Origin of the sequence: Rhodococcus sp. MALMAid1271, assembly GCF_049195265.1 — a bacterium.
In the GTDB taxonomy this organism is placed as follows: Bacteria; Actinomycetota; Actinomycetes; order Mycobacteriales; family Mycobacteriaceae; genus Rhodococcoides.
On sequence record NZ_JBMIRQ010000080.1, the window covers coordinates 1 to 57,671 of the forward strand.

Sequence of the window (57,671 nt, forward strand, 5' to 3'; positions counted from 1 at the left end):
ATGCTGCCGGTGTTGACGGCGTCGGCGATGTCGGGGAAGTTCTTCAGTCCGCGGGCGAGGGCGAGAATTTTGTTGGCTTTGCCTGGCGTGAGCAGGGTGGTGGAGGTGAGCCAGCCGGCGGGTCCGGGGAAGCCGAGTTTCTCGCGGGTGACGCGGGTGTCGATCTCGGCGACGAGGGCGATGCGGCGGGCCTCCAACAACTGGATCTGGTGGGAGACCGCGGCGGCGTCGGCGAGGAGTTGGTCCTCGCTCAGTTGCCAGATCTCGGTCGTCATGACCCAACAGTATCGAACTGCTGTTCGAGTCGCAATGATCGTCAAATCGAAAACTATTGCCTTGCAGAACTATTCGTGAGCACGTTCTTGTCGGTGACCTGTGCTAGGCGCATCAACTGCCAACTCTGAACGTCGCCCGATACGCACTGGGCGAGACACCCAACTCCGCGGCGAGCTGATGACGCAGAGACGTGGCAGTGCCGAATCCTGTGTCGTGGGCAATTCTTTCGATGGTCATATCGGTGTTCTCGAGCAATTCCCGCGCCCGCTGGACGCGCTGCGCCACGATCCAACGCGCAGGGGACACACCGACTTCGGCTGCGAATCGGCGGGAGAACGTTCGAAGACTCATGGACTGATGCCGCGCCAAATCCTCGACCGACAGGGCCGCATCCAGATTGCGCAATGCCCATTCCTGCGCATCTGCTGTGGACGTAGCGTGCGTCCGCGGCGCCGGAGTGTCGATGTACTGCGCCTGTCCCCCACTACGATGAGGCGGTACCACAGTGCCGCGGGCAACCCGATTGGCCACTGCCGCACCGAAATCCTGCCGAATCATGTACAAACACAGATCGATTCCCGATGCCTCCCCCGCTGCGGTCAGCACATTGCCGTCCTCGGTGTAGAGCACGTTCGGGTCCAGCAACACGGTCGGATACAACTCGACGAAGCGCGCTGCCGACTTCCAATGTGTGGTGGCCCGCTTGCCGTCGAGTACCCCTGCCGCCGCCAGTACGAACGAACCGGTGCAGATCGATGCCAGTCTTCGGGTCGACACCGTGTCGAACGGGAGTGGGCGATCTCCGCCGGCTGCGTCGTAGTCCAGATCGGAGGCCGGAACGATCACGGTGTCTGCCTCCGCGACAGCATCGAGTCCGCGCTCCACCACTATTCGGACATCGGAATCGGTACGGATCGGTCCCGGCACGTCGGTGCAGGTGATCACCTCGTACAACGCCTCACCGGCATCCGATCGCGCCTGTCCGAACAGGCGATGCACGATGCCCAACTCCATGGCCAGGAGGCCGTCGCGCACGTAGACAGCAATGCGATGCGTCATGGCCGAATCCTGCCACGGGCGATTCGTCGTGCGCCTTTTGCGTACCTCTAGGTGCGCAAAAGGCGCACGAGGAGCGTTCCCACGGATCCGATACGAGCGGAGGTCGACTGTCGCCGGTGTTCGCCGCCCTGGTGATAGCAGGCATTCTGGGCGGAACAGTGCTCGATGTCCCGTGGGCCGGTATTGCAGGCTGGGGACTGGCACTCGTCGCTGCCGTCGCCTGGCTGCTCGTAGCTGTACTGCTGCCGCCGTCCAAGAGACGCGATTGACGCTTCCCGAGACTGTGGCCGAAATCTTTCACAAGTTGTCGTTCATGCCACTGTTTCGCTGCTCGCTCGTCGACCAGAGTCATGAAGATGAACATCCTGTGGGTCTTTGCCCATCCCGAACCTCGCTCACTCAACGGCACGCTCCGCGACGCCGCTCTGACCGAACTCCGCGCACACGGCCATACCGTCGAACAGTCGGATCTTTATGCAATGCAGTGGAATCCGGTGGTCACACCGCAGGACTACGCCCACGATCGCGCGAGACGCTTCCGCGTGGCAGCGGCGTCGATCGCGGCGCTCGCTGCCGGCACCCAGGCTCCGGACATTGCGGCCGAGCAGCAGAAGCTGCTACGCGCCGACGCCGTGGTATTGCACTTTCCGCTGTGGTGGTACTCGATGCCGGCGATCATGAAGGGCTGGGTGGATCGGGTGTTCGTCGAAGGCTTCGGTTACGGCATTCGAGCAGCGGACGGCAGCACCCGCCGCTACGGGGATGGCGTGCTCGGCGGCAAGCGGGCGATGGTGGTTCTCAGTATGGGCGGGAGCGAACACACCGTTTCCCCGCGCGGAATCAGCGGCAGTTTGGATGAGCTGCTGTACCCGATTCAACACGGCATTCTGTTCTACACCGGGATGTCGGTATTGCCCCCGGTTCTCGTGGCTAGTGCCGATCGGATGACCGAGACCGGTTACGCTGCAGCAGAATCAGAGCTCCTTCAGCGCGTGAAGGGCCTGCCCACCGACGAGCCGATCCCCTACCGCTCCCAGAACGGCGGCGACTACGACAGGCGATTCGTACTGCGCGAGAACATCGAAGCGAACGAGATCGGCGTGCGAATACACACCCAGCGCTGATCAGGCGAGAATTGCGGCATCGTTGCCCTTCAGGTCGTGCGCCTTTTGCGTACCTTTAAGTGCGCTAAAGGCGCACGACGGAGCGCAGCGACGCTCGTGGGACCGAAGCTGATCAGTCCAGGACGCGAGCGAGAAACGCACCGATGTTCTCTCGCACTGCCGCTGTGCGCGTGTCGACGTCGAAGTCTTCCTTGAACTGCCGCCCCAGCGCCGGAGTCTTCTTCTTGCGCGCGTATAGCGAGCACGCCAGATCAGAGCAGAGATAGGTTCCGACGGTATTGCCTCGCCTGCCGGATTCTCCGGCCTTCGCTGCAGCCATCAGGGACACCCCACCGTTCGCATGTGTGGTGAGGCAGATGCTGCACATTTGTGCAGTACGTGGACCACCGGGCTTGTAGCGCAGTGCGATTCCGCGCAGCCGATCCTCAGCAGGAATGACGACATAGCTCCTACCGGCCAATTTGGCGTCGACCCAGCCGAAGAAGTCCAAATCTTCCCAGGGTACGGCGCCGAAAGCGTCGGGAAGGGTGAGCCGGTTGGCGTCGCCCTTGGACGAGTTGACGAACGAAGACCTGATGTCGCGTTCGGAGATCGGTTCCATGATCACTGCCTCCACTGCTGTAGGAGAGTATCGATTCCGTCGAGAATGCGGACCCAGGACTCCTGCGAGTCGGGTGCGCTGTGGCTGAACGAGCCGGATGCATCGAGGCTGGCGAAACCGTGAAACACGCTGCCCAGCAATCGAACCGCATGCACCTGGTCCACCTCGTTCAGGTGATACCCGCGCAGAATCGCCTTCATCATCGCCGAGTGACGCACGCCGGCACTGGCAATCGCCGTCTCGTGATCGAGCGGAAACTGTGTTGCGGCATAGCGACCGGGGTGCTCGCGCGAGTAGTCGAGATACGCGTTCGCAACGGCCACCAGCGCATCCTTGCCCGCTCGTCCCGCCAGAGCCTCCGAGACGCGGTCGGCCAGTTCCTCCAACGCCAGTAGCGCGATGCCGACGTTCAACTGGTGCGCGCTCTTCAGGTGCGAATACAGACTCGCCACTTTGACGTCGAACCGCCTGGCGATCTCGCTCGCGGTCACGCGCTCGAAGCCGACCTCATCGGCCAGGTCGGCTCCCGCACGCACGATGCGTTGCGCGTTCAATCCGGCACGTCCCATAGCGGCCTCCTCGTTCGAGGACACCGTAACCAAAACTAATACCTATAGGCAAATCGCTAAAGCACTTAGCGACCCTGCCACGCCTCCCACAACTGTGCGTATCGTCCGCCGGCGGCGACCAACTCCTCGTGCGGACCCTGCTCGAGAATTGTGCCGTGTTCGAGCACCACCACGCGGTCGGCGGCCGCGGCCTGCGTCAGGCGATGCGCGACGATCAAGGTACTGCGACCCCTCGTCGCCGCCTCCGCGGCAGCCTCTAGGTCTCGGGCACCGGAACTGCCTGCCTCGGCAGTGGCCTCGTCCAGCACGGCAACGGCCGGATCGGCAAGAACCATTCGCGCCAAGGCCAGTTGCTGCGATTGTGCCGCCGTCAACTGGTGCCCACCCTCACCGACGACGGTGTCCAGTCCGCTCTCGAGCGCCTCTACCCAGCCCCATGCCCCGACGGTGCGCAGCGCGGCTTCGACCTCGTCACGACCTGCATCCGGGGCGGCAAGCAGCACGTCGTCGATCAATCGTCCGGCGAACACGTGCACTTCCTGGCTGACGATCGCCACGTGCCGTCGCAATCCTTCGCTGCCCAGCGCGTCCAATGATGCGCCGCCGACGCGAACCGTCCCGGACGTCGACGCCATCGAGCCGGCCGCGATCGCTGCGATCGTGGATTTGCCGGCACCGGTGGATCCGACGAGTGCAACGGTCTCCCCTGCTCCGACCCGCAGGTTCACCCCGTGCAGCACCTCGTGGCCGGGCTCGTACTCGTGTCGAAGATCGGTGACGTCCAAGGTGGCGTCGGATGGCACGGAACCGTCGCCCACGTGGCGTCCGTCGGCGATATCGACGACGCCGACCAGCCGAGCCAACGACGCTCCGGCGGACTGGATGTCGTCGAACGTGAACAGCAGCGTGCCGATCGGATTGAACAGGCGATGAAACAGCAGGGCGGCGGCCGTCGTCTCGCCCACGGTGACGTAATCGCCTCGTACCAAAAGAAATCCGGCCAGCAGGATCACCGACAGTCCGACGCATTCGGCGCGATTGCTCCGCGAGCCGAACCGGGTGAACAATCGGAACACCTCGAGACCGATGTCGCGGGCTTTCGCCGACGCCCGGTCGATCTCGGTGAGATGCGCAGACTCCAGCCCGTACGCACGCACCGTCTTTGCGCCCTGCATGCTGCTGACGAACGACTGCGCCCGCGAGCCCATCGCAACCCTCTCCGCGGCATACAGCGGAGCCGAACGCGGCAGATACCAGTGCAACGCAAGGACATACATCGGCAGTGCCACCAGCCCTGCCAGGCCGAGCCGCCAGTCGATGCCGAGCATCGTGATCATGCTCAGGCACACGAGCAGGAACGCGCCGACGAGCTGCGGGATCACTTCACCGATCGACTTCGCCATCACCGCAACATCGTCGCCCACCCGAGAGAGCAAGTCGCCCTTGCCCACTCGTTCCAACGTGGCAACCGGAAGATGCAGTGCGCGCCGAACGACGGCCTCGCGCAGCGAGGCCAGGATGCCCTCGCCGAGAGTGCTGATGAGGTAGCCACTGAAACCGGTGACGACCCCGCCGATCACGGCAGCCACCGAGATCACCACCACTACCACGATGATCGCCTGAGGGTCCGCACCGTCGCGGACTCGGTCGACCAGGACACCGAGCACGTACACGGGAACCAGTGACATCGCTGCGGCGATCGCGCCGAGCAGCAGCGTCGCCGCGGTGCGGACCTTGCGTAGTCGCAACTGTTCGAGCAGCCACTTCCCGGAGCGTGCCCCGGAGGCGATCGGAAGTAGGTCGGGGGCGGTCATCGCAGCACCATCTCCCTGTACTGCGCGTCCGAGGACGCGAGATCGTGGTGCGTTCCCTCGGCGACGACGCGTCCGCCGTCGAGGACGAGAACACGATGCGTCACCGACAGCAGGGCGGGGCTCGTCGTGATGAGGATCGTTGTCTGTGCCGCGCTGCGGTTGTGCCGAAGCTCGGTGATACCGCGGGCGATGGTGTGTTCGGTGACGGCATCGACAGCGGTGGTGGGGTCGTGCAGTACCAGGACAGGCGCGTCGACCGACAGCGCTCGCGCCAAGGCGACGCGTTGGCGTTGCCCACCGGACAGGCTGGCTCCGCGGTCGGTGACGGCGTGGTCGAGACCGGCCTCGTGCAGGTCGACGACGTCGGTGGCCGCCGATGCCTGCAGGACGTGTCGGAGATCGGCGTCGGGCCGCTGTCGTCCTGCTGTGACGTTGCTTCGGAGCGTCCCGGCGAACAGGTCGGTGATGTGCGGCTCGGCGAGCACGGTCTGGCGGGCGCGTCGAAGATCGATGCGTCCCGCCGCAATTCCGCCGATCCGGACTTCTCCGCTGTAATCGGCGTCGGATATCTGGCCGGACAGTAGTGCGGCGAGGGCTTCACCGTCCTGTGGGCGGTGGGCGACCACACCGAGCATCTCACCCGGCGCGGCCCGGAAGGTGAGGCCATCGAGCGATCGGAACCGAACCTCGTCGACGGCGAGGTCGGTGTTCGGTGGAACCACGGACTCCGACGGCGGCAGCACGTGTTCTGCACCGAGCACCAGGGCGAGCCGATCGGCAGATCCACGCACCATCGCGACCACTCCGGGGATTCTCGACAGCCCGGTCAGCGGTTCGATGACGAACTGCGACAATCCGATGACGGTGATCAGTTCGCCGACCGAGATGCGGCCCTGCAGCGCGAACCAGCCGGCGGTTCCGGCGATCCCGACAGCGAGCAGGGCGTTGATGGTCGTCGCAAGTCCCTGGTAGACGCTGTTGGCGCGAGCGAGCTTCAATGTCGCGGCCAGTGCCGTGCGGCTCGATGTCACGAACCGCTGCGTCGCGGCGTTCTCGGCCCCGATGCCTCGCAAGGGCCGCACTCCGCTGACCAGATCCGTGGCCATGCCGGACACCCCGGCCACCCGGGCTTGCTGCTCGGTGGCCGCGCGGGTCAGCAGTGGAGCGAGGCGCTGCAGTGCAATGAGGATGACCGGGGTACCGATGACGACGGCGAGGCCGAGGGGAATGTCGACCACCAGCAACGCCACTGCCGACGCGAGGACCGCCACGGCCGATGCGAAGACCCGGGCGATCAGATCGAGGATCCACGACTCCTTCTCGGCGTCGGATGTCGAGACCGTGAGCAACTCCCCTGCCGACAGCTCGGTCCGCAGGCCCCGTGGGTCGAGGACGCGTCCGGCAACCTCCACGCGGACCAGGTGCGCCTCCCGCTCGATGGCGACGACGATGATGCGTGCACCGATACGCCAGGCGTAGGACAGAGTGACGAACAGAGCCGCCAGCCCGATCAGCGAGGCGATCATCGCCGTGATGTCACCGGTGTCGATGGCCCGCGAGACGATCAGTCCGATGGCCACCGGGACCATCGTTTCGCACAGTTGATGCACCCCGAACAGCAGCGACGAGACGATCAGGCGGGTGCGATGCCGTCGTACGGTGCGCCGCAGAATCGCGGAGCCGGTCGCCGGAGAAGGTGCCTCCATCACCGTCCGAGCAGCGCTGTGCGGTACAGATTCGGTCATTTGCTGCAGCCTAAGGCATCACGAACTGGCGATGGGGTGCCACATTTACATAGAGTCGGGACCAGAGAACACCGAATAAGTCCAGCAGAGAGTACGGAGAACACCATGCCTGCCAAGACATCGACCGACAACGACATCGCCGACGAAGACATCGTCCCACTCGAGTACGAAACGGCCAGCCAGGCTCAGCGCGTCGTCGCCGCATACGCGACCGATGCCGACGAATGCCGCATGTTGTTGTCGATGCTGGGTATAGATCCCGTAGCGAAGACCGAATGAGCCGGTCTACGCAGGGATAGTCCCCCAGGATCAACAAGCGGATTGGACAGTTGTGGCTGACGCCTCGCAGGGTTCGGATTTCGTCGTCGTTGCCAATAGGCTCCCGGTCGATCTGGAGAAGCTCCCGGACGGGAGCACGCGATGGAAGCGAAGCCCCGGCGGGTTGGTCACCGCCCTCGAGCCGATCCTGCGCGCGAACAAGGGTGCCTGGGTGGGCTGGGTCGGGGTGTCCGATGTCGACGTCGAGCCCTTCGTCGAGGACGACTTGCAACTGCGTCCGGTCCCGATCAGCGAGAACGAGTACAAGCAGTATTACGAGGGCTTTTCCAACGCCACCCTGTGGCCGCTCTACCACGACGTCATCGTCAAACCGGTGTACGACCGCGACTGGTGGAACGCCTATGTCGAGGTCAACCGCCGCTTCGCCGAGAAGACGTCCGAGGCGGCGGCTCAGGGCGCAACGGTGTGGATCCAGGACTACCAGCTCCAGCTCGTCCCCAAGATGCTGCGCATGCTGCGCCCCGATCTGACCATCGGGTTCTTCCTGCACATCCCGTTCCCGCCGATCGAGCTGTTCATGCAGATGCCGTGGCGCACCGAGATCGTCGAAGGACTGCTCGGTGCCGACCTCATCGGCTTCCACCTGTCCGGCGGCGCGCAGAACTTCCTCTACCTTGCCCGACGCCTCGCCGGGGGAACCACGTCCCGCGGCACCGTCGGCGTGCGGTCCAAGTTGGGCGTCGTGCAGGTGGGGTTCAGGACCGTGCGAGTCGGCGCGTTTCCGATCTCCATCGATTCCGGTGATCTCGACACCAAGTCACGGACGAAGGCCGTCCGCGATCGCGCGAAGCAACTGCGCAAGGACCTCGGCAACCCGAAACGCATCATGCTCGGCGTCGATCGCTTGGACTACACCAAGGGAATCGACGTCCGGCTCAATGCTTTTCGCGAGTTGCTCGAAGAGGGACGCGTCGATCCGGCCGAGAACATCATCGTGCAGTTGGCGACGCCGAGCCGTGAACGCGTCGAGAGTTACGTCGCGATGCGCAGCGAGATCGAGCAACAGGTGGGTCGAATCAACGGCGAGTACGGCCAGGTGGGGCACCCGGTGGTGCACTACCTGCACCGGCCGATCCCCCGCGACGATCTGCTGGCGTATTTCGTCGCCGCCGACGTCATGCTGGTCACCCCGCTGCGCGACGGCATGAACCTCGTCGCCAAGGAATACGTGGCCTGCCGCAGCGATCTCGGCGGAGCGTTGGTCCTCAGCGAATTCACCGGTGCAGCAGCAGAACTGCGTCAGTCGTACTTGTGCAACCCACATGACCTGGACAGCGTGAAGGACGCGATCACCGGCGCACTCGAACAGGAACCCGAAGCAGGCAAACGGCACATGCGTGCCATGCGTCGGCAGGTGCTCGCGCACGATGTCGATCGCTGGGCTCGCTCTTTCCTGACCGCGCTGGCACAACCCCCGGAAGGGTCAGGCCCGGCGCAGCGATAAATCGCTTTCCCGAGACCGTCGACGGCTGTTAGCGTGCCGTCGACGGTTTTTTCATGCGCTTTCACGTGAGGAGGTGGGCATCATGGCCACCTGGACGAGCACACACCCGAGCCCTCGTTCCGCCTCTCCGAAGGATCTTGCATGTCTCCACTGGACCAGTACGGCCTCGACCAGCACTGGCTGACCGAGTTCGAAAAGCTCTCCCCGGGATCGGTTCTCGGCCGCGTCGTTCGCGTAGACCGCGGTGAATTCGATGCCGTGACCGGTGACGGAATCGTCCGCGGCGCAGGCACTCGTACCTGCGCCGGGGACTGGGTCGCCCTCCGGCAACATTCCGAACGCCAGTTCCTCCTGGCCGATATCCTGCCCCGCCGAACGGCGATCGAACGCGCGTGCGCCGGATCGACCTCCGAGACACAGGTTCTCGGGGCGAATGTCGATACCGTCGTGGTGGCTGTCGCGTCGGACACCACTGTCGATCTCGGTCGCGTCGAGCGCTACCTCACGCTTGTCTGGGGCAGCGGTGCCGTCCCCGTTCTCGTGATCACCAAAGCCGACAGTGGCGCCGTGGCCGAGGACCAGCTTCGAGCCTGCGCGCCCGGCGTCGCCGTCTGCCGCACCAGCGCACTGTCGGGCGACGGAATCGATTCACTGACAGCGCATCTGCGCGGAACCGTGGCGCTGATCGGGCCGTCGGGATCGGGAAAGTCGACCCTCGGTAATGCCTTGCTCGATCGCAGCGCATTCGTCACCGGCGACACCCGTGCGGCGGACAGCAAGGGCAGGCACACGACAACGCATCGCGAGTTGGTGCCGATTCCCGACACGGAACTGACGCTCCTGGACACACCGGGCCTGCGGTCGGTGGGGGTGCAGGGATCGGAAGATGCGGTGGCAAGCACTTTTTCCGACATCGACGAACTCGCCGCCTCGTGTCGCTTCGGCGACTGCGCGCACGTGCACGAGCCCGGATGTGCGGTGCTCGCCGCCGTCGATTCGGGTGAACTCACCGCCCGTAGGCTCGGAAATTACCGAAAGCTGCTGCGGGAGAACGCGTGGGCAACCTCGAGGCATGATGCCAGAGCACGCAACGAGAAGCTGCGGGAGTTCAAGCAGATCTCGAAGTCGCTGCGGCAGAAGTACGCGGTGGAACGAAAGGCGCGGTAGGTCAGTTCTCGTCGAACAGCGAGGGGTTCTCGCTCTCCGCCTCTGCCTGCGGAGTCGAACCCTCGTTGCTCGACGCCTTGCGCACCACCTCGACCGTGGTGGTCCGTACCGACAGTCGATGTCCGTCGTGATGCTCGAGCAACGCCAGACCCTGGCGGATCTCGAGCACCTTCCACGGGCCGGCGTGCCCGGACGCCTGAACCAGGTCGCCTGGTGCGATCTCGGAAGCCACGGTTGTTCTCCATTCACGAATACAGCGAGTCTGTGACCCACACCCTAGCGGGCAACGTCACCTGCATCGCACTTGCTCGCTCAACAAGTTAGGAGTACTCATGTAATAGTTGTACATATACAAATACTTGGCCGGAGGTGGACATGGGCGAGTTGACCCGACGGCACCGATATTCGGTGCTCGGCATCTGCTGCCTCAGCCTGTTTCTCGTCAGCACCGACAACACGATCGTCAACATCGCACTGCCGTCGATGCGCGCCGACCTGAACGCGTCGGTATCCGGTCTGCAATGGATCATCGATGCATACACCCTGGTAGTGGCGTCACTGCTCATGCTCGGCGGCTCGATGGCCGACAGGTACGGCCGCAAGCGCTTCTTCCTCATCGGAACCGGGACGTTCGTACTCGGGTCCCTGCTGTGCAGCATCGCACCCTCCCTCGGCTGGCTCGTCGCCTTCCGCATGCTCCAAGCCGTCGGCGGCTCGATGATGAATCCCGTGGCGATGTCGATCATCACCAACACCTTCACCGACCCCAAAGAACGCGCCGGGGCCATCGGAATGTGGGGTGCCGTCGTGGGAATCTCGATGTCTGCCGGCCCCGCTCTCGGCGGCGTCCTCGTCACCGCGGCCGGATGGCAGTCCATCTTCTGGATCAACGTCCCCGTGGGCATCTTCGCGCTGGCCATGACGCTGAAATTCGTCCCCGAATCCAAAGCCGAACACTCACGCAAGTTCGACCCGGCCGGTCAGATCCTGATCTTCGCGTTCCTCGTCTCCCTGGTGTTCACCATCATCGAGGGCCCGACGAAGGGCTGGTCATCGCCGCCGATCGTGCTCACCGGTGCCATTGCACTCGGCTCCCTCCTCGGCCTGTTGGTCGTCGAATCGCGTCTCGAAGAGCCGTTGATCCAACTGAAGTTCTTCCGCAGTGCGCCCTTCAGTGGAGCGACGGTGATCGCGGTGTGCGCCTTCGCATCCCTCGGCGGATTCCTGTTCCTCAACACCCTCTACCTCCAGGATGTGCGCGGCTTCTCGCCCCTGCACGCCGGTCTCCTCACCCTGCCGATGGCATTGATGACCCTGATCTTCGCGCCGATCTCCGGGCGCATCGTCGGCTCCCTCGGAGCGCGAATTCCACTGCTGGTCGCAGGCGTCGGATTCGTGACCTCGGCCTTGATGCTCAGTCGGATGGCCCCCACGACCTCCTTCACCTGGCTGGCGGTGGCGTACGTGATCTTCGGAATATCGTTCGGCATGGTCAACGCCCCGATCACCAATACCGCGGTGTCCGGGATGCCGCGCAGCCAGGCTGGAGTGGCGTCCGCGATCGCCTCGACCAGCAGGCAGGTGGGTCAGTCGCTCGGCGTGGCGGTCGTCGGCTCCATCGTCACCGCGAGCATCGTCGGTGAGATCTCCGACGGTTTCACCGCTGCCGCAGTGCCCGCGTGGTTCGTCATCGCGGGTGCAGGCGTGGTCGTCACCGTGCTCGCACTGGTCACCACCGGCCGCTGGGCCCGATCGACCGCCGAGACCATCGGCCGTCCGGTGCTCGTATGACGAACTCCGATGCGGCCGCCGTCTGGCGTGAGATGCGCGCGTTGATGCTCGAGAAACACGACACCAGACGGGCCGTCGCCGAGGCCACCGGAATGAGCTTCCTCCGGGCCAAACTGCTGACCAAGTTGCTCATCTCCGATCGGACGGTCACCGAGCTGGCCGAGATCCTCGCGTCCGATGCGCCCTACGTGTCGCTCAACGTTCGCGAACTGGAAAAGCGAGAACTGGTGATCCGCACCGAGGACCCCGACGATCGCCGACGCCGCATCATCGGACTCACCGACGCCGGACGCCGCATCGCCGAAACGGCCCGATCCATCGCCGACGCCCCGCCCCCGGAGTTCACCACCACATCGGCGGAGGATCTGGCCCATCTACGACGGATTCTGCGGCTGCCCTGACTCAGCGGCGCACCGCGTCGAGTGGGGTGCCGATCTCGACGAGTGCGCGCACGGTGGCCGCTTCCATACCCGGTGATCCGCACACCAGGATCTGCCGATCCGGGAAGGGGCCCTGCGTGGCGACCACATCGGCCACAGCACCCTCCCAGCAGTGTTCGGGCTCGAAGAATGCTGCGGTGGAACCGATCTCGGCATGAATCCGGTCGTTCCACCGGTCCGAGGCCCAGGGCTCGTGCAACTGATCGACCACAGGAACGACGGTCAGCCACGGAAGCTCTGCCGCCATCAACCACAGCATGTCGCTCGCATAGAGATCGCGGGGCGACTTACCTCCGACGAAGAGCGTCACCTTCGGTGGCCTCTCCCATCGGGTGAGGTCGAGCAGAATCGCGCGCAACGGAGCCAGTCCGGTGCCGCCCGCGATCATCACCACGTCGCGACCCGAATCGTCGACATGCAGACTGCCCTGCGGGTCACTGATCTGCCAGACGTCACCGGGCCGTGTCTCGTTGACGATGCCCCCGCTGACCCAGCCGGCCGGAACTGCGCGGACGTGGAACTCCAGCTTGCCGTCGAGCGATGGCGGCAATGCGGGCGAGTACCGCCGGGTCAGCGCAGAGTGCTGAGGAACGGACACCGACACCGACTGGCCCGCCTTGAACGGCACCACGTCGCCTTCGAGCCGAATTACCGCGAGGTCGTTCCGAAGGCGGTGGTACTGAACGACCGTCGATTTCCACGCCTGCATGTCGACCAGGATAGGGGCTCGAGCTCCCTCCGCATCGCGCTCCCCGCGAACGCGCGCGCATTCGCCGGACGCGAGCAAGATAGCGGCCGAACCGAGCACGAGAACGCGCGCACCTGGCGAAGGCGCGCGCGTTTGCGAGCTGGGCGAACCCTCAGCGCTGATGCCTCGGCTTCCAGACGACCAGGGCATTGCGTTGAATCGGCACCAGATCGCGGCGATAGCTCGCGTGCACGGTCGCCAACTCCTGCGCCAGCTCGGAAACCCGGGCCTGGAGAGCCTCGACCTGATTGGTGAGTTCGATGATGCGCTTGATTCCGGCGAGGTTGACCCCCTCGTCCTGCGAGAGTCGTTGCACTTCACGGAGCAATGCGACGTCCCGCGGCGAGTAGCGTCGTCCCCCGCCGGTGGTGCGATGCGGAATGACGAGCCCGAGCCTGTCGTAGGTGCGCAGGGTTTGCGCATGCATGCCCGCAAGCTGCGCGGCGACCGAGATCACGAAGATCTGGGCGTCCGGATCAGCCTGTACTCCACCGGATTTCGCGGCACCACCGTCTGGGGGAACCGACATCACACACCTGCCCACCCGGCCCGCGGGTCGAATCCGCTGGCCTTCTCGGCTTCCAGATAGTTCTTCAAGGCGTCGGTAGCAGCATTGTCCAGTTTCTGCGGGACGGCAACTTTGACGGTCACCATCAGGTCACCGGTGCCGGACTTCTTCGGGATGCCGCGACCCCGTACGCGCAACACTCGGCCGTCGACGGTTCCCGGTGGAACCTTGACACCGACGCGTCCGTCGAGGGTGGGCACCGACAGCGTGGTGCCGAGCACCAACTCGCCGTAGCTCACCGGGACGGTCACCGTCAGATCGTTGTCGGTTCGCCCGAATACCTTGTCGGGCTTGACCCGTACCGTCACGAACAAGTCGCCGGACGGGGCACCGCGCAGCCCTGCCTCGCCCTGTCCGGCGAGGCGCACCTTCTGGCCGTCGCTGATTCCGGCCGGTACGCGCACGGTAATGCTGCGGGTCCGGTTCTGCACTCCGGTTCCACGGCAGTCGGCGCATGGTTCGTCGATGATGGAACCGGAACCGCGGCAGTCGTCGCACGGTTCACTGAAGCCGAATGCGCCTTGGTTCCTGTTGACGACGCCCTGGCCGTTGCACTTGGGGCACACTCGGGGGCTGGTCCCTGGCTTGGCACCGCTGCCGTGGCAGGTGGTGCACGAGGACGGACTGGTCAACCGCAAGGGGACCGTAACGCCCTGTGCCGCTTCACGGAACTGCAGCGTGGTCTCGGTTTCGACGTCACTGCCGCGTCGAGGCCGGTTGTTCTGTGGGCGCGCCGCGCCGCCACCGCGATTGAACAGGCCGCCGAACAGGTCGCCGAGTCCGCCGTCGCCGCCACCTTGGCCGAAGATGTCGCCTACGTCGAAGCTCTGACCACCGCCGCCGAATCCGCCTGCACCCGGTGAGAAGCCACCGCCGCCGCGGCTACCGAAGCCACCGGAGGCGAACAGGCGCCTGGCCTCGTCGTACTCCTTGCGCTTGGCCGGGTCGGCCAGAACGGCGTGCGCCTCGCTGACCGCCTTGAACTTGTTCTCGGCGGCGGCATTGCCGGGATTGGCGTCGGGATGGTTGTCCCGAGCCAACTTTCGGTACGCCTTCTTGATGTCTTCTGCACTAGCGCTGGAGGAAACGCCCAGCTCCTTGTAGAAGTCCTTCTCGATCCACTCCCGCTGGCTCACCGGGCGTCTCCTCCTCTCGCGCTATTTCTTTTTACTGCTCGTCGGACGCAGGTGCATCCGATTCCTCTGGTGCCGGGCTTTCACCAGCACTGTCGACCACGCCGACCATCGCGGTGCGCAGAACACGCTCGCCGAGCTTGTAGCCCGGACGCATCAGTGTTCCGACGACCGGACTGCTGCCGTCGCCCTCGTGCGAGACGGCCTCGTGGATGGCCGGGTCGAAGGCGTCGCCCTCGGCCCCGAAGGTGGTCAGGCCGATGTTCGAGAACACCCCTGCCAGCTTGTCTGCCACGGCCTTGAGCGGTCCGGTTTCGAGATCGCCGTGCTGGCGTGCTCGCTCGAGGTCGTCGAGGACCGGGAGCAACTGCGAGACGACGGACGCCTTCGCATTCTCTGCTCCGCTCTGCTTCTCGCGATCGGTGCGACGCCGATAGTTGGCGTACTCGGCCGAGACTCGCTGCAGGTCGGCGGTGAGCTCGGCGATCTGAGTATCACGAGGATCCTCTACGACCTCGGGCTCGGTCTCCGTCTCGCTGTCTGTCCCTTCCTCTACCGAGCCGGGCTGGGGCGCAGCGCCGGTGCCCGCGAGGGGCTCCGGAACTGCGTCGCCGTCCCGTACTTCACCGGTCTCGGGATCGATCTTCCGCTTGTCCACGAAAGTGACCGGTTCTTGCTCGGTGTTACCCGAGGTCACTTCTTCTCCGCGTCGTCGGCGGGCTCGTCGACAACCTCTGCGTCGACGACACCGTCGTCAGCGGCCTGAGCCTCGCCTTCTGCGCCGCCCTGCTCCTTGGCCTGAGCCTCGTAGATGGCGGTGCCGAGGGCCTGCGACTCGGTGGAAAGCTTCTCCACGGCAGACTTCACTGCCGAGATGTCGCTGCCCGCGAGAGCCGACTTGGCGTCGGAGATGGCGGTTTCGACGCGTCCCTTGAGCTCGGCGTCGACCTTGTCCTCGTTGTCCTTGACGAACTTCTCCGTCTGGTGCACGAGGGACTCGGCCTGGTTGCGGACCTCGGCCTCTTCGCGACGAGCCTTGTCCTCGTCTGCGTGAGCTTCGGCGTCGGCGACCATGCGGTCGATCTCTTCCTTGGACAGACCGGAGCCGTCCTGGATCTTGATCGTGTTTTCCTTACCGGTGCCCTTGTCCTTGGCCGTGACGTGCACGATGCCGTTGGCGTCGATGTCGAAGGTGACCTCGATCTGCGGGACGCCGCGAGGAGCCGGGGGCAGCTCGGTCAGCTCGAAGGAGCCGAGGAGCTTGTTGTGCGCTGCGATCTCGCGCTCGCCCTGGAAGACCTGAATCTGCACCGACGGCTGATTGTCGTCGGCCGTGGTGAAGGTCTCGGACCGCTTCGTGGGGATGGTGGTGTTGCGCTCGATGAGCTTGGTCATGACACCGCCCTTGGTCTCGATACCGAGGGACAGCGGCGTGACGTCGAGGAGCAGAACGTCCTTGACCTCACCCTTGAGCACACCGGCCTGCAGTGCAGCACCGACGGCCACGACCTCGTCCGGGTTCACGCCCTTGTTGGGCTCGCGTCCACCGGAGAGTTCCTTGACCAGTTCCGACACCGCGGGCATGCGGGTGGATCCACCGACGAGCACGACGTGGTCGATGTCCTTGACGGCGATACCGGAATCCTTCACCACTGCCTGGAACGGCGCACGCGTGCGATCGAGCAGGTCCGAGGTGATCTTCTGGAACTCCGAGCGGCTGAGCTGCTCGTCGAGGAACAGCGGGTTCTTGTCACCGTCGACGGTGATGTAGGGCAGGTTGATCGAGGTGCTCTGGCTCGACGACAGCTCGATCTTCGCCTTCTCGGCGGCCTCACGCAGACGCTGCAGCGCCATCTTGTCCTTGGTCAGATCGATGCCGTTCTGCGCCTTGAACTTGTCGACGAGCCAGGTGACGATGCGCTCGTCCCAGTCGTCGCCACCGAGGTGGTTGTCACCGGAGGTCGCACGGACCTCGACGACACCGTCGCCGATCTCGAGGAGGGAGACGTCGAACGTGCCGCCACCGAGGTCGAACACGAGAATGGTCTGTTCCTTGTCGCCCTTGTCCAGGCCGTATGCCAGTGCGGCAGCGGTGGGCTCGTTGACGATGCGCAGGACGTTCAGGCCGGCGATCTGGCCGGCTTCCTTGGTCGCCTGACGCTGCGCGTCCTCGAAGTATGCGGGGACGGTGATAACGGCGTCGGTGATGTCTTCGCCCAGGTACGCCTCGGCGTCGCGCTTGAGCTTCATGAGCGTGCGCGCGCTGATCTCCTGCGGCGTGTACTTCTTGTCGTCGATCCCGACGGTCCAGTCGGTGCCGATGTGGCGCTTGACCGAACGGATGGTGCGATCGACGTTGGTGACCGCCTGGTTCTTCGCGGACTGGCCGACCAGCACTTCACCGTTCTTGGCGAAAGCGACGATCGACGGGGTGGTGCGTGATCCCTCGGAGTTGGCGACGACAACCGGTTCGCCGCCCTCGAGGACGGACACGACCGAGTTGGTGGTCCCGAGGTCGATACCGACCGCACGAGCCATAATGTTTCCTCCTGTTGTTGCGTGGGTTCCAGTCCCTGGGTGAGCGAACTCCGCTCAAGTTTGCACAACGCGATCTATCGCGTCAACTTTCAACTTGAGCCTTATCCACTCAAGGCTGCTGACCTGCACAACGGAGGGTGTGGCGAATTTGTTCCCCAGTGCCGCAGCAGTACGCCGCGACGATCGGCGTGGATCGTCGCGGCGCAGCGGGGAGATGGATCGTGGGGAACTACGATGGTCGTGGGGAACTACTCGGAAGACTCCTCGTCCGGCACCGGGATGCAGCTGTGGCTCAGCAGTCCGGCGGTGATGTTGTTCATGAAGTCGGCGTCGAGCGCACTGGCGAAGGCCGCGGCGCCGGCGGGACGGGCGACCCATTCGCGATCGACCGAGGGCACCGTGTAGGTGGCTGCCTCGCCTGCCTCGATGACCTTTTCGGTGTTCTGACCCTGAACTCCGGGCAGCGCGCCGTAGTTGACGTTGACGTTCGACGCGTCGTCCGCACCGATGTTCTCGACCTTGACCTCCAGCGCGACGACTCCACCCTCGGGTGCGTCCTCGACGGTGGTGTCACAGACAGCGGCCATGGTCACCACCAGATCGGGGCTCTCGAGGACCACCGAGCCGAGCGGGCCGACGGGTTCGGGATCGGGTTCGGCAGAGGCGGCAGGTGCGAGGGCAACCGCACCGATGGCGGCGGCCAGAGCGGCCGTCGAGGCCAGGATCGATGTGCGGGCAAGACGTCGCATGAACAACTCCTGTAGCTGAGGGGGATGTGACTCATGAGTCTGATGTGACTGATGAGGCGGTTGGTACTCACTCACTATGACCTATCGGAATCAGACATTCCACACCAGGCGGTCTCGATTCGATGACGTTCGCATATCGAAGGAACTGGACTCGATCGAATGACATTGCTGTCATTCGACGCGGTCTTCGGCGGCCGGCGCATCAGGTTTCACGCGCCGACGATCAGGGGAAACCACAATCCTGCGGATCGGCCGCGCCCTACGTAGGGTTTGAAGAAAAGCGAGGCTACGGAGGCACATGGATCCCGAAGTGCAGCACGAACCGAGCGAGATCACCTACGACGAGAAGTTCTATCCGGCTCGGCCGAAGCCACTTCGCCCCTCCGTGCGCCGCGCCAATCGCAGCAGCAACCCCACACCCGACAGCGAACCGGTTGCATCGAATCCCGAATACGTGGACTGGCTCACCGAACAGTCGATGCTGCGGGACGCCAAGCTGATCGCCGAGCAGCTCTCGGGCAAGGGCAGCATGTGGCAGAACCCCTACGCCGATCCTGATCCTCGCGCGGCCGTCGAACGCGCTCCGGTGTGGTTCACCGCGTATCCCATCTCGGTGATCAACGCCCCGCAGACGAGCTTCCTGAGCACGTTGGGCGACGAGAAACTGTGGCAGGCCTTCTCCGAAATCGGTGTCACCGCAGTGCACACCGGGCCGGTGAAGGTGGCGGGCGGCATCCACGGCTGGCGTCCGACGCCATCGGTCGACGGCCACTTCGACCGCATCGGTATGCAGATCGACCCTGCCTTCGGCTCGGAAGAGGAGTTCCGACGCCTGTGCGTCGTCGCCTCCGCATACGACGGCATCGTCATCGACGACATCGTGCCGGGACACACCGGCAAGGGCGCAGATTTCCGGTTGGCCGAGATGGCCGTCGCCGATTACCCCGGCATCTATCACATGGTCGAGATCGAACCGCAGGACTGGCACCTGCTACCACGAGTGCGCGCCGGAGCCGACTCGCAGAACATCGACGCCGAGGCAGAGGCCAATCTCGCTCGCGCCGGGTACATCATCGGCCAGTTGCAGCGGGTGATCTTCTACGAGCTCGGCGTCAAGGAAACCAACTGGAGCGCAACCCCTCCCGTCGTTGGTATCGACGGAATCGAACGTCGCTGGGTGTACCTGCACTACTTCAAGGCCGGTCAGCCCTCGATCAACTGGCTCGATCCCTCCTTCGCCGGAATGCGACTGGTGATCGGCGACGCATGCCATTCGATCGCCGATCTGGGAGCAGGCGCATTGCGCTTGGACGCCAACGGTTTCCTCGGTGTCGAGCGCCGGGCAGAGGGGCCGGGCTGGTCCGAGGGCCACCCGCTGTCGGAGGCGGCCAACCACCTGATCGCCAGCGTCGTACGCAAGATGGGCGGGTTCACCTTCCAGGAGTTGAACCTGACGATCGACGACATCAAGGCGATGGGCACCAACGGTGCCGATCTGTCGTACGACTTCATCAACCGTCCGGCCTACCAGCATGCACTCGTCATGGGGAACACCGAGTTTCTCAGGCTCACCATGACCCTCGCCCGCGATCACGGCGTCGACAGCGCGTCCCTGGTGCACGCGCTGCAGAACCACGACGAGATGACCTTCGAGCTCATCCACTTCGCCACACTCCATGCAGAGGACGAGTTCTCCTACGGCGGGGAGACGGTCAAGGGCTGCGATCTCGGAGACCGTATTCGCGGCGAGCTGACCGATCGCCTCACCGGACGCTGGGCACCGTACAACCGAACCTTCACGACCAACGGAATCGCCTGCACCACAGCAAGTGTCATCACGGCATCACTCGGCATCCGCGATCTCGAGCGGATGGACGAGGAAGACATCGAGACCGTCAAGCGCGCCCACCTGCTACTCGCGATGTACAACGCGCTCCAGCCCGGCGTGTTCGCATTGTCCGGCTGGGATCTGCTGGGGATTCTCCCCGTCGACGCAGCGGAGGTCGACGACCTCATCCGCGAAGGCGACACCCGTTGGCTCAACCGCGGCGCACACGACCTCATGGGCAACTTCCCCGACGCGGTGCGTTCGGAGTCCGGAATTCCTCGCGGGCGCAGCCTCTACGGATCGCTTCCCGAGCAGCTGGCCGACCCGCAGTCGTTCGCTCGTCAGTTGGCCCGAATCATCGAGCTGCGAAAGAAGTTCGGTATCGCAACCGCCCAGCAGATCGACATCCCGACGGTCTCGCACAAGGGCCTGCTGGTGATGGTGCACGAGTTGAGTCAGGGCACCATCGAGGCCACGGTACTCAACTTCTCGTCCGAGGAGATCAGCGCGACCATCCAGTCGAAGCATCTGGTGCCGGGTACCTGCGCTGTCGATGTGTTCGACGACAACGAAATCGCAACCGTGGACGAGCTGAACAGCTTCCCGATGACTCTGCGTCCGTACGAGGGCGTGGCGGTGATCCTGCGTTGAGTCGGCGATCGATCTGCGTCGACCGATAGAATGCTCCATCGTGGCCGAAGAAGAGAACGATCCAGCACCGAAGCAGTCTCGGCGTCCGCAACCGCCGCGGCCCGAGGTAGTGGTGGAACCGCTCCGGCCGCGGCAGGACAGCGCTCAGTCGGCACTTCCCAAGGTTGCCCGGGCACTGTGGATGGTGACGACGGCCCTGGTCCTCGCGTTGGCCCTCGTCATCGCGCTGAACTGGGAGACCGTGCTCACTGCCGTCGAAACCGCAGTATCGCAGCAAGATTCGACGGCGAGCGCGGCCGATGTTCGCACCACCGCGTCGGCCACGCTGCTCTCGAGCGGCGCGGCGTCCGCTGTACTGGTGCTCCTCGGATTCGTCGCACTGAACTTGCTGCGTGGCGCGGCGACCTCGTCCAAGGTTCTGATGGGGGCTGTCGGAATCTTGACCATCGGCGCAGCCGTCACCTTCTCGACCTTCGTCTCCGACGCCTCCGCACTGCTCGGCGGCGTCCTGCGCTGGGGGCCTTACGTCGTGGCCGCTACCGCAGCAGTGGCCACTGTCGTCGCCGTACTGCCCCGGCGGTCCTCACGCCAGTGAGGCGAGTATCCCTTCGGCGCTGCGGGCGGCCGAGGCGCACGAGGTCGAGGTGAACGGATCGAGCAGTGGATGCTCGGACAACTCTCGCCACCTGTGCACGGCCGCCAGCGCGGTGTCGCGTTGTTGGTTACGTCCGGCGTCCGGCGGTAGGTTCAGCCGCTCGGTGGCGGCGATGCCGAATCCGCCGATGATGCGTTGCAGATCGAGCAGCGCACCCTCCGGGAGTTTCGGTGTGGTGGAGCGCAATCGGCCGAGCAGCCGGAGTTCGGCGAAGCCGTGTACATCTGCGAGCATTCTTCCGGCCTCGGTGCGCAACGCTTTCGATTCCGGCCTGAACTCCAGAATCCGTTGCAGGGCAACCAGTGCCGAATGCAATTTCAACTGGTCGGCACGTTGCCCGAACTGCACGTCGATCACCGACCGAAGCTCGCTCAGGCCGCTGCGTTCGACCAGATCGGCAGCCAGCGTCGGCGAATCTCGAACCCCGAGCCGGATGAGAGTGACCGCCATCCGGATGCCGAACAAGCCGAATCGGTCGACGATACTGGCCCGCAGCGCTGCATCGACGGGCAGAGTGCTCTCGGGCCGCACGAAACGATCAGCCGAGAGCATAGCCAACTGCAGATCCTCCGTCGGTACCGTCGCGAGCATCTCGAACGCCGCGAATTCGTTCTGCCGCAACGTCTCCGCACCGAGGGCCAGCAGACCGGCGACGGGGACCACCGCCTGACACAACCCGGTGGCCTCGAGTTCGGACGCGAACCGCGCGGCGACCTCCTTGGCCGACATCATGGCGTCCATCCGGCCGGAACCGACCTCGTCGGCCCGCGAGACCACCCCGATCACACCCAGCGGCCCCGAATCACCGCCCACGTGTGCGCCGATCTGCCCGAGAAAAGACACGTCCGACGCGTTGAGGGTGCGGAGCAGGTACACGACGGCGTCGGCTCCCGAGGACGCGTTCTCCGGGGTCAGCATCGCCAGCGTCCGCGCCGAGACATCCCGCGACAGCGAGGATGTACCGGGCGTGTCGATGATGGTCGTCTGCGCCAGCGCGCTCGCCGGCCATTCCACGTCCAGGCGATCGACCTGCGCTGCCGTCAGCGAGCCGAGGTCGAACGTCAATCGCCCCTCCCGCCGTTGCACCGGCACGTTCGCCGCCCGGTCGCCGTCGTACCATGCGGTGACGGCCGGGGTGACGCCGTTGCGGTACCACGTCACCACCTTGGTGCATTCCGTGGCGTCGGTCGGGGCAATATCTTGCCCCACGAGTGAATTGAGCAGCGTGGACTTTCCGGCTTTGAGGGAACCGGCGAGGGCCACCCGTAGCGGCTCGTCCAGGCGATACAGGCACTCGTCGAGCATCCACGACGCCTCGGCGTCACCGGCGCAGGTCGATCGGGCCGCCGAGATCAGATCTCGTGCCCGATCCAGGGCGGTCACGCTCATACTGCGGTATCCGCGACGAGAGCTGTTGCCCGAGAGTTCAAATCGGCTGCCTGCTGCATGTGCTGCTCGAGTTGAGCGATCCGCGCGGCGCGGTCCGTGTTGTCGGCGGCGGCAGCTTCCTGCGCCGAGCGCAGCGACTCGTTGAGCGAACGCACGGTCTGCTCGGCGATGGACGTGAAATGGTCACGCAGTACTCGTTGGATCTGCCGCAACCGGTCCTTCGACTCCTTGCCCACCTGAAAGCTGACATCGTCGGTGAACCGGCGGATCGCCATCTTGGCCTCGGCTCGACGCGCTTTGACGCGATTCTCCTTGTCCTCCTTGTACGCCTTGGTACCCAGCAGCACACCCGCGCCGATCGATATCGGGTTGAGCAGGCTCAGACCGACGAAGGTGGTGATCAGACCGAACATCAGCACACCGCCGTAGGATCCGCGCATTCCCACCAGAACCTTCTGGGTGATGCCGATACGACCGGATTCCAGATCGGCCAGCGACGAGACGGGTTCTAGGACGTTGTCCAGGTCACCGAGATCGAGATCGGGCAGCGCTGCCGCCCCGGACGAGGCGAAGTGCTCGGCCACCAACTCCGAGAGCCACAGTGCCCGTTCGTGTGCCCAGACGAAGTTGTCGCCCACCGACGCGGCGATCTGTTCCTCGAGCCACTCGCCGAGTTGCGGCCAGTCCTTCTCCGGATCCCCCTCGTCGACGGTCTCTTCCGCTTCCCTGGTGACGCGCCGCAACCGGTCGCGTAGATCGTGATCGATATCGGACGCGAGATCGGCAATGCCGTCACCGAGCGTCTGCTGCCACTGCGAGGAACGCTTGTGCAATTCCTCGGCGGCGGACTTGGCGCGTTGCAGCCCGGCGACGGCTGCCGCTGCTCGCTCCGGATCCTTCAGCGCCGCAAGCTCACTGCCGAACGAGAGGGTCAGATGTTCGGTGACCGACCGGACATCGAGCGACACCGAGGAGCGAGCCAGCACATCTGCCCGGGCCACCACCTCGTCACGCAAGAAGGCGTACAGCTGCTGGAACCCTGACTCGGCGTTGAGTTCCTCGTCGTTCAAACGTAGTGCGTGCGAACGCAACAGAGAGGACACCGGCAACATCTGGACGTCCATGCCTGCGCGGCCGAGGTGCCCACGGTTGGCCTCGACGATCTGCCGCCAATGCGGATACAGATCGATCTTGGTGATCAGCACCGCCACGGCCGGGCACAAGCCTTGCACCTGTCGCAGAAAGGACAGTTCGGGCTCGGTGAATTCGCGGGAGGCGTCGGACACGACGAGCACCGCGTCGGCCGACGGAATCAGACCCAATGTGCCTGCGGCGTGCGGATTTCCGTGACCGCCGACTCCTGGGGTGTCGACCAGCACCAATCCGTCTGCGAGCAGTGGGCTCGGCACCGCGATCTCCAGGCGCAGCACTTCACGCCCCTGGGCCAGGGGGCTGGCCGGGGTGACCGAGGTGACCTCCTCGGGCGGAACGTCCACCCGGACGGGCTCGTTGCCCGGATCAGCGAGCACCAGCCGCGCCGAGAAATTCTCGGCATTGGACACCACCGTCGGGATGGCGGTGGTCTCGTCGTCGCCGACCGAGCACACCGTCAGATTGAGCAGTGAATTCACGAACTGGCTCTTGCCCTGCTTGAGTGGCCCGACGACGATGATGCGTCGGCGTGGATCCAATACCCGCGATCGAGCTGCCTCGACTCGATCGACCAAATCGGATCTGCCTGCCGAAGCCGCCACCGCCGCAGTTCGACTGAGCAGCTCGGCCAGCTCCGTAGATTGCCCGTCCATACGCTTGTATTCACAACCCATTCTCGTCGACGTTCGCAACAGAAAGAACTCTAGCTACGACTCGGCCCCGAGTGTGGGGAACACTCGGGGCCGAGTCGCATCGTTCTCACCCGATCACAGGCGACGCGATCATGGGTGCAGCAGGTCGATATCGTGATCGACGGTCGCCGCGTGGCCGAGGGAATCGGCTGCCGAATCGACCGTTCCGTGCAAGCTGCCACTGCTGTCGCTGAACAGGTCGGTGTGGCTCTCGCCCTGACCGAAAACGTCGGAGTCGACGCTCGACCAGCCCGTGCCGCCTGCGCTTGCGCTCGAATCGAACGAGCTCGAGTGCTCGAAGGATCCCGAGGCCGCCGAGGAGAGCGAGCTGCCTGCCTGCGCTGCACCCTCGGCACCGGACTGCACAGCGCCGGTGAAGTTACCCGCGGCCTGACCGCCGACCTGCGCAGCCGAGTCAAACCCGCCGACCGCGGAAGCCGCAGCGTCCGCACCAGCATCCAAACCCCCGCTCACCATGGAGCCGATGCCGCCGCCGAGCGAGCCGCCGAGGTCCAGTCCACCACCGACGTTCGAGGCGATATCACCGCCCGCCGAGGTTCCCGCGTCGACCGCTCCGCCCAGCGCACCGTCGAGGCCGCCTGCGACCGATCCTGCTGCATTCGCGGCTCCGGCCAGGCCTGCCCCTGCGGACGCTGCTGCGTCGACGCCGGTATCGACAGCTCCGGTGACGGTGCCTTCGAGCCCGGCCCCGGCCTGTGCTGCTGCATCGACGCCACCTGCCACTCCGCCGGCAAGTCCGCCTGCGACACCTCCGCCGAGGCTGCCGAGACCGGCGAGGCCACCGGTCAGGCCCGCGCCCGCGTCGCCCAAGCCGGACAACCCACCGGTCAGGCCCGCGCCTGCCTCACCCAAGCCGGACAACCCACCGGTCACACCTGCGCCTGCCCCTCCCGAGCCGAACAATCCACCGGCCAAGCCCGCACCAGCGTTCCCGGCGGCCGCCAGGCCACCGGTCAGATCAGCACCCACATTCCCGACGGCCCCCAGGCCACCGGTCAGGCCCGCGCCCACCCCGCCTGCTGCGCCGAGTGCGGCGTCGACGGTTCCGGTGAGGTCTGCACCTGCCGTGGCAGCGGCATCGACCGCTCCGGCCAGTCCGGCACTCAGGTCGGCTCCGGCACCGAGGACGGCACCGAGGTCGAGGGCTGCGCTGGTGTCGAGCACTGTTTCGAGGGCTGTGCCGAGTTGCGCACCTGCGGTTCCGCCGACGCCGAACGCCGTTCCGAGAACTCCTTCGAGCCCGCCCGCAACGCCACCTGCAGCGCCGCCTGCCAGCCCGGCACCTGCGCCGATGGTCCCTGCAATCGCGCTGTCGATGGCGGCGGTCAGGCCGCCGACCGCAGCGGTGTCGAGATCGAGTGCGGTACCAAGGGCACCGCTGACGATCGCACCGACGTTGCCGCCTGCCGAGAGCAGAGCGTCGACGTCGAGATCGGCGAGCACGCCGGCGTCGAGGACCGCTCCGAGTGCGGTTCCGAGAGATCCTGCAACGGCACCGTCGACGGCGAAGAGCCCGCCGAGACCTGCGCCGAGGCCTCCTGCGAGGTCACCGACCAGCGCCCCGCCTGCTCCGAGCGCGCCGTCGAGTGCGGTTCCGACGTTGGTGGTGAGATCGGCACCGATGGCACCGAGTCCGCCCAGTGCGCCGCCGAGACCTGCGGTCAGGGCCGCGCCGAGTCCACCTGCGAGATCGAGTCCGGCCCCGAGGTCGAGTCCGGCCCCGGCGTCGAGCACGGCTCCGAAGACCCCGCCGAGCGCGGTGCCGAGCTCTGCTCCGATGGTTCCACCGACTCCGAAGATCGCGCCGAGCGCGCCGCCAAGTCCACCCTGAAGATCGGCCAGTGCGCCGAGGTCGACGGCGCCGGTTGCACCGATGGCAGCGTCGAGAGCTGCCTGCAGCTGCGCGGAGAGATCGCCGCCGATCTGTCCCCCGATGTCGGCACCTGCGCCGAGGAGTCCGGTCAACGCAGCGCCGAGGCCGACGGTTCCGCCGAGCAATCCGCCGAGATCCAGATCGACACCGCCGCCGAGGCCTGCACCTGCACTGATCAATGCGTCGAGGGCACCGCCGAACGCGGCACCGAGCTCGGCACCGACCTGTCCGCCGACCGCCAGCGCGGCGGCCAGAGCTGCCTGCAGCGACGCCGCGAGCTCGCCGGTGACGTCGATACCGCCGGTCAGGCTGCCGCCCGCGGCGAGTCCGCCACCGGCGACCGCACCTGCGGCCAGTCCGAGACCGGCCGACAGTCCGCCGCCGAGACTCGCGCCTCCGGCAAGTGCGCCCCCGAGGCCGGCGGACCCGCCTGCACCCAGGATGGCCGACAGCTGGCTGCCAGCGCCGGCGAAGAGTCCCGATTCGGCGACCAGCGGAGCCACCGCGACGATGTCCGCGTGGGTCACGTCGCCGAGTCCTGCGGCAGCGAGAGCCATCTCGGGATTGGCGCAGTACGCAGCGGCTGCCTGGTCGTCGCGCAGCAGACTGAGGATGAAATCGAGTACGGCGTTGGTAGCCATTGAGGTCTCCTTGACGAGGGGTGCTTCGTGGTTGATCACAAAGCTATGCACCGCAGGTCCCCCGGCCAACGGGGGCGATCCCCGTACTCCCCCTGGGGCCGCCAGGGGGAAATCATTAGGGGATCGGGGCGCTTTAGGGGATTTCACTCGTTACAGGCTCTACCCTGCTGTGAGACGTAACGAACAGGTAGCGCGGCGCGACAGTGCGAGTGACGGCGGTACTACCGAAAGCTGGGCGAGATGAAGGCGGCGACACGATGAACACAGGACTCGGCATACGTATCGGTTCGGTGACGGCTGCGGCTGCTCTCGATACGGAGCCCGTCTCCTCTGTGGTCAAGCGTTCGGCGCTCGACCTTCGCCCCGGCGCGGCACCGAGCCTGGTCGAGCTGAGCGATCGGTCGACGCGAAACCTGATCGGCGGGTTCGCCGACCGAGTCGGCGATCCCGTGGAACTGATAGACGACGACGGCCGCAGTCACCTCGCCGAGGACCTGTACGCCACCGCCACCCGCGCCCTCGTCGCCGAGGTCGCCGCCGGATCGGATGCACCGCCGACCGTCGTGGTCGCTCACCCCACTCGCTGGACGGCGTATGCAGCCGAGGTTCTCGGTGAGGCCTTGGACCGGGCGGGGCTCTCCGATGTCACCCTGGTGCCCGAGTCCGTTGCCACGATGCGGTGGCTCGAGGTCACTCGTGGACCACAGTCGGATGGCCTGGCCGTGATCTACGACCTCGGTGCGAGCGCACTCGACGTGACCCTGATGCGGACCGGCTCCGACGCGGGCGTCGTCGGCGCGGGCGTCCACTCGCAAGAGTTCGGTGGCGCGCAGTTCGATCACGCGATCATGCAGTACGTCCTCGACACGGTGTCGGGGAGCCAGTCCTTCGAGTTCGACCCCTTCGACCCCGACACGGTCGGCGCGTTGGTGGAACTGCGAGCGCGCTGCAGCGAGGCCAAGGAACAACTCTCCTACGACACGTCCACGGCGCTGACGGTCGATCTGCCCGGGCTCCACACCGAGGTTCGCCTGGTGCGCTCGGAGATCGAAGAACTGGTGCGTGCGTCGCTGCTGGCGTCCGTCGGGGTCGTCCGCGACGCGGTGACCGCTGCCGGGCTCGAGGTCACCGACATCGACCAGGTGGTTCTCGTCGGCGGCAGCGCAGCCATTCCCCTCGTCGCCGAGCTCATCTCCTCCGAACTGCGCGCTCCGGTGGTCGCCGGGCCCCGGCCCGAACTGACGGTCGCCGTCGGTGCCGCGATGCTCGGCAGTGATATCGCCGACGCCACCGCTGCCGACGACGCCGCAGCGCTGGCTGCGGTTCCCACCGCATCCGTGGCCGCTGCGGCCACGGCAGCCCCGACGCCGCGTCCGACTCCCAGACCAGCGCCGACGCCCACCGCCGCCGCCTCCGCGGAGGGCATGTCCGGTCGCAAGAAGGCCGGCCTGGTTGCCGGATCCGTCGTCGTGCTTGCGCTTCTCGCCGGGGGCGGTCTGTCGGTGGGCACGGCGTTGACCTCCGACAACACCGCGCCGACCGAATCCAACGCGGAGAACTCGATCTCGGCAACCACGACGCCGGGCACCACCTCCGCTGTTGCCGATGCCCAGACGGCGGCTACGACCGGCGAGAACGGCCCTGCCGCAGCCGGTTCCGAGGGTGCCCCCACCACGGTGGTCAACGGCGACGGCTCCGTGACACAGATCGACCCCGCCACCGGAGCCCCGGTCGCCGGTGCGCCCGCGGGGGGAGCACCCACGCAGGCTCCGGCCGACAACGGCGCGGCAACCGTGCCGACCGTTCCGCCGGTCTCGGCCCCGACGGTGCCCAACTACCAACCGCCCGCCGTGCAAGCTCCGCAGGTTCCGAACGTGCAGATTCCCTCGTACCAGCCGCCCACCTATCAGGGCCCCACTCTCGGCGGGGTCGGCCAGGGTCTCGGTCAGGGACTCGGCGGTGTGGTCAATGGGGCCGGGCAGGGAGTCGGGGGTGCGCTCAGCGGTGTGGGCGACGGTCTCGGCGGCGTCGTCGGCGGCCTGACCGGCCAGTAGGTCCACCGTGGCCAGTACCCGATCCGGTCTCGTCGGCGTCGATCGCGGCGATCGTTTCGTTCGTGATGTCCTCGACAACAGTGGCTTTCATGTCGTCGTCGGAGTGAACGGCTCCGGCCGCACTGCTGTTCTCGACGCGATTGCGGCCTCGGCCGGTGCGTACAGCGGTGCCATCGCGGACGCGCCGTCCGGTGCGATCGTTCTGGTCGACGACGCACATCTGTTGCTCGAGCATCGGGTGGACGAGATTGCAGCTGCTGCAACACGATCGGACATCACGCTGGTAGTCGCCACCGCGCCGCGCAAGTTCGATTCGCGAATCGAGAAGTTGATCGCGTCCGCAGGCCCCGCTCGGCTCACCCTGGTGCCACTGGACAAGAAGTCCATCGCTGCGCGTTCGGCAGCAACCGCTCGGCCCCTGTCGACGGCACTGGCCGGGGCCATCGCGAAATCGACGGGCGGAGTTCTGGCGGCCGTCGATGCGGCTCTGACCGCACTCGGCGGGGATCGCCCGGATCCGGCTCCCCTGCGCGTGGTCACCGAATCCGTTGCCGAGCAACACCGTCGAATGTTGCTCGACACCAGCGACGACACTCGCGCGCTGTTGCTCGCGGCTCGGTTCGGCCTGGTGCCCGATCCTGCAACGGCTGCGCAGATCCTCGGGCGCGGGGCCGAGGCCGAGTCGGTCGTCGACCTCGCGCTGGGCTCCGGCCTGCTCGACGCCGCCGGGGCGCTGATTCCCTCGGTCGAGGCCCCGCTGACCGAGCTGGTAGGTGATGGCCGGTGCCGCACCGTGCTCGAGACCGTCACCGACGTCGCCGCCCGATCCCGCCTGCTCGACGCCACCGCCGCGCAGGCGTTGGCCGAGCGCGGCGTCGTCCATGCGGGATTGGCCGATTTCCTCGTACAGCAGGCAGATTCGGCCTCGATCGACGCTGCCGGTGGCCTGTACGGCGCTGCGGTGAGCGCGGGCTTCGACCCGGCGGTACTTGCAGCCCGCAGGTCCGAGGTCGCGGCGGCGGCCGGGGAACTGGACGAGGCGGGCCGCTTGGCCGACGGAGTGCTCGACACCGCAGCGATCTGCGATGCGGCCGATCTTCGTACGGCGGTGCGGGTTTCGGCATCGATCGCGGCGCAGCGCGGAATGCTCTCGCGCAGTGCGCAACTGTTCACCTGGCTGGGCGAGGATCGGCTGGGGCCGGATGCAGTGTGGGCGGCGCTGGCCGCCGTCGCAGCCGGTGATCGGGCCGCCGCCGACCGGTCGATGGCCGCGGTGTCCGCTCTCGCGCCGACGTCGAGCACCGCGTCGGGAACCTTGCTCGTGGCCGGGGTACTCGGCTCCATCGATTCGCGCAGCGCCGCCGCGTCGAGCGCCGCCGCGAACTCACTGATACGTGCAATGACCCTGACGGGCAACGTATCCGAACGATCATGCCTGCCGGATACTGCGGCGGCCATCGCCGCCGTGCATGCGGTGCAGTGCGGCGATCTCACCCGCGCCGATTCCGTTCTCGCCCGGGCACTTCCCGAGCATCGTCCGGGGTCCGAGGCTCATACCAGGTTGTGCCTGATCGGAGCCTGGGCATCGATGCTGCGCGGCGATGCCGCCGAGGCGAGCTCGACGATCGATGCGCTGCCTATTCCGCTCTCGCACGTACGCAATCAACTCTTCCTGCACGCCATTCGGGTGGGCCTCGCCCGCAGATCAGGCGATGCAGGGTCGCTGATCACGGCATGGTCCCAGGCGCAGGACGTGATCTCGGAGTACTCCGTCGACCTGTTCGCACTGCTCCCTCTCGGCGAATTACTGTTGGCAGCAACGCGACTCGGCCAGATGGATCGCGTCGAACATCTCCTGACGCAGGCCGACGATCTGCTCTCGGCGTTGGGCGATCCGCCGGTGTGGGCATCGGCGCTGCATTGGTACCGCGTGCAGGCGGCCATCGTGGCCCAGAGGCCCGATGCGCTGGTGCCGCACGCCAAGTCACTGGCCGCGGCCGCACCGACCCACCCGTACAGTGCGGCGCTCGCTGCTGCAGGCCGGGCCTGGCTCGGAGTGTTGCAGGGCCGACCCGACGCGACCGAGGTGGAGAACTCCGCGCGCACACTGACCGCGTTCGGATTGCCCTGGGATGGTGCCAGGCTGGCCAGTGAGGCCGCATTGGCCGTCACCGATACCGCGACCGCGACCTCGTTGCTGCACATCGCCCGGTCGCTGCGCCAGCCCACCTCACACCAGCGCGACACCCCGGGGACCGCGCCCGCACCGACCGGTTCGCTGAGCGAACGCGAGGCCGAGGTCGCCGAGTTGCTCGTGCTCGGAGTCACCTACCGCGAGGTGGGCAGCCGCCTCTACATTTCGCCGAAAACCGTCGAACATCATGTCGCCCGGATTCGACGCAGGCTCGGGGCCGAATCACGTTCGGAGCTGATCTCGATGCTGCGCGCGATGGGTTACGGGGCCTCGACCAGCGCGGCCGTCGGCACTGTAACTCCGCGACGTTCCGAAGCGACATAACGATGGCGAGCACCACTCCCGATCAGAACAGGTTCACCCCATGACCGAGCAGCCCGGCAGTGTGCACCTCGGCGCACCGGACGTCGGCCTCTACCTGGACGACGAACGCGCCGTCGCAGCGGTGTCGCATCCCGTCGCGACCGGACCGTCGCTGCATCTCGCGTCGCTGCATCCGACCGTTCTCCACACGCACTCCGACGGCACCGTCTCGCTCGGGGACACACCCGACGACCAGTCCGAGTCGTACACCGACTTCCTCGGCTCCCTCGGTGACGGAGTGGGGGTCACCGGCAGCCGCGGCACCGTCATGCCCGCCGAGCAGCTGACGTCCATGTCCCTGCTGTGTCTGCTCACCGAGGTGGCCTCGTCGATCGATCTGGAGCCCCGCGACCTCGCCGCCGCCGCCACCTACCCTGCCGACTGGACGGCCGAGCAGGTGTTCGCGCTGCGTTCGGCGATGAACGCGCACGGGCTCGCGCACGTATCTCTGGTGGCCGAGGCAGAGGCTCTCGCCGCCTGGAACGCGTCGGTCCGCGCCACCCTGGAGAAGAAGGACCGTGCCGTCGCCGCAGCGCGCGGTGCCGCGATTCTGGCTGCGGAGTTCCCCGTCGACGCAGTCACCGAGCGATTCGCGACGTACGTTCCACCTCGACCGGATCGCCGCCCACTGCTGGCTGCCTCAGCGTTCGCCGCGGTGTTGACGGTCGGCGCGGTACTGATCGCGCTGCAGCTGGGAACGTCGGCCGAGACGACCGTTCCGACCCTCGACAACGCTCAGCTGATCGCGCCGCCGACATCGCCTCGGACCGCGCCGGGTGGCCCCATCGACTTCCCCACCGCCGTCGTCGAGCCTGCGGCCGAGATCGCACCCGTCGCGCCGGTTGCGCCCAACACCCCGGAGCAGACCGGCACCACCACGACCACCGAGCCGTCCGAGGACCGGCGAGTCGAGCGGGATCCGACCCAGATCGACACCCGCCCGGCGATCGAATCACCCGAGGAGAGCGAGACCACGCGACCTCCGGCCGTTGTCGCTCCCGCCGATCCGGACCAGGAAGTGCCCGTCGAGGAGCCGACCGACGAGCCCAGCGACAGTCCCGAACCGAGCCCCACCGACGAACAGCCCGAGTCCGGCCAGGATCCGGCGGCGCGGGTGGGCGCAGACCCGACAGCGCCGACGGACCGATCGACGGCGGCAACCCCATGAGCGCTGCCGGGCACCTCGGAATCACCGTCGGTAACACCAGGTCGGTCGCGGTACATCGCATCGACGCCGACGACGAACCGACGATCTTCGTACTGCCGACGACCCTGAGATTCGACGACGAGGGGCGCGCACATCTCGGTGAGCCCGCCGACACGGCCCCGTTCACCCGGTTCGTGGACCTGGTCGGTCGGCAGGAGGACCTCGAGCCCGATGCCGACGCCTACCGCGCCGAGGACCTGATGGCCAATGCCGCCAACTGCCTCGTCACCTCGGTGGCGGCCACCACCGAATCCGGCGAGCGACCCGTCACGACGATGACGTACCCGACGCGGTGGCCGCGCGAGAGCGTCGCCCTGCTGCGTGACGCCCTCGATCATGCCGGCCTCACCGCGGTCGCCCTGGTGCCCGACGCGAAAGCGGTCAGCACATTCGCTCAACGCAACCCCGGCTCGGGCGCCGCGGTGATCGACATCGGCGCAACCGGCACCGACATCTCCGCCTACCCCGGAGGCGGAACCGTCCGCACGACGGAGGTCTGCGGGGACGTCTTCACCGACGCACTGTTCGATCACGTGGTGACCGATCGTGACCAGATCGATCTGTCCGACGCGACGGTACTGAGTGCCCTGGCCGGCATCGTCGCATCCTGTGAGGCAGCCAAACAGACGCTCAGTACCGCGGACGAGGCCGTCATCTCGGCCGAACTGCCGGGACGGCCGCAGACCACCACCGTGACACGAGCCGAGTTCGCCGATCTGATCGCGCCGACGGTGCGGTCCCTCGACGTCCCGCAGGCCGACACGGTGGTACTCACCGGCGGCAGCGCCGCACTCGCACCGGTGGCGGACGAGATAGCCCAACTCTCTTCCGGCCGACTGCTCGTCGAGCCGCTGGCCGCTCCGCGCGGTGCGCTGATGCTCGCCGAGATCGAGGATGTCGACAGCAATTCCCTGGTGACCGGTGCCGCGCCGATCGTCACCCGCAACGACGGCATCGATACCCTCGACACCGACGCCATCCCTGTCGTCCCGACCGAGAAGTCCCTCGCGTTCTCGCGAGCAATTCCGGCGGTGACTCCGATGTTCGGGCCCTCCGGGTTCCGGTCGGAACCGATCGAACCGGCTCAGGACAGCGCGCCCGACACCGGCGACGCAGCGCCGGTGTTCGCTCCGCAGGCCCCGGCGAAGGCAGAACGCAGTGAGCGTTCTCGAACCATCACCACCATCATCGCCGGAGCCGGCGCGGGGGTGGTGATCGTCCTGGTGATCGCGGCACTGAGTGGAGTGTTCGGCGGTGCTCCCGCTACGACACCCCCGACGGTCACCGACGCCGGCTCACCGGTCGTCACCTCGACTCGGACACCGTCGACCACGACGGTCACCTCCGCTGTGCCCGTGATCGTGCCGCCAGTGGTCGACGAACCGACGAACGAGCCGGCTCCCGCACCGCAGCCTGCGCCCCTTCCGGTGCCGCCGCCCGCACCGGTCCCTACCTCTGAGCCCGTCGTCACCACGACCGCCCCTGCGGTGACGACGACCGCGGAGACCACCACTCCGGTCGAGCCGACCACCACTACTACTGCCGCCGCCACCACCACCACCGCGACGCCGACGACCGTCGACACCACGCCCCCCACGACTCCGCAGACTCAGCCCTGAGCTGCGCAAACACTGGTTACACGACTGATGCCCTATGGTGGGTCGCTGATACCTAGCACCCGATGAAGGGATTCTATGCGTAACACCGGGGCTCTGCGTGCTGCAGTGCTGTGTTCGACCGCTTTCGTACTCGTTGCATCGTTCTCCGGAACAGCGGCCGCCGATCCCGTCGTCCAATCCGCCGCCGATCAGCTCCCCGCCGAGCTCGTCGAGGCAGTGCAGCGCGATCTGAAGATGTCCCCCCAGGAGTATCTCGATCGGGCTGCTCGTGCTCAGGAACTGTCCGCGTACGCATCGGACTTTCGGGCCAGTCGTCCGGCGGACTTCGCCGGTGCATGGATCGGGCCCGACGGCAATGCCGTCGTCGCCGTCACCTCACCTGCCGCGGCACAGGCCGTGGCCAAGGACGGGTACGCCACGGCGCAGTCGCCGGTCTCGGCCGACGGGTTGGAGAAGTCACTGGCAGATCTCAACAGTTGGATCGCCGCTCTGCCCCGCGAGATCTCGCGACAGATCAACGGAACGGCCATCGATTTCATCGACAACCAGATCGTCATCGACCTGGTGAACAGCCCGATCGGCAGGGCACTCAACCTGCCGACCCTGATGGCCAACATCAAAGTCATTCTCTCTCCCGGTGGAGACGCGCCAGTCGATCCGACTCCCATGGGCGGCGACACCTACGTCACCAGCACAGGTCCTATCGCGGACGCTCCGCCCACCGACATCAGCATCTGCTCGTTCGGTTTCAATGCCGTCGACTCCTCCGGTGCCGCAGTCAATCTCACCGCCGGACACTGCAACCCCAACAGGGCCACCGGAGTCGGCGGCGCACCGGTCTACCTTCCGGATCCATCGGACATCGCGCGCAGCACACAGATCGGATCCTTCGACCGGTCGAGCCTGGGGGCACAGGACGGCCTCGATTGGTCGGTGATCGCCCTCAACGATTCCGGCCTCGCATCAGGCTTGAACCGTCCCACCGTTCGAGGAGCCAACGGCAGCACTGTCGCGGTCACCGGAACCGCAGCCGCCGTCATCGGAGCGCCGGTCTGCAAGTCCGGCCAGTCCTCGTCGTTCACCTGCGGCGTAGTTGCGGCCGACCGCGTCGAGACGCAGCTGTACATGGAAGACGGAACATCGCGTACCGTTCGTGGATTCGCCAGCACCGCATGCACTCTCGCAGGTGACAGCGGAGGTGCGATCGTGACCGGCACACTCGCCCTCGGAATCACCAGCGGATCCAACAGTGGCGGCGCGCCCGATTGCAACGAGGCGAACCTGGCTCTGGCGCAATACGGCGGCACCGCAAGTCTGGGAATACCGATCGATCAGGTACTCGGCGCAACCGGGGCAACTCTTCGAACCGAGTAGTCGACCATCGGGGAGCCGTTCACCCCCTATAGTCGTACGACAAGTGGACGGCATCACATCGTGGGTGCCTCGGGGAGGGGTTCTGCATGCGTCGCCGCGCAATCGGTCTGTCGATGGTTGCAGTGTCGTGTCTGACGGCAATGGCGGTCTCCGCCCCAGCGGCAGCTGCCCAGCCGAGCCTGCCGCCGGCCGTCGACACCGCCGATCCGATGCTGCCTCCCGCTTTGGCGGAGGCCGTGGCCCGCGATCTCGGCCTGAACCCGCAGCAATTTCTCGACCGCGCCGCCGCCGCTCGCCGGTTGGCCGAGTTCACCGCCACCGTCGGTTCCGCGGGCGTGACGGGCGCGTGGCTCGACGGTGACGGCAGACCTGTCATTGCCGCAGCCGACGGCCCGGAGCACACGGCGGTGTCCGACGCGGCCTCGGCTGCCGGCTTCGTGGTCGACGCCCCCGCACCCGAACTCCCGCCCGCAGTGGGCGTCGCGATCCAACCGCTGCTGGAGTTGCTTCCTTTCGATCCTTCGCCCATCGCAGGGCCGATCCGCGCCACTTCCTATCTCGGCGGCGACAGCTTTCTGGCGGGAACTCCGGCAGGTCTCGGCCTGCGTTGCTCACTCGGCTTCAATGCCGTCGATTCGACCCGAGGAGCCGTCAACATCACTGCCGGGCACTGCGATCCGGGCACGGCCGCCACCGGTTCAGCGGCAACGACGGGCGCCTATCCGATGTACGGCAGTCTGGTCGGGTCGAAATTCGGCTCGTTCTACCGAACCAGCCAGTCGCACAACGATTACGCCTTGATCGACATCGAGGACGCTCACGTCGGAGAGTTCGAGAGCAACGCCGTCCGGGTGCCCGGCAGGGAGCCGCTGCACATCACCGGGACGGTGGACCCGATCGTGGGTGCACCGGTCTGCAAGGCCGGTTCCACATCCGGATTCAGTTGCGGCACAATCCTGTCCACGGGGCGCAGTATCGGAATGGGCGAGGCCGTCCTGGACCGCAACTTCAGCACGTCCATCTGCGGCCTACGCGGCGACAGTGGCGGGCCGGTCGTCAGCGGTACCCTCGCCGTCGGCATCGCCAGTGCATCCAACGTGGGCGATCAGCCCTCCTGCGAGATCGCCACCCTCGTCAGCATGCTGCAGGGCCAGCGACCCGAACTGTTCGCCACACCGATCAACGACGTGCTCGCCGAGAATCCTGGTCTGACGATCCGGACGTCGTAGCCCGCAGCGCACAAAAAACCCGCACCCTCGTCGAGAGTGCGGGTTTTTCGGGTGAGAAGGCGCTTACTTGGCCCAGACCGTGGTGCCGGGTGCCGCGTTCAGCGTGTTGATGAGGTCGATACCCGCAACCACGAGGGTGGGGCCGCCAGCGATGATGGTGCCGGCAATGCCGCCCAGCGTTGCGCCCAGAGGAACGGATGCCAGGCCGACAGGGCCTCCGAGGAAGCCGAGTCCGCCGACAACGGCCCCGATTGCAGTTCCGGTCAAGCCGCCGATGGCCGTCGCGATACCGAGCTGCGAGGAGAAGTTCTGCTGAGCCTTCAGGTTCTCCTCGGGCGAGGCGACAGTCGTTGCACCGATGCTGCGCGAGTTCGCCGATGCCTTGGTGAAGTCGAGCTGCGGGACCAGACGCAGAGTCTTGCCGTCGTTGTCGACGTTCTGCTCGTACGGGAAGTTCAGTCCACCCAGGTTGAACGAGAGCGGCAGAGTCACGAGAGTCTTGTCGGCAGCGTCGAGGACGTCGACTGTCTTGCCGTCGTCGGCGATCTTGAAGACACCTGCGTCGATGGTGGTGACGATCGTGCGGTCTTCGAGCTCGACGGAGTAGTTGGTATCGGGCGTCGTCTGCTCAGTCGGGGACTGTGCGTAGGCGGTTCCGCTGGCCAGGCCCATCGCTACTGCGACGAGGGCCGATGTGACGACCAGTTTGCTGAGTTTCATGTGTAGTTCTGTTCCGTTTCTGTGCAGTGAGCATGTGCCGGTGCCGCCGAGTACCCGTTTCACGCAGAGTCACCCCGATGACTTGTTTGCGCCGGTGACTCATTTGCGGCAATTCGATGCAGGCGAAGTGTAGCGCACGAACCGTACCGCTCGTTGTCCTTTTCCACACCGTCGATAACTGTCAGTTACCAACTGTCACAAACATTCTCGATAATCGCTGTGCAGACGCATTCTCCGCCTCGGAATCACCCCGCGCGCGTCGTTCGATCGGTCGAATCTCGGCCAGCGATACTGATCGATTCGGCGATTCCCACTCCGGTCACGACCGCGCCGCCGCCAGGTAAGGACTGCCTTCCCGACCACACCTCGGGGGCATACGCCTAACGTGATCCACGAGACAACCTACCGGTGAGTTCAGCGAGCCCGCCTGAAGGCCTCGTTTACTCGCTCACCAGCATCGCATACAGGATCGACCCCAAGTTACCCGCGAGTAGGCAGCCGCTGTTACCAGCGGGTAACATCGGCCGTCGTATAGTTCGACTGGCTGAACACGCGGTAGCTTCGCCAGCTGCCAACTACAGCGAAAGGCCGCGACATGAACGCCGTGACTCTCTCCTTCGGCTTTGTAGGCGCTGTCATCAGCATTTACTGCTGGTACATCTTCATCCGCGGCGGGTTACGGATGTTCCACATCGTCCGGCTGGGTCAGCCCGCCCCCGATCGGTGGCGGCCTGTCGTTCCCCGCTTGAAGCAGATGGTCGTCGAGTTCGCGGCCCACACCAAGATGGTCAAGTTCCGCACCGTCGGATGGGCGCACTGGCTGGTCATGTGGGGCTTCCTCGGTGGAGCACTGGTCGCGATGGAAGCGAACATCCAGACCTTCAACCCCGAAGGCCATTGGCCGATCTTCGGCAACTGGGCGATCTACCACCTGATGGACGAGGTCCTCGGTATCGCAACCGTCATCGGAATCATCGCGCTCGTCACGATTCGCCAGCTGAACCACCCCCGAAAGGCCGACCGTCAATCACGGTTCGCCGGCTCCAACTTCAAGGCCGCCTACTTCGTCGAAGCGATCGTCCTCATCGAGGGCCTCGGCATGATCCTGGTCAAGGCAGGCAAGATCGCCACCTACGGGCACGCGAACCCGTACACGGACTTCTTCACCATGCAGGTCGCCAAGCTGCTTCCAGCCAGCCCGGAGATGGTCTCGACCTTCGCGTTCGTCAAGCTCATGTCCGCGATGGTCTGGGTCTACGTGGTCGGTAGCCGGATCAACTGGGGCGTCGCATGGCACCGCTTCACCGCGTTCCCCAACATCTACTTCAAGCGCATGGACGACGGCAGCGTCGCACTCGGACCGGCCAAGCCGATGATGTCCGGCGGCAAGGTCCTCGTCATGGAAGAGGCCGACCCCGACGTCGACGCGTTCGGTGCAGGCAACGTCGAGGATTTCAGCTGGAAGGGCTGGCTCGACTTCACCACCTGCACCGAATGTGGCCGTTGCCAGTCGCAGTGCCCCGCGTGGAACACCGGCAAGCCGCTCTCCCCCAAGCTGTTGATCATGTCGCTGCGCGACCACGGCCAGGCGAAGGCTCCATACCTGCTGGCAGGCGGTAAGAAAGATCCGGCCGGCGATGAGATCGGTCTCGTGGACTCCGAGGGCAACGTCGATCAGACCAAGCTGGACGCCATCCCGCAGGCCGCTCGCGACGAAGCCGACCGCAAGCTGGTCGCCGACGCCGTCGAGGGCGGCATCATCGATCCCGAGGTGCTGTGGAGCTGCACCACCTGTGGTGCCTGCGTCGAACAGTGCCCGGTGGACATCGAGCACGTCGACCACATCATCGACATGCGCCGCTACCAGGTCCTCATCGAATCGGAGTTCCCGTCCGAGCTCGCCGGTCTGTTCAAGAACCTCGAGAACAAGGGCAACCCATGGGGCCAGAACTCGAAGGACCGTCTCAACTGGATCAACGAGATGGACTTCGACATCCCGGTCTTCGGCCAGGACGCCGATTCGTTCCAGGACTACGAATACCTCTTCTGGGTCGGCTGCGCCGGTGCCTACGAGGACCGCGCCAAGAAGACCACCAAGGCCGTCGCCGAACTGCTCGCCACCGCGGGCGTGAAGTTCCTGGTTCTCGGAGCCGACGAGACCTGCACCGGCGACTCTGCTCGCCGCGCGGGTAACGAGTTCCTGTTCCAGCAGCTCGCCCTGCAGAACATCGAGACGCTGAACAATGTGTTCGACGGCGTGCAACAGAACAAGCGCAAGATCGTCGTCACCTGCGCGCACTGCTTCAACGCGCTCGGCAACGAGTACCCGCAGGTCGGCGGCGACTACGACGTCGTCCACCACACCCAGCTGCTCAACCGCCTCGTGCGCCAGAAGAAGCTCATTCCGGTGGCCTCGGTCAGCCAGGACATCACCTACCACGATCCGTGCTACCTGGGACGTCACAACAAGGTGTACGACGCCCCGCGCGAACTGATGGCCGCATCGGGCTCCAATCTCAAGGAGATGCCGCGCCACGGCGAGCGGTCCATGTGCTGTGGTGCCGGTGGCGCACGTATGTGGATGGAAGAGAACATCGGCAAGCGCATCAACATCGACCGGGTCGACGAGGCGCTGAGCACCGACCCGAAGAAGATCGCTACCGGATGCCCGTTCTGCCGCGTCATGCTCACCGACGGCGTCACCGCACGCCAGGAAGGCGGCGCACACGAGGGTGTCGAGGTCGTCGACGTGGCACAGCTGATGCTCGAATCGATCACCCGCGTCGAGCCCTCGGTGTTGGCCGAGAACATCAAGGTCGTTCCCCGAGAGCGCACTCCCGAGGAGGAACTCGAGACCGAGACCGCTGCGGAGGTCGAAGAGGCCGAACGCATCGCACCCGTCGAAGAGCCCGCCGAGGCGAAGTCGGCTCCGGCAGCTCCGGCTCCCAAGGCCGGCGGAGGACTGAAGATGAAGGGTCTGGCCAAGCCTCCAGGAGCTGCCAAGCCTGCGTCCCAGTCCGCAGCCGAACCAGCGGCCGAGCCTGCGGCCAAGCCCAAGGGTCTCGGAATGGCCGGAGGTAAGGCACCCGGCGGCAAGGGCCTGCAGATGAAGGGCAAGGCCCCCGGTGCGAAGGCCGCAGCCGCCGCTCCCGCCGCGTCCGAAGAGTCTGCTACTGCGCAGGCCCCGGAGTCGACCGCGACCGAGTCCACGCCGAGCGTCAAGCCCAAGGGTCTGGCGGTGAAGTCCGGATTCAAGAAGCCGGGCGCAAAAGCACCCAGCAAGCCGGCCGACGCCCCGGCCGCTGAGGCACCTGCCCCCGAAACTCCAACGGAATCAGCACCCGCGGCAACCGAATCCAAGCCGACCGTCCAACCCAAGGGCCTGGCCGTGAAGTCCGGATTCAAGAAGCCCGGCGCACGGAAGCCGGGTGCGCCTGCAGCGGCGCCGGAGCCCGAGCCAGAAGCAACCGAGCCCGAAAAGGCCGGACCGACACCGGAAGCCGAGGCACCTGCTACCGAGATGCCTGCTACCGAAGTACCGGCCACCGAAGCACCCGCAGCCGAGGGTGATACGGCGTCGAACGGTTCGGACGACCGGACTCCGCCCAAGCCGAAGGCCGGCGGACTCGGGTTCGCTCCGGGGGCAAAGGTTCCCGGTCGCCGGAAGTAACCTCACACCCTTTTTACCGACTGCGCGCCCCCGCTCACCTCAGAGCGGGGGCGCGCGGTCGTCAGCAGGGGTGTGAGGTTGGGGCACTCGGCTATCCACAGGCCCACAGTTATCCACAATCGGGCAGTTGGGGCTTGTCGAAAGCACCTGTGCGGGTGAGCATTTGTTCATGATCCGCATCGTCTCGCGATCCGACGCGCTTTCCCGTGGCACCTCCGACGCCGAGTTGCAACGCTACTGCCGAACCAGGGGGTGGCGTCGACTCCGGCCCGGGCGATTCGTCAGCAGGGCGCAATTCGATTCGCTGACTGCCGAACAAAAGCATCGGGTGGTCGCAGAGGCTGTATTCGATGCAACTACTGCGTCCGATGCCGTCGTCAGCCACGTGTCAGCAGCGGTCTTTCACGGCCTCGACGTATGGAACGCCGATCTGAGTCGCGTGCACATCACCCGCAACCGCGTCCGCGGCGGTGGACGCAGCAGTGCCATCAGAGTTCTGCACACCTCCCCGTACACGGACGAGGAAGTCGTCGACATCGACGGGGTTCGAGTGACCGCGCTGGCGCGAACCATTGCCGACATCGCTCGCACGCTTGATTTCGAGACGGCGGTCTGTATCGCCGATATCGCCGCGCGAACTCACGACGTGGCCACCGAACACGTTGCGGCAGCGCTGGATTCGTGCCCGAACCATCCGGGCAATCGCATGGCCCGCAAGGTTGCCGACTTCATGGACGGTTGATCCGAGAGCGTAGGCGAATCACGCACCCGAGTGCTGCTCCATCGCCTGGGCTACACACCGCAGCTGCAGGTACAGATCGTCGATGCTCGAGGTGCCTGCGGCCGCGTGGATTTCGAGCTACCGGCAATCGGAACAGTTGTCGAATTCGACGGCAAGGTCAAATACGGGCGCTACGTACCGGAGGGAAAGTCTGCGGCAGACGTGTTGTGGGAGGAGAAGCGTCGCGAGGATCGCATACGTGGAACCGGGCGGCAGGTGGTGCGGTTGACCTGGACCGACCTCGACCGGCCCGAACTGGTCGATCGAATGATCCGCGATGCTGCCGACCGTGCCCGGAGCGGTGAGTGAGCGCCTCGGCTGCCGACTGCGCGCGCATGTTCACCTCCGAGCGCGGGCGCGCGCTCGGCACAAAAGGTGTGAGGTCGGCAATAGGGGTGTGAGGTCGGCAGCGGGGGCGCGGTCGGCAGCCGGGGTGCGAGGTCAGTAGGGGCGCGCGGTCAGCAATAGGGGTGCGAGGTCAGTAATCGGGGTGTGAGGTCAGTAGGGGCGCGCGGTCAGCACTACAGGCACTACCGACACCACAGGCACACGACGGGTGTAACGTCCCCGCCCGGCACAATTCCCACATCGCCCCGCAATGCTGGACGAATCGGACACCGTGAGTATCGTCGGAATCGAACGGCTCACCCGAGAAGTAGGAGCAGGCATGACCGACGACGCGGACAGGCTCTTCCGCCGCTACGACAAGTGGTGGACGGCTCTGTCGCCGGACGATCGATCGCACGTCGAACAATGCTGCGAGACCGGCCGCACCGACGAGCGCCTCTGTGCGCTCATTCTCGAAAACGACGGGCCCTCGAAGGCAGCGTTCGAGGTGGGCAGCAAGCTGTCGGAGGGCAACAGTAAGTACTGCGCCATTCCCAGCGCCCTACTCGAGTTCCTCGAATCCAAGCGCGCCCACCCGCCCCGGTGATGCGCCGACGGGCCTCACGTCGCGGAACGCCACAGCTGTAGCTCGGGGATTCCGGGCGGGGTGAATCCCATGACCTGTCCGTAGAACGACAGTTCCGCTTCCCGCGCGTTCACCTGTGTTTCGAGTTTCCGGAATCCGTGCGACTCGCCCTCGTAGGCGAGGTAAGCGTGCGGTATTCCCTTCTGCACCATCGCGTCTCGGAACCTCTCGGCCTGCGAGGGTGGCACGATGGGGTCGTCCAGACCTTGCAAGAGCAACACCGGGCACGAGAGTCCGTCTACGTTGTTGACCGGGGCACGGGTCCGGTACAGGTCGATCGCCTCGGGCAGTGGTCCGATCAGCCCATCGATGTATCGAGACTCGAAGTCGTGGGTTTCGGCGACGAACAGCTCCAGCTCGGCCACACCGAAATACGATGCTCCGCAGGCGAACACGTCCGAGGAAGTCAGCGCGGCCAGCACCGTCCAACCACCCGCGGAGCCGCCCTCGATGGCCAACCTGCGTGGATCGGCGAGGCCACTCTCCGCCAGCCCCTGCACTGCGGCGATGGTGTCTTCGACGTCGACGACTCCCCACTGCCCGCGCAGCCGATTGCGGTATTCGCGGCCGTACCCGCTCGAGCCGCCGTAGTTCACGTCGACGACGCCGATGCCGCGGCTGGTGAAGTAGGCGAACAACGGGTTCAGGGCGGGGACCACGTGCGCCGTCGGGCCGCCGTGGACGAACGCGATGTACGGCGGGAGTTCGCCGTCCAATCCCTCGTAGGACGGATTTCGCGGCGCGTAGACGATTGCGTGCACCTCGCGCCGAGGTCCGCGGAACGTCACCTGCCGACCCTCCGGCAGATAGGCGCTCTCGGGGACCGAGTCGAAACTCGAACGTACACAGGTCAGTTGGCGAGACTCGAGGTCGAGGGCGAAGAGCCCGTTGGCCAGCTGCGCTCCACCGCCTTTGATCAGCACGGTCGATCCCGAACTCCCGCCCAGACCCACCGAGGTCACACCGTCGAGCTCGATGTCGTCCAGCGTCCCCGATACCGGGTCGAGGACTGCGAGGGTATCGGTGCCGACGGTCCGCACGGTCAGCAACGTTCCGTCACCCAGCACCTGGTACCAACTGGATCCGAGCCGCCACAGCGGTGCCCCGAAGTCCGCGTCGAGCGTCCGCAGTGGGGTCACCGGCCCGTCGATACCGACCGAATACAGGTTCCACCAACCGGTTCGGTCACTGATGGCGTACAGCGAATGGTTGTCGATCCACTGCGGCTGCATGACCGATTCCTCGGTCGAGCCGAGCAGCACCGTCCAGTTCTCCGGATCGGCGAGGGAGGCAACACGCAGTTCCGTTCCATCCCACGGCATCTGCGGGTGATTCCAGGCAATCCAGGCAATGCGAGTGCCGTCGGGTGACAGGGTCGGGAACGCAAGGAAATCCGAGCCGGAGACCAGTGAGCGCACTCCGCCGCCGCCCAGGTCGACGGCCACGATGTCTCGGGACACCTCGCCGGCGTCGTGAGTCTCTCGGACTGCGATGACGTCGCTGCCGACCACCGACAGTTCGGCATACCGGATGCTCGACGCCACAGCCGGTTTCACAGTCAGCGGCGTCGGCGTCCCGCCGGGGGTGAGTCGGTAGAGACGTTGGTCGGAGAATTCTGCGAACACCAGATCGCCGTCGTCGGTGGCGGTCCAGGCTCCCCCGCCGTATTCGTGAACTCGTGTGCGGGCGTTGAACGGGGCGGGCAGGACCGGGTGCACTTCCCCGTCGATGTGACGGCAGATGGCCGTCCTTCCCCCTTCGGCCGGCCGCAGCTCCGACCACCATATTTCGCCACCGACGAAGCGGCCGCCCTCTATGGGATGGCCGGCCGAGGACAGGTCGGCTGCGGTGATGGGTGAAGGCCAGGATCCGAAGGCGAGTGCGGTCACGAGCACCACCCTAGTGAACTGACGCGGGCGTAACGCAGTGTTCACCAGCCCTTCAATCGTGACCAGGATGATGGAAGCCAGGTACCACGAGGGGAACATGATGCGCCGGACCAGCAGCCAGTCGGTAGATCACGAAATTCTGGCCTTCGGCCGAGCCTGGCAAGGGTACGGCGGCGGCAGTGACGAGGACATCTACGTGGCATTCGGCGTCGACGGGCGCACCTATTTCCAGCGTCTGAGTCGCATTCTCGATTCGCCGGTTGCCGAGGATCTGTCCCCCGACGAGCGGGCCGCCATTCTCGACATCTGCCGAACGAGACTCACCTGATCGTCACACCGGCGTCAACAGCTCCGGGCTGTTGTTCTTGACGCTGTTCACCGCAGTGCTCACTTCGTAGGGCTCGAGCCGCGGCTCGGGAATTGCTGCCAACATGTCCTGCACCGCTCCCAGGTCGGTCACGGTCGGATCGAGCCAGCTCGCGCGGAGATCCGGTGGTAGCACGACCGGCGAGCGATCGTGAATGTGACCGAGCGCGTCGGCTGCAGGCGAGGTCAGCACCGTGACCGACCAGACCCACCTGTTCTCGTCGTCCTCGGCCTTGGTGGGATCTCGCCAGAGTTCGTACAGACCCGCCATCGCGAGCACGCCTTCGGTATGCAGGAAGTACGGCACTTTGCCCCCGTCGCGCTTCTCCCACTCGTAGTACCCGTCGGCAGGCACGATGCAGCGTCGACGGCTTGCTGCTTTTTTGAACGACGGCTTCTCGGTGATGGTTTCCGACCTGGCGTTGATCAGTCGGGAACCGATTTTCGCGTCTTTCGCCCAGGACGGGATCAGGCCCCAACGCACCGACCGCAGCTGCCGCACGGCGTCGGACTCGGGATCGCCGCTGGGCGCGCGTTCGAGCACCGTCCGCACCGTTTGGGTCGGGGCGACGTTGTACGACGGCGGCACCTCCTCGCCCACGGTCTCGGCGATGTCGAACACCGCCTGGAGGTCGGTGTCACTCCGGGTACTGGCATACCGTCCGCACATGGTTGCGATTCTTCCACCCATTACCGACAACCACTACGGTCTACAGGCTGCGGAATTCCGCCAGCACGGCGTCGAGGTGATCGCCCAAACGCATTCCCGACGCAACCCAGCGTTCGCACGCCTCGTTCCACAGCGCCATCGTCATTCGCGACGTCAGCGAGGCTTCGTCGTGCTCGACACCAGCAGCGACGAGTCCAGCAGACAGCGCCGCCAGCATGTCCAGCTGAATCACCTGCTCACGCCCTCTCAGTCGATCACTCGCAGAGATGACACGGTGGCGCACCGCGAAGCCGTCCCTATCGAGGTCCAGCGCGTCCGCAGCGGCGTGCAGCGCATCGTGCATCAGTGCCCCGAGGTCGTCGGCGTAATTTTCGACGACCCTTGCCACAGCATCGAGCAACGCAGTTTCTCCGGAGAACAGCACCGCGTCTTTGTCTGAGAAGTACCGAAAGAACGAACGAGCGGACAGGTCCGCCCCGTCCGCGATCTGCGCCACAGTGGTGTCGTCGTAGCCCTGCTCAGCGAAAAGTCGCAATGCCGCGGACGCCAGTCGATCTCGAGTGCGAAGTTGACGTCGAGAGGAGGGTGCTGACACCTCCCGAGTACAACACTCCTCGACACTGCGCGCAATTGTGTCATACAGTGACAGAATGACAGTTGATGACACTACGGTTCTGATCACCGGTGCCACCTCGGGCCTCGGTAAGCAAGCAGCGTTGCACCTGGCCGAGCGTCACTCCCTCGTACTCACCGCGCGGTCGGCCAGCCGGCTGGCCGAGCTCGAAACGGCGATTCCCGGGCAGACGTACGTCGTCTGTGACCAGTCGAGCCTGAAGTCGGTACGCGCAGCGGTCGAGCAAATCAGCAGACCACTGCAGGGCGTCGTCTTGGCTGCTGGGATTCAGACGGTGGACACCGCCGCGCGAAGTTCGGACGGATACGAACTCACGTTTGCCGTCAATGTGCTTGCGCCACACCTGCTTCTTGCACTGCTGTCGCCGCAGTTACACCACACGACAGTCGTGCACGTCGGATCCGGCACGCACTACGGACAGTTCCGACGCTCGTACGCCATGGTGCCCGCGCCGCGCTGGGCATCGGCTGGTCGATTGGCGATCACTAGCGACATCGACGGAGGTGCCGCATATTCGACGAGCAAACTCGCGCTGCTCCATCACACTCACGAGCTTGCGCGGCGCGCACCGAAATCCGTCGTACCCATGTGTTTCGATCCCGGAATGATGCCTGGGACCGCGCTCGCGAGGAATCGCGGAACCGTCGCACAGTTCATGTGGAGGCGGGTGATGCCGAGCCTGCGACCGCTTCCAGGAGTGTCCACCCCCGAGGTGTCGGGCCGGAACCTGGCCGACCTCGCACTGGCAGACGGGCCGCGAGGCGATTACGTCGAGATCGACCATCGGACTGCCTCCTCGGACGAGTCCTACGACGACGCGAGAGAACTCGAGCTGTTCGACGAGCTGAACGACCTGGTCGGCCTGGATCCGACCGCCGCCGCACCGTGGTGGTATCGCCGATCCGATCCGGCTCACGGTTGACCGCATGCCGCGCACCGAAACGACCTTGTGGAAACAGAGACCGTTCGCCTGGCACGATGTGACGGGTGACCACTCCGCAGAGCAACTCCCAGCCGCGTTATCGCACGCTGCAGCAGTCGACCAAGCTGCAGAACGTGCTGTACGAGATCCGCGGACCGGTACACGCCCACGCTGCCCGCCTCGAGGCCGAGGGGCACCGCATCCTCAAGCTCAACATCGGCAACCCGGCTCCGTTCGGATTCGAAGCCCCGGACGTGATCGTGCGCGACATGATCGCCGCTCTGCCGGTGGCCCAGGGCTACTCGGAATCGAAGGGCATTCTGTCGGCGCGGCGGGCCATCGTCACCCGCTATGAGCTCGAACCCGGCTTTCCCGAGCTCGACGTCGATGACATCTACCTCGGCAACGGGGTGTCCGAGCTCATCACCATGACGATGCAGGCATTGCTCGACGACGGTGACGAGGTGCTGATCCCGGCCCCGGACTATCCGCTGTGGACGGCGATGACCACGCTGTCCGGGGGCAAGGCCGTGCATTACATGTGCGACGAGGACAACGGGTGGAATCCCGATCTGGCCGACATCGAATCGAAGATCACGCCGAAGACCGTCGCGCTGCTGGTGATCAACCCCAACAATCCGACGGGTGCGGTGTACTCGAAGGAAGTGTTGCAGGGCATCGTCGATCTGGCGCGAAAGCATCAGCTGCTGTTGCTCGCCGACGAGATCTACGACCGAATCCTCTACGACGACGCACAGCACACCTCGTTGGCGAGCTTGGCTCCGGATCTGTTGTGCCTGACCTACAACGGGTTGTCCAAGGCCTATCGGGTGGCCGGCTACCGGGCGGGGTGGCTCGCGATCACCGGCCCGAAGAAGCACGCGGCAGGTTTCATCGAGGGCATCGACCTGCTGGCGTCGACGCGGTTGTGCCCCAACGTGCCTGCGCAACATGCCATTCAGGTTGCACTCGGCGGCTATCAGAGCATCGAGGATCTGATCCTGCCCGGCGGTCGGCTGCTCGAGCAGCGTGACGTCGCATGGCAGAAGCTGAACGAGATCGACGGAGTCTCGTGCGTCAAACCCAGGGGCGCTCTGTACGCGTTTCCGAAGCTCGACCCCGAGGTGCACGAGATCTACGACGACGAGAAGCTGGTCCAGGATCTGCTGCTACAGGAGAAGATCCTGGTGGTTCAGGGCACCGGATTCAACTGGCCGGGACACGACCATGTGCGCATCGTGACACTGCCGTGGGCTCGCGATCTGGCGGTGGCGATCGAGAGGTTCGGCAACTTCCTCGCCTCGTACAAGCAGTGAGCGTCGTAGTTACCGGAAAGTAGTTGAACGTGACGCAAAAAACATCGGCGTGATCCCGCCCGATCGGCAAATGATCTGTACATTGGCGGACGGCACTTCTGTGCCCGCGAGCCCTGGTCGCCCCCTCCCCCCCTGGGTCGGCCAGGTGGTGGCGGGGGACGCCCCCCCTGCTCCCCGCCACCGAGCTCCTCGCATCTGCTACTAACCTGACACCGTGGAATCACACGGCAATCGTCCCGACGGCAGTACACCGGATCTGGGCTCCCATGCCGGCCATGGCCACGGGCACGGCCACAGCGACACCCCGGTTCCGCTGGGCCCGGTTGCCGCCAAGGTCGTCGTCGGACTGCTCGTCGCCATCGCCATCGCCGTCATCGCCGGTGCCTTCGCACTGTGGCCGAGCAAGCAGAGTATCGACATCCCGCTACCGTTCCAGACCACCGGCGGAGGTGCCGTCACCACCGAAGCCGGAACGGTCACCTCGCAGAGCATCGGGTCCTGCGGCAGCCCCGACGCTGGAAGACCGTTCGAGGGCAACCCGACACCCCCGGTGAACGACTCGTACGAATGCCAGCGCAGCATCGTCGACATCACCAGCGGAGAGGACGCAGGCAAACGGACGGTTCTCGAAATCGCTCCCGGTCCCGGCCAGCCGGACCTGCGTACCGGGGAGGGCATTCGACTCGTCAAACAGACCGACCCGACCGGCGCGGTGCAGTACTCGTTCAACGATTACTCCCGAGGCCTACCGTTGGCGATCATCGTCGGGGTGTTCGCCGTCGTCATCTGCATCGTCGCCCGGTGGCGCGGCTTCCGAGCGCTCGTCGGACTGGTCATCGCCTTTGCGGTCCTGGTGGTCTTCATGTTGCCCGCGCTGCTCGACGGCGCTCCGGCCATCCCCGTCGCGCTGGTCGCGGGGGCGATCATCTTGTACGCCGTGCTCTATCTGGCGCACGGGGTGAACCTCCGGACCAGCTCGGCACTGTTGGGCACGCTGACCTCGATGGGCCTGGCTGCGGTCCTGTCCTACGTCGCCATTCGAATGACCCACCTGACCGGGCTGTCCGAGGAACAGAACACCGAGGTGCAGACGTACATCACCCACGTCAGCATCACCGGACTGTTGCTCGCCGGCTTCATCATCGGCTCGCTCGGCGTGCTCAACGACGTCACCATCACGCAGGCCTCGGCCGCTTTCGAATTGGCCTCGGTGGACAAGACTGCCTCGAGGAGGCAGATTTTCGGTGCCGCGATGAGGGTGGGACGCGACCACATCGCCAGCACCGTCTACACATTGGTCCTCGCGTACGCGGGCGGTGCACTACCGCTGCTGCTGCTCTTCAGCGTCGCCGGTCGGTCGTTCCAGGACGTACTGACCGGCGACGCCGTCGCGATCGAGATCGTCAGATCCTCCGTCGGAGGTGTGGCTCTCGCCTTGTCCGTGCCCCTCACCACAGCCATTGCCGTGCTGTTGGCCCGGCCGATCAGTTCGGGGCGGACGGCCAAGCCCGCCCGATCTCGTGGTTCGGGTCGCCACAGCGCTTAGGTAGCCACAGCGCTCAGGTAGCCGCCACGCTCCCCCGCAATCAGGCGAATGCAGCGGCGACGGTCTCCGACAACAGCGCACCGTTGTGTGTGCTCAATCCCGCCTTCAGGCCCGAGTCCGCCTCGCAGGCCGCTTCCCAACCCTTGTCGGCGAGCGCGACGACGTACGGCAAGGTGGCATTGGTGAGTGCGTAGGTGGAGGTGCGCGGAACAGCGCCCGGCATGTTGGCAACGCAGTAGAACACCGATTCGTGCACCTTGTACGTGGGATCGGCGTGTGTGGTGGCCACCGAATCCTCGAAGCACCCGCCCTGGTCGATGGCGATGTCGACCAGAACCGAGCCCGGCCTCATACGCTGAACCAGACTGTTGGACACCAGCTTCGGTGCTTTCGCACCGGGAACGAGTACCGCGCCGATCACGAGATCTGCTGCGAGAACTGCTTGTTCGAGTTCGTAGGCATTCGATACCACCGTCTTGACGGCTCCGCGGTACTGATCATCGATGGCGCGCAATGCCTTCACATCGAGATCGAGCACAGTGACGTCGGCATGCATGCCGACGGCAATGGCGGTGGCGTTCTTTCCGGATACTCCGGCACCGATCACCACGACATTGGCGGGACGTACTCCGGGAACTCCGCCCATGAGAACTCCGCGACCACCTTCGCTGGACATCAGGTGATAGGCACCTGCCTGCGGCGCGAGGCGTCCGGCAACCTCACTCATCGGTGCGAGCAATGGCAGGGAACCGTCTGCAGCAGTGACTGTTTCGTAGGCGATCGAGGTGGTGCCCGATTCCAGCAATGCGTCGGTGCATGCCTTGGACGCCGCGAGATGCAGATAGGTGAACAACACCTGCCCCTTGCGAAGGCGTGAATATTCCTCGGCGATGGGTTCTTTGACCTTCAACAGCAGTTCGGCTGCGGCCCAGACCTCGTCGACGTCGGTGAAGATCTGCGCGCCTGCGGCTTTGTAGTCGGCATCGCTGAACGATGATCCGGCTCCGGCCTCGGTCTCGATGATCACTTCATGTCCTCGCGAGACCAATTCGTGCACGCCCGCCGGGGTGATGGCCACCCGGTATTCGTGGTTTTTGATCTCGCGTGGAATTCCGATCTTCATGGCGGCCTCCTCGATAGTGGGTGACGCGAAGCCTCGGCTCTCCGCGTAGGCCAACTATGAATTATCTACGAAATAACCGCAACGGGAGTGAATATAATTCTGTAAGGTCAGTTCATGGTGAGTAATAATTCGTTCAAGACCGACGGGGAGGGGTCCAGGCCGAACGATGTTCGGCCGATCCCGCTGGACCGAATCGATCACATCCTGCTCGACGAACTTCGCCGTGACGCCCGCACACCCAACAACGCGCTCGCCGCAGCCGCCGGCATCGCACCCTCGACCGCCCTGGCGCGAGTTCGCGCCCTCGTCGAACGAGGCGTCATCCGCGGATTCCACGCCGACATCGATCCCGAGGCCCTCGGTCAGGGAATCCAGGCCATGATCTCGGTGCGGCTACAAGCAGATGCTCGACGACGCATCAGTGAGTTCGGATCGAAGATCGCCTCACGGACCGAGACGCTGAACATCTACTTCATCGCCGGTGCGGACGACTTCCTCGTGCACGTGGCGACCGTCGACACCGCCACGTTACGAGACTTCGTCGTCGAGAATCTCAGTGCCGATCCCGCCGTCGCCGCAACCGAGACGATTCTCATCTTCGAACACATCAAGCCGCGAAACACGGCGGCAGACGGGTGAACTGGATCAGGGTGCGAGCGGCGGGAACACCGGCAGCGTGAAGTCCGGGAAGCCCGGGATCAGCGGCGGCGGCTGTTGCGTCGTCGGAGGAACGGACTCGACGGGAGGTGGCGGTGCAGGCTCCGACGTCGTGGTCGTCGGCTCCGTCGTGACAGGCTGGGGAACGACTGGCTGTTCCCAAGTGGTCTCCGGGGCCTCAGTCGTCGGTTCGACGGTGGTCTCCGGTATCGGTGCCGGCGGCGGCAGAACCGGAGTGGGTACCGCTGACGTGGGATCAACGGTAGTCGCTGCTGGAACCTCGGTTTGGGTGCGACTGACCGAGGTATCGACCACCTGCGGCGTGTTCTCGTGCGTGAGCATGAACCCGGACACCGCGGTCACCGCGGCAAGGCCGAGCGCAAGTACACCGCCGGTACGAAGCCTGCGTCGAGTTCGGGTCCGATCGTCCTCGCCGTCGTCGTCGTCGTAGTCGGCGTCGAGCCAGTAGATGTTCTGGAGCTGAAACGGAACCGGCTTGGCATCCTCGACGCTCGCATGGTCTGCGGCCGCGTGCGATTCGGACGCGTCGGCCACGGGGTCGATGGCTCCGGTGTCGGGGGCCACGGTGTCGGTGGCTCCGGTCTCGGACACCGCGGGCTCCTCGGCCAGGGCCTCGGCAGACCGATCCCCTGCATTGTTGCCCAGCGCAGCATTGTTGCCCAGCGCAGCATTGTCACCCAGCGCAGCATTGTTGCCCACTGCAACGACCTCCCCGTCGACCTGCGCCCCCTGCACATGGTCGTCGGGAACATCATCCACTACAGCCGGACTCGATATCGACTCGGCGGCAACGGTTGTGGAAGAAGAAACAGCAAGGTCGGAGAATTTCGAGGATTCGAAACCTCCGGCAGTGCCGGCGGCCTCGGTCGTCGCCTCGTCACTCGACGTCGGGGTCGACGCCTCGTCACTCGACGTCGGGGTCGACGCCTGGTTGCGCACTGCCTCGTTGCCCACTGCCTCGGCACCAGCGGCCGACGCAGCCGCGATCCAGGGACGAGCAGGAACCGGGCGGGTCGTAGAGGGCACCGAAGCAGGTGCAGCAGGCGCGGCGTGGGCGGATTCTGCACGGGCCGGGACCGGTCGTATCGATCCGGCTGTCGACGGACGCGGCGGCGGCGGGCGCAGCCGGGGTGCACGCGGCGGCGGAGTCGGAGCGGACGGTCGCTCCGAATCCTGTCGAGAGCCGGATTCCGCCGGGACAGCGGTCGGTGTCGACTGCGTCGCCGCGGGCCGACTCGCATCGGCGGCAGGGCGCGGTGCGGTCCGGGTACGTGAGTGCGGACGAGCCGCCAGGGCCGCTCCCCGCGCTGCGACGGTCTCGGGCTCGGTCGGCACGATCGACGGCAGTTCCAGTAGCGGCCCGACGCGGGTCTGCACGATCGGCATGCGGGCACCGCCGCCGATCAGCACCACGGCGTCGATGGGGGCATTCGCACCGATCATCACTGCGCGTGCGAACTCGATGGCCTCGTCGATCACATCGGTGACCAACAGCTCGAAGTTCTCGCGAGAGAGCAGAATCATGCCGCTGGCGTCCGGTAGGCACACCGCGTCCTGCGTGGACAGCCGTTCCTTCGCGATTCGGCACCGCTTCTCGAACAGCGCGATGTCCGGGTCGGTCGCTTTCTTGCCGAGGCGCTCGAGCTGGTTGTTCCGCACGTACGCGTCGAGCAGGTCACCGCTGAACTCGCCCGATCTCTGCGAGGCCGTAACCGTGCGGTTGACCAGGTCGACGACGCTGACCGTCAGTCCGGAACTGCCCAGGTCGAACAGTGCGACGGAGCGGGCATCGCGGGCCTCGCCGGTGGCGGCGAGGTACTCGACCACGGCTTCCACCTCGTGGACCAGCCGGTAGTTGTGCAGGTGCGCACCGGCGAAAGCGGCATGCAGAGCATCTGCTTGCCGGGCGTCTCGGTAGGCGACACCCGCGGAGAGTTCGGGCTCGGTCTCGGCGGCGGCACCGATCGACTCGGCGGCCAGGTGCGGTAGGTCTCCGCCCACACTGTCGATGACCTCGTTGCGGAAGAACAGCGGGCGCTCGATGTCGGTGACCAGGCCGGAACGATCGGCAACGGGTACCGATACCTGCTCGGCTCGGGGCTGCGCCGTGCGCACAGCTCGGGTCCCCATGGACACCCCAAGCAACACAGTCACGGTGGTCGGCCTCACTTCATCGGCAATGATCCTCGGGCGCGAGATACTTCGCCCGAAGCGTCAGGCTACCGCTTCCGCCGACGTGGTGCGTCGCGCGCCCCGTGGACATCGACGGCGGAACAGCTCGCGCTCACCGGTGGCCTCGGTCGAATCGAACCCTTGGTTTGTTCCGGCTACTCCGACTCCGCCTGCGGTACGTATTTTTCACCGTCGTAGGTGAACGTGCGCTGGTACAGATCTGCATCGGACAACCGTTCTGGACCGAGCACCGGCAGCTCGCTCGGACCGGGAGCCAGGTCGTCGGGCTGGGCGGCTGCGGAAAGCGCAGCTGCGAACTCCGGGTCGAAGGGGATCTGCTCGTCGATGAGCGGCGTGGGTGCAGGCGTGTCTCCTCGCGTGTACACCAGGCCCGCCACCGCGACGATCGCAAGTAGCACCCCGACGAGAACCGATGCGTCGCGTACCGACCATCGTCGCGCGCGCCGAACGGGTTCGGCGACGACACCGGGTTCGAGGACCTCCGGTTCCAGAACCGGCGACTCGATCGATTCGAGCTCAGGTGCCGATTCGAGCTCTGGAACCAAGGGCTCGACGGTGTCGAAGGTGGTCGATGTGATGAACAACTCTTCGGTGGCGAATTGATCGACGGACAGGCCGTCGACCATCCATTCCTCGACCTCGTCGAGGTCCGTCGCCGCGGCCGAGTCGATCAGTTCCGATGCGTCGTCGGGAACAGTGATGTTTCCCACATCTGCGTCGGCGACGTCCGTTGCGGGCCTTTCGTCCAGCGCGGCACCGTTGGCGATGGCCATCACCGGCGCGTCCGGGACGTGGACGGGAACCTGCCACTTGCTTTCGATGATGGTGCGCACCACGGGAATTCCGGCACCGCCGCCGATGAGCAGTACCGCGTCGGGTGCCTGCTTGGACGCCCAGTCCAGGGCATCGGAGACGAGCGGGCTGATCTCGCGCTCGAATTCTTTGCGACTGAGCAGCATCGGGCCGCGATTGGGTGCCCTGACGCCTACCGACGAGCTCACGAGTTCCTTGAGTTCACGGAAGAAGGCCTGATATTCCGCGTCGCCCTCGGGGCCGATGGGCGCAGGCAGAATGCCCTTGGCCATGACGATGCTTCGCACCACCTCGTCGAAGCGGTCGCCACTGATGTCGACGGTGCGTGCCGTCCACTCCACGAAGTCGCCTGCGACGTCCAGCGCGGTGGCGGAGAGCCCCTTCTTGCCGAGGTCGACGACCAGGACGTAGTCCTTGTCGGCCAGTTCCGGAACCGTCCTGGCGTAGGCCATCAGGGCCTGTGATTCCTCGACCATGCGAGCCTTGAGCAGGGTTCGATCGTCCAGGGTCTCGAGCAGCGCCGTCACTGCCGCGGTGTCCCACCCGGCGAGGACGATGTCCTCGAAGGGTCCGAGATCGACGAGCTTGCCGGGCAGCAGGTCGTGTGCACCTTCGGCGTCGATGGAGTCTTCGACGCGGCGACCGTCGGCGGTGTACGCGATGCGCACGGCACCGGTACCCACAGACACCCCGCAGACTCCACTCATCGACCAGCCATTCCTTTGCGTGTGTGCGATTCGACGCCCGATTCGGCGTCGGTACGAAGCCCCCGCTCCATTCGGAGTCTACGGCGACAGAGAAGCCCGATGCGGGCATCGCACTAACGCTACTAAACAATCTACGATATTGTTTGAAGGGGTCTGGGGAGACTTTGGGTCGAAAAGGCGCACAGCCGGCGGACCTGGAGTCGATCACGAGGCCGTCCGGTCTCGTGGTTAACGCGATCGGTGGAGGTTTTCGATGCAGACGCTCAATGCGCACGACGTGGTTCGAGTGAGAACCGTTCTGGAGAAATTCGGAAAGTTGCCGGTCTCCGTGGAGAGCATCGACGAGGCCGATGACCTCTACGACAGCGGCCTCACCTCGCACGCGAGCGTCAACGTGATGATCGCCCTCGAAGACGAGTTCGACGTCGAGTTCCCCGACACCATGCTGCAGAAGTCGACGTTCGGCAGCATCAACGCGATCGCCGCGGCCATCGCGCAGCTGACGGACTGAGGCCATGACCACCGTCTACGAAAGCTCTGTCGACCAGTCATTGATCGACGTACTGGCCGTACTGCGGACCCACGCCGACGAAGTCGACCGCGATGCCCGTTTCCCCACCGAATCGGTGGATGCGCTGCGCGACGCCGGCCTACTCGGTGTCGGAATTCCGCGAGAGTTCGGCGGCGGCGGGGCCACCCTGACCGAGATCGCCCGCATCGCGCGTGCTCTCGGTGCCGAGTGCGCATCGACGGCGATGATCTTCGTCATGCACCAGTCGCAGGTGCTCAGCATCGTTCGCCACGGCAAATCCGACGCCATGGCAGATTTGCAGCGGCGAATTGTGACCGATCGCATACTGGTGGCGTCTGCCACTACCGAGATCAATATCGGTGGCGACGTCCGTTCGAGTAGCTGCGCGGTGGAATACGACGGCGAGCAGATCACGCTGAGCAAGAACGCTCCGGTCATCTCCTACGGCGAGTACGCACAGATCGTGCTCGCGACGGCGCGTCGCAGCGTCGACAGCCCACCGAGCGACCAGGTTCTCGTGGTGTGCGAGAAGCCGGATGTGACGCTCGAGAAGACCGGCACCTGGGACACCCTCGGATTCCGCGGCACGTGCAGCCCCGGCTTCATGCTGGCCGCTCGCACGACGACGTCGAACATCCTCGGCGACAACTACGGCGACATCTCGGCTCAGACGATGCTCCCGGTTGCTCACGTGCTGTGGGGATCGGCGTGGCTCGGTATTGCCGACGCAGCCGTGACCAAGGCCCGCAAGTTCGTACAGAAGGCCGCTCGCAAGACCCCGGGGACCCCGCCACCCAGCGCGCTGCGCCTGGCCGAGTTGATGGTGGTCCACGAACAACTGGTGGACACCGTGTTCGGAGCGGCAGCGAAGTTCGAGGCCGTCGCCGACAGCCCGGCCGAGCTCGGGGCCATCGGTTTCGCCATCAAGATCAACAATGTCAAAGTCACTGCGTCGTCACTGGTCATCGACATCGTCGGCAAGGCTTTGCAGATCTGCGGCATTTCCGGTTACCGGCAGGACGGCGACCTCAGCATCGGCCGTCACCTTCGAGATGCACACGGGTCCGCGATCATGGTCAGCAACGAACGCA

The 57,671-nt window shown here is 65.6% G+C and carries 48 protein-coding genes and 1 pseudogene (1 of these 49 running past the window's edge); 26 read left to right on the forward strand and 23 right to left on the reverse strand.

Annotated features, from left to right (window positions below; genetic code table 11):
* Positions 1 to 275 (reverse strand): annotated as a pseudogene (locus tag ACOQFP_RS11145) (HNH endonuclease); the annotation flags it as partial.
* 112 nt (positions 276 to 387) lie between these two features.
* Positions 388 to 1,335: a GlxA family transcriptional regulator gene (locus ACOQFP_RS11150; protein WP_421584360.1), complete on the reverse strand. Its 948-nt coding sequence runs from the start codon at positions 1,333 to 1,335 to the stop codon at positions 388 to 390.
* Between the two features lie 116 nt (positions 1,336 to 1,451).
* Here ACOQFP_RS11150 and ACOQFP_RS11155 point away from each other — a divergent pair, with 116 nt between their 5' ends.
* Both ACOQFP_RS11155 and ACOQFP_RS11160 read left to right on the forward strand, forming a co-directional pair.
* Complete coding sequence (locus ACOQFP_RS11155) at positions 1,452 to 1,604, forward strand: hypothetical protein (protein WP_421584361.1); 153 nt, start codon at positions 1,452 to 1,454, stop codon at positions 1,602 to 1,604.
* 87 nt (positions 1,605 to 1,691) lie between these two features.
* Positions 1,692 to 2,459, forward strand: a complete 768-nt coding sequence (locus ACOQFP_RS11160; protein ID WP_421584362.1) for an NAD(P)H-dependent oxidoreductase — start codon at positions 1,692 to 1,694, stop codon at positions 2,457 to 2,459.
* A 112-nt stretch (positions 2,460 to 2,571) separates the two neighbouring features.
* On the opposite strand, the gene ACOQFP_RS11165 is transcribed toward ACOQFP_RS11160, so the two are convergent.
* From ACOQFP_RS11165 to ACOQFP_RS11180, 4 genes are all read right to left on the reverse strand, one after another.
* A complete protein-coding gene (locus ACOQFP_RS11165) occupies positions 2,572 to 3,060 on the reverse strand; it encodes an FBP domain-containing protein (RefSeq protein ID WP_421584363.1) in 489 nt (162 codons plus the stop codon).
* 2 nt (positions 3,061 to 3,062) lie between these two features.
* Positions 3,063 to 3,629 carry a TetR/AcrR family transcriptional regulator gene (locus ACOQFP_RS11170; protein WP_421584364.1) on the reverse strand — a complete coding sequence of 189 codons (567 nt, stop codon included), beginning with the start codon at positions 3,627 to 3,629 and terminating at the stop codon, positions 3,063 to 3,065.
* A gap of 65 nt (positions 3,630 to 3,694) precedes the next feature.
* The gene (locus ACOQFP_RS11175; protein ID WP_421584365.1) at positions 3,695 to 5,443 is read right to left on the reverse strand and encodes an ABC transporter ATP-binding protein; all 1,749 of its coding nucleotides are present in this window, start codon (positions 5,441 to 5,443) and stop codon (positions 3,695 to 3,697) included.
* Entirely contained in the window at positions 5,440 to 7,149 is a 1,710-nt protein-coding gene (locus tag ACOQFP_RS11180; RefSeq protein WP_421584413.1) for an ABC transporter ATP-binding protein, read from the reverse strand. Before ACOQFP_RS11180 ends, ACOQFP_RS11175 begins: the two co-directional genes overlap by 4 nt.
* 144 nt (positions 7,150 to 7,293) lie before the next feature.
* On the opposite strand from ACOQFP_RS11180, the gene ACOQFP_RS11185 reads away from it, so the two are divergent.
* From ACOQFP_RS11185 to rsgA, 3 genes are all read left to right on the forward strand, one after another.
* Entirely contained in the window at positions 7,294 to 7,467 is a 174-nt protein-coding gene (locus ACOQFP_RS11185) for a hypothetical protein (protein ID WP_206492949.1), read from the forward strand.
* A 52-nt stretch (positions 7,468 to 7,519) separates the two neighbouring features.
* Complete coding sequence (locus ACOQFP_RS11190) at positions 7,520 to 8,971, forward strand: alpha,alpha-trehalose-phosphate synthase (UDP-forming) (protein ID WP_421584366.1); 1,452 nt, start codon at positions 7,520 to 7,522, stop codon at positions 8,969 to 8,971.
* A 141-nt stretch (positions 8,972 to 9,112) separates the two neighbouring features.
* Positions 9,113 to 10,138, forward strand: coding sequence for a ribosome small subunit-dependent GTPase A (rsgA, locus tag ACOQFP_RS11195; RefSeq protein WP_421584367.1), 1,026 nt, complete (start codon positions 9,113 to 9,115; stop codon positions 10,136 to 10,138).
* Position 10,139: 1 nt separating this feature from the next.
* Here rsgA and ACOQFP_RS11200 read toward each other — a convergent pair whose 3' ends face one another.
* On the reverse strand, positions 10,140 to 10,370 hold the full coding sequence (locus ACOQFP_RS11200; RefSeq protein WP_206492026.1) for a hypothetical protein: 231 nt from the start codon (positions 10,368 to 10,370) through the stop codon (positions 10,140 to 10,142).
* A 143-nt stretch (positions 10,371 to 10,513) separates the two neighbouring features.
* Here ACOQFP_RS11200 and ACOQFP_RS11205 point away from each other — a divergent pair, with 143 nt between their 5' ends.
* A complete protein-coding gene (locus ACOQFP_RS11205; RefSeq protein WP_421584368.1) occupies positions 10,514 to 11,929 on the forward strand; it encodes an MFS transporter in 1,416 nt (471 codons plus the stop codon).
* Positions 11,926 to 12,330, forward strand: a complete 405-nt coding sequence (locus tag ACOQFP_RS11210) for a MarR family winged helix-turn-helix transcriptional regulator (protein ID WP_421584369.1) — start codon at positions 11,926 to 11,928, stop codon at positions 12,328 to 12,330. The genes ACOQFP_RS11205 and ACOQFP_RS11210 overlap by 4 nt, the downstream gene beginning before the upstream one ends.
* Before the next feature lies 1 nt (position 12,331).
* Here ACOQFP_RS11210 and ACOQFP_RS11215 read toward each other — a convergent pair whose 3' ends face one another.
* The 6 genes from ACOQFP_RS11215 to ACOQFP_RS11240 form a co-directional block, all read right to left on the reverse strand.
* On the reverse strand, positions 12,332 to 13,078 hold the full coding sequence (locus tag ACOQFP_RS11215) for an FAD-binding oxidoreductase (RefSeq protein WP_341244199.1): 747 nt from the start codon (positions 13,076 to 13,078) through the stop codon (positions 12,332 to 12,334).
* A 151-nt stretch (positions 13,079 to 13,229) separates the two neighbouring features.
* Positions 13,230 to 13,646: a heat shock protein transcriptional repressor HspR gene (locus ACOQFP_RS11220; RefSeq protein WP_206492022.1), complete on the reverse strand. Its 417-nt coding sequence runs from the start codon at positions 13,644 to 13,646 to the stop codon at positions 13,230 to 13,232.
* Positions 13,646 to 14,821 (reverse strand): molecular chaperone DnaJ, encoded by a 1,176-nt coding sequence (dnaJ, locus tag ACOQFP_RS11225; protein WP_206492021.1) that lies wholly within the window; start codon positions 14,819 to 14,821, stop codon positions 13,646 to 13,648. The genes ACOQFP_RS11220 and dnaJ overlap by 1 nt, the downstream gene beginning before the upstream one ends.
* Positions 14,822 to 14,852: 31 nt before the next feature.
* Positions 14,853 to 15,515, reverse strand: coding sequence for a nucleotide exchange factor GrpE (gene grpE, locus ACOQFP_RS11230; RefSeq protein WP_421584370.1), 663 nt, complete (start codon positions 15,513 to 15,515; stop codon positions 14,853 to 14,855).
* Entirely contained in the window at positions 15,512 to 17,356 is a 1,845-nt protein-coding gene (gene dnaK, locus ACOQFP_RS11235; protein ID WP_206492019.1) for a molecular chaperone DnaK, read from the reverse strand. The genes grpE and dnaK overlap by 4 nt, the downstream gene beginning before the upstream one ends.
* Before the next feature lie 248 nt (positions 17,357 to 17,604).
* On the reverse strand, positions 17,605 to 18,105 hold the full coding sequence (locus tag ACOQFP_RS11240) for a Pro-kumamolisin, activation domain family protein (RefSeq protein WP_206492018.1): 501 nt from the start codon (positions 18,103 to 18,105) through the stop codon (positions 17,605 to 17,607).
* A 298-nt stretch (positions 18,106 to 18,403) separates the two neighbouring features.
* Between ACOQFP_RS11240 and treS the strand changes: the two genes are divergently transcribed.
* Both treS and ACOQFP_RS11250 read left to right on the forward strand, forming a co-directional pair.
* Complete coding sequence (gene treS, locus ACOQFP_RS11245; protein ID WP_206492017.1) at positions 18,404 to 20,584, forward strand: maltose alpha-D-glucosyltransferase; 2,181 nt, start codon at positions 18,404 to 18,406, stop codon at positions 20,582 to 20,584.
* Positions 20,585 to 20,624: 40 nt separating this feature from the next.
* Positions 20,625 to 21,179 (forward strand): hypothetical protein, encoded by a 555-nt coding sequence (locus ACOQFP_RS11250; protein ID WP_421584371.1) that lies wholly within the window; start codon positions 20,625 to 20,627, stop codon positions 21,177 to 21,179.
* Here ACOQFP_RS11250 and ACOQFP_RS11255 read toward each other — a convergent pair.
* From ACOQFP_RS11255 to ACOQFP_RS11265, 3 genes are all read right to left on the reverse strand, one after another.
* The gene (locus ACOQFP_RS11255; RefSeq protein ID WP_421584372.1) at positions 21,168 to 22,628 is read right to left on the reverse strand and encodes a dynamin family protein; all 1,461 of its coding nucleotides are present in this window, start codon (positions 22,626 to 22,628) and stop codon (positions 21,168 to 21,170) included. The two genes, ACOQFP_RS11250 and ACOQFP_RS11255, sit on opposite strands and share 12 nt — an antisense overlap.
* Positions 22,625 to 24,433 carry a dynamin family protein gene (locus ACOQFP_RS11260; protein WP_421584373.1) on the reverse strand — a complete coding sequence of 603 codons (1,809 nt, stop codon included), beginning with the start codon at positions 24,431 to 24,433 and terminating at the stop codon, positions 22,625 to 22,627. Before ACOQFP_RS11260 ends, ACOQFP_RS11255 begins: the two co-directional genes overlap by 4 nt.
* Before the next feature lie 129 nt (positions 24,434 to 24,562).
* Entirely contained in the window at positions 24,563 to 27,007 is a 2,445-nt protein-coding gene (locus tag ACOQFP_RS11265; protein ID WP_421584374.1) for an IniB N-terminal domain-containing protein, read from the reverse strand.
* Between the two features lie 257 nt (positions 27,008 to 27,264).
* Here ACOQFP_RS11265 and ACOQFP_RS11270 point away from each other — a divergent pair, with 257 nt between their 5' ends.
* The 6 genes from ACOQFP_RS11270 to ACOQFP_RS11295 all read left to right on the forward strand — a co-directional run bounded on the left by ACOQFP_RS11270 (position 27,265) and on the right by ACOQFP_RS11295 (position 37,047).
* Positions 27,265 to 29,061: an Hsp70 family protein gene (locus tag ACOQFP_RS11270; protein WP_421584375.1), complete on the forward strand. Its 1,797-nt coding sequence runs from the start codon at positions 27,265 to 27,267 to the stop codon at positions 29,059 to 29,061.
* A gap of 7 nt (positions 29,062 to 29,068) precedes the next feature.
* Complete coding sequence (locus ACOQFP_RS11275) at positions 29,069 to 31,579, forward strand: LuxR C-terminal-related transcriptional regulator (RefSeq protein ID WP_421584376.1); 2,511 nt, start codon at positions 29,069 to 29,071, stop codon at positions 31,577 to 31,579.
* A 40-nt stretch (positions 31,580 to 31,619) separates the two neighbouring features.
* Positions 31,620 to 32,786, forward strand: a complete 1,167-nt coding sequence (locus ACOQFP_RS11280; protein WP_421584377.1) for a hypothetical protein — start codon at positions 31,620 to 31,622, stop codon at positions 32,784 to 32,786.
* Positions 32,783 to 34,444 (forward strand): Hsp70 family protein, encoded by a 1,662-nt coding sequence (locus tag ACOQFP_RS11285; RefSeq protein WP_421584378.1) that lies wholly within the window; start codon positions 32,783 to 32,785, stop codon positions 34,442 to 34,444. Before ACOQFP_RS11280 ends, ACOQFP_RS11285 begins: the two co-directional genes overlap by 4 nt.
* 75 nt (positions 34,445 to 34,519) lie before the next feature.
* Complete coding sequence (locus ACOQFP_RS11290) at positions 34,520 to 35,818, forward strand: S1 family peptidase (protein ID WP_421584379.1); 1,299 nt, start codon at positions 34,520 to 34,522, stop codon at positions 35,816 to 35,818.
* A gap of 86 nt (positions 35,819 to 35,904) precedes the next feature.
* Positions 35,905 to 37,047 (forward strand): S1 family peptidase, encoded by a 1,143-nt coding sequence (locus ACOQFP_RS11295; RefSeq protein ID WP_341244716.1) that lies wholly within the window; start codon positions 35,905 to 35,907, stop codon positions 37,045 to 37,047.
* Positions 37,048 to 37,110: 63 nt separating this feature from the next.
* Here ACOQFP_RS11295 and ACOQFP_RS11300 read toward each other — a convergent pair whose 3' ends face one another.
* A complete protein-coding gene (locus tag ACOQFP_RS11300; RefSeq protein ID WP_421584380.1) occupies positions 37,111 to 37,767 on the reverse strand; it encodes an ammonium transporter in 657 nt (218 codons plus the stop codon).
* 595 nt (positions 37,768 to 38,362) lie between these two features.
* Here ACOQFP_RS11300 and ACOQFP_RS11305 point away from each other — a divergent pair.
* The 4 genes from ACOQFP_RS11305 to ACOQFP_RS11320 all read left to right on the forward strand — a co-directional run bounded on the left by ACOQFP_RS11305 (position 38,363) and on the right by ACOQFP_RS11320 (position 43,152).
* The gene (locus tag ACOQFP_RS11305; protein WP_421584381.1) at positions 38,363 to 41,437 is read left to right on the forward strand and encodes a (Fe-S)-binding protein; all 3,075 of its coding nucleotides are present in this window, start codon (positions 38,363 to 38,365) and stop codon (positions 41,435 to 41,437) included.
* A 169-nt stretch (positions 41,438 to 41,606) separates the two neighbouring features.
* Positions 41,607 to 42,179 (forward strand): hypothetical protein, encoded by a 573-nt coding sequence (locus ACOQFP_RS11310; RefSeq protein ID WP_421584382.1) that lies wholly within the window; start codon positions 41,607 to 41,609, stop codon positions 42,177 to 42,179.
* Between the two features lie 30 nt (positions 42,180 to 42,209).
* Positions 42,210 to 42,527, forward strand: a complete 318-nt coding sequence (locus tag ACOQFP_RS11315) for a hypothetical protein (RefSeq protein ID WP_421584383.1) — start codon at positions 42,210 to 42,212, stop codon at positions 42,525 to 42,527.
* Positions 42,528 to 42,816: 289 nt separating this feature from the next.
* Positions 42,817 to 43,152 (forward strand): hypothetical protein, encoded by a 336-nt coding sequence (locus ACOQFP_RS11320; protein ID WP_421584384.1) that lies wholly within the window; start codon positions 42,817 to 42,819, stop codon positions 43,150 to 43,152.
* Positions 43,153 to 43,166: 14 nt separating this feature from the next.
* Here ACOQFP_RS11320 and ACOQFP_RS11325 read toward each other — a convergent pair whose 3' ends face one another.
* Entirely contained in the window at positions 43,167 to 45,080 is a 1,914-nt protein-coding gene (locus ACOQFP_RS11325) for a prolyl oligopeptidase family serine peptidase (protein ID WP_421584385.1), read from the reverse strand.
* A 67-nt stretch (positions 45,081 to 45,147) separates the two neighbouring features.
* On the opposite strand from ACOQFP_RS11325, the gene ACOQFP_RS11330 reads away from it, so the two are divergent.
* The gene (locus ACOQFP_RS11330; RefSeq protein ID WP_241257368.1) at positions 45,148 to 45,408 is read left to right on the forward strand and encodes a DUF3263 domain-containing protein; all 261 of its coding nucleotides are present in this window, start codon (positions 45,148 to 45,150) and stop codon (positions 45,406 to 45,408) included.
* A gap of 3 nt (positions 45,409 to 45,411) precedes the next feature.
* Here the strand turns inward: ACOQFP_RS11330 and ACOQFP_RS11335 are convergent, their stop codons facing one another.
* A complete protein-coding gene (locus tag ACOQFP_RS11335; RefSeq protein ID WP_421584386.1) occupies positions 45,412 to 46,116 on the reverse strand; it encodes an SOS response-associated peptidase in 705 nt (234 codons plus the stop codon).
* 40 nt (positions 46,117 to 46,156) lie between these two features.
* Positions 46,157 to 46,651 (reverse strand): TetR/AcrR family transcriptional regulator, encoded by a 495-nt coding sequence (locus ACOQFP_RS11340; protein WP_241257381.1) that lies wholly within the window; start codon positions 46,649 to 46,651, stop codon positions 46,157 to 46,159.
* 115 nt (positions 46,652 to 46,766) lie between these two features.
* On the opposite strand from ACOQFP_RS11340, the gene ACOQFP_RS11345 reads away from it, so the two are divergent.
* The 3 genes from ACOQFP_RS11345 to ACOQFP_RS11355 all read left to right on the forward strand — a co-directional run bounded on the left by ACOQFP_RS11345 (position 46,767) and on the right by ACOQFP_RS11355 (position 50,534).
* Positions 46,767 to 47,672, forward strand: a complete 906-nt coding sequence (locus ACOQFP_RS11345) for an SDR family NAD(P)-dependent oxidoreductase (RefSeq protein ID WP_206492000.1) — start codon at positions 46,767 to 46,769, stop codon at positions 47,670 to 47,672.
* Positions 47,673 to 47,737: 65 nt separating this feature from the next.
* Positions 47,738 to 48,988: a pyridoxal phosphate-dependent aminotransferase gene (locus ACOQFP_RS11350; protein WP_341245346.1), complete on the forward strand. Its 1,251-nt coding sequence runs from the start codon at positions 47,738 to 47,740 to the stop codon at positions 48,986 to 48,988.
* 256 nt (positions 48,989 to 49,244) lie between these two features.
* Entirely contained in the window at positions 49,245 to 50,534 is a 1,290-nt protein-coding gene (locus ACOQFP_RS11355) for a YibE/F family protein (RefSeq protein ID WP_421584414.1), read from the forward strand.
* Between the two features lie 40 nt (positions 50,535 to 50,574).
* Here ACOQFP_RS11355 and ald read toward each other — a convergent pair whose 3' ends face one another.
* Positions 50,575 to 51,657 carry an alanine dehydrogenase gene (gene ald, locus ACOQFP_RS11360; RefSeq protein ID WP_421584387.1) on the reverse strand — a complete coding sequence of 361 codons (1,083 nt, stop codon included), beginning with the start codon at positions 51,655 to 51,657 and terminating at the stop codon, positions 50,575 to 50,577.
* A gap of 114 nt (positions 51,658 to 51,771) precedes the next feature.
* On the opposite strand from ald, the gene ACOQFP_RS11365 reads away from it, so the two are divergent.
* Complete coding sequence (locus ACOQFP_RS11365) at positions 51,772 to 52,296, forward strand: Lrp/AsnC family transcriptional regulator (RefSeq protein WP_206492920.1); 525 nt, start codon at positions 51,772 to 51,774, stop codon at positions 52,294 to 52,296.
* Positions 52,297 to 52,302: 6 nt separating this feature from the next.
* Here the strand turns inward: ACOQFP_RS11365 and ACOQFP_RS11370 are convergent, their stop codons facing one another.
* Positions 52,303 to 54,489, reverse strand: a complete 2,187-nt coding sequence (locus ACOQFP_RS11370; protein WP_421584388.1) for an Hsp70 family protein — start codon at positions 54,487 to 54,489, stop codon at positions 52,303 to 52,305.
* 173 nt (positions 54,490 to 54,662) lie between these two features.
* The gene (locus ACOQFP_RS11375) at positions 54,663 to 56,030 is read right to left on the reverse strand and encodes a hypothetical protein (RefSeq protein ID WP_421584389.1); all 1,368 of its coding nucleotides are present in this window, start codon (positions 56,028 to 56,030) and stop codon (positions 54,663 to 54,665) included.
* A gap of 271 nt (positions 56,031 to 56,301) precedes the next feature.
* On the opposite strand from ACOQFP_RS11375, the gene ACOQFP_RS11380 reads away from it, so the two are divergent.
* Both ACOQFP_RS11380 and ACOQFP_RS11385 read left to right on the forward strand, forming a co-directional pair.
* Positions 56,302 to 56,559, forward strand: a complete 258-nt coding sequence (locus ACOQFP_RS11380; RefSeq protein ID WP_206492923.1) for an acyl carrier protein — start codon at positions 56,302 to 56,304, stop codon at positions 56,557 to 56,559.
* A gap of 4 nt (positions 56,560 to 56,563) precedes the next feature.
* On the forward strand, positions 56,564 to 57,671 hold the 5' portion of the coding sequence (locus tag ACOQFP_RS11385) for an acyl-CoA dehydrogenase family protein (RefSeq protein ID WP_421584390.1). It continues 47 nt past the right edge of the window; 1,108 of the gene's 1,155 nt are visible here — the first part of the coding sequence; the start codon lies at positions 56,564 to 56,566; the stop codon falls past the right edge of the window.

What these genes read in the sequence shown, in the direction of transcription:
- ACOQFP_RS11150 (WP_421584360.1), bottom strand. Translation starts at nt 1,335, where the DNA reads ATGACGCATCGCATTGCTGTCTACGTGCGCGACGGCCTCCTGGCCATG.
- ACOQFP_RS11160 (WP_421584362.1), top strand. Translation starts at nt 1,692, where the DNA reads ATGAACATCCTGTGGGTCTTTGCCCATCCCGAACCTCGCTCACTCAAC.
- ACOQFP_RS11165 (WP_421584363.1), bottom strand. Translation starts at nt 3,060, where the DNA reads ATGGAACCGATCTCCGAACGCGACATCAGGTCTTCGTTCGTCAACTCG.
- ACOQFP_RS11170 (WP_421584364.1), bottom strand. Translation starts at nt 3,629, where the DNA reads ATGGGACGTGCCGGATTGAACGCGCAACGCATCGTGCGTGCGGGAGCC.
- ACOQFP_RS11175 (WP_421584365.1), bottom strand. Translation starts at nt 5,443, where the DNA reads ATGACCGCCCCCGACCTACTTCCGATCGCCTCCGGGGCACGCTCCGGG.
- ACOQFP_RS11180 (WP_421584413.1), bottom strand. Translation starts at nt 7,149, where the DNA reads ATGGAGGCACCTTCTCCGGCGACCGGCTCCGCGATTCTGCGGCGCACC.
- ACOQFP_RS11185 (WP_206492949.1), top strand. Translation starts at nt 7,294, where the DNA reads ATGCCTGCCAAGACATCGACCGACAACGACATCGCCGACGAAGACATC.
- rsgA (WP_421584367.1), top strand. Translation starts at nt 9,113, where the DNA reads ATGTCTCCACTGGACCAGTACGGCCTCGACCAGCACTGGCTGACCGAG.
- ACOQFP_RS11205 (WP_421584368.1), top strand. Translation starts at nt 10,514, where the DNA reads ATGGGCGAGTTGACCCGACGGCACCGATATTCGGTGCTCGGCATCTGC.
- ACOQFP_RS11210 (WP_421584369.1), top strand. Translation starts at nt 11,926, where the DNA reads ATGACGAACTCCGATGCGGCCGCCGTCTGGCGTGAGATGCGCGCGTTG.
- ACOQFP_RS11215 (WP_341244199.1), bottom strand. Translation starts at nt 13,078, where the DNA reads ATGCAGGCGTGGAAATCGACGGTCGTTCAGTACCACCGCCTTCGGAAC.
- ACOQFP_RS11220 (WP_206492022.1), bottom strand. Translation starts at nt 13,646, where the DNA reads ATGTCGGTTCCCCCAGACGGTGGTGCCGCGAAATCCGGTGGAGTACAG.
- dnaK (WP_206492019.1), bottom strand. Translation starts at nt 17,356, where the DNA reads ATGGCTCGTGCGGTCGGTATCGACCTCGGGACCACCAACTCGGTCGTG.
- ACOQFP_RS11240 (WP_206492018.1), bottom strand. Translation starts at nt 18,105, where the DNA reads ATGCGACGTCTTGCCCGCACATCGATCCTGGCCTCGACGGCCGCTCTG.
- treS (WP_206492017.1), top strand. Translation starts at nt 18,404, where the DNA reads ATGGATCCCGAAGTGCAGCACGAACCGAGCGAGATCACCTACGACGAG.
- ACOQFP_RS11255 (WP_421584372.1), bottom strand. Translation starts at nt 22,628, where the DNA reads ATGAGCGTGACCGCCCTGGATCGGGCACGAGATCTGATCTCGGCGGCC.
- ACOQFP_RS11260 (WP_421584373.1), bottom strand. Translation starts at nt 24,433, where the DNA reads ATGGACGGGCAATCTACGGAGCTGGCCGAGCTGCTCAGTCGAACTGCG.
- ACOQFP_RS11265 (WP_421584374.1), bottom strand. Translation starts at nt 27,007, where the DNA reads ATGGCTACCAACGCCGTACTCGATTTCATCCTCAGTCTGCTGCGCGAC.
- ACOQFP_RS11270 (WP_421584375.1), top strand. Translation starts at nt 27,265, where the DNA reads ATGAACACAGGACTCGGCATACGTATCGGTTCGGTGACGGCTGCGGCT.
- ACOQFP_RS11280 (WP_421584377.1), top strand. Translation starts at nt 31,620, where the DNA reads ATGACCGAGCAGCCCGGCAGTGTGCACCTCGGCGCACCGGACGTCGGC.
- ACOQFP_RS11285 (WP_421584378.1), top strand. Translation starts at nt 32,783, where the DNA reads ATGAGCGCTGCCGGGCACCTCGGAATCACCGTCGGTAACACCAGGTCG.
- ACOQFP_RS11290 (WP_421584379.1), top strand. Translation starts at nt 34,520, where the DNA reads ATGCGTAACACCGGGGCTCTGCGTGCTGCAGTGCTGTGTTCGACCGCT.
- ACOQFP_RS11295 (WP_341244716.1), top strand. Translation starts at nt 35,905, where the DNA reads ATGCGTCGCCGCGCAATCGGTCTGTCGATGGTTGCAGTGTCGTGTCTG.
- ACOQFP_RS11300 (WP_421584380.1), bottom strand. Translation starts at nt 37,767, where the DNA reads ATGAAACTCAGCAAACTGGTCGTCACATCGGCCCTCGTCGCAGTAGCG.
- ACOQFP_RS11305 (WP_421584381.1), top strand. Translation starts at nt 38,363, where the DNA reads ATGAACGCCGTGACTCTCTCCTTCGGCTTTGTAGGCGCTGTCATCAGC.
- ACOQFP_RS11310 (WP_421584382.1), top strand. Translation starts at nt 41,607, where the DNA reads ATGATCCGCATCGTCTCGCGATCCGACGCGCTTTCCCGTGGCACCTCC.
- ACOQFP_RS11320 (WP_421584384.1), top strand. Translation starts at nt 42,817, where the DNA reads ATGCTGGACGAATCGGACACCGTGAGTATCGTCGGAATCGAACGGCTC.
- ACOQFP_RS11330 (WP_241257368.1), top strand. Translation starts at nt 45,148, where the DNA reads ATGATGGAAGCCAGGTACCACGAGGGGAACATGATGCGCCGGACCAGC.
- ACOQFP_RS11335 (WP_421584386.1), bottom strand. Translation starts at nt 46,116, where the DNA reads ATGTGCGGACGGTATGCCAGTACCCGGAGTGACACCGACCTCCAGGCG.
- ACOQFP_RS11345 (WP_206492000.1), top strand. Translation starts at nt 46,767, where the DNA reads ATGACAGTTGATGACACTACGGTTCTGATCACCGGTGCCACCTCGGGC.
- ald (WP_421584387.1), bottom strand. Translation starts at nt 51,657, where the DNA reads ATGAAGATCGGAATTCCACGCGAGATCAAAAACCACGAATACCGGGTG.
- ACOQFP_RS11365 (WP_206492920.1), top strand. Translation starts at nt 51,772, where the DNA reads ATGGTGAGTAATAATTCGTTCAAGACCGACGGGGAGGGGTCCAGGCCG.
- ACOQFP_RS11380 (WP_206492923.1), top strand. Translation starts at nt 56,302, where the DNA reads ATGCAGACGCTCAATGCGCACGACGTGGTTCGAGTGAGAACCGTTCTG.